At 54.9% G+C, this 57,671-nt stretch carries 55 protein-coding genes and 1 pseudogene (1 of these 56 running past the window's edge); 21 read left to right on the forward strand and 35 right to left on the reverse strand.

Annotation, left to right across the window (positions count from 1 at the left end; translation table 11 throughout):
- Positions 1-76: 76 nt before the first annotated feature.
- Positions 77-403, reverse strand: coding sequence for a hypothetical protein (locus tag ACOTZP_RS12790; RefSeq protein WP_271075111.1), 327 nt, complete (start codon positions 401-403; stop codon positions 77-79).
- On the opposite strand from ACOTZP_RS12790, the pseudogene ACOTZP_RS12795 reads away from it, so the two are divergent.
- Positions 292-624, forward strand: a pseudogene (locus ACOTZP_RS12795) (tyrosine-type recombinase/integrase); the annotation flags it as partial. The gene ACOTZP_RS12790 and the pseudogene ACOTZP_RS12795 sit on opposite strands and share 112 nt — an antisense overlap.
- A 122-nt stretch (positions 625-746) precedes the next feature.
- On the opposite strand, the gene icd reads toward ACOTZP_RS12795, so the two are convergent.
- The gene (icd, locus tag ACOTZP_RS12800; RefSeq protein WP_003857898.1) at positions 747-1,997 is read right to left on the reverse strand and encodes an NADP-dependent isocitrate dehydrogenase; all 1,251 of its coding nucleotides are present in this window, start codon (positions 1,995-1,997) and stop codon (positions 747-749) included.
- A gap of 117 nt (positions 1,998-2,114) precedes the next feature.
- Between icd and rluE the strand changes: the two genes are divergently transcribed.
- Genes rluE through purB form a run of 5 tightly spaced genes read left to right on the forward strand, consistent with a single transcriptional unit; the run spans position 2,115 to position 6,450 of the window.
- The gene (gene rluE / locus ACOTZP_RS12805) at positions 2,115-2,777 is read left to right on the forward strand and encodes a 23S rRNA pseudouridine(2457) synthase RluE (RefSeq protein ID WP_022650805.1); all 663 of its coding nucleotides are present in this window, start codon (positions 2,115-2,117) and stop codon (positions 2,775-2,777) included.
- Complete coding sequence (locus tag ACOTZP_RS12810) at positions 2,777-3,250, forward strand: NUDIX hydrolase (protein WP_171933080.1); 474 nt, start codon at positions 2,777-2,779, stop codon at positions 3,248-3,250. Before rluE ends, ACOTZP_RS12810 begins: the two co-directional genes overlap by 1 nt.
- 40 nt (positions 3,251-3,290) lie before the next feature.
- Positions 3,291-4,403, forward strand: coding sequence for a tRNA 2-thiouridine(34) synthase MnmA (mnmA, locus tag ACOTZP_RS12815; protein ID WP_058647124.1), 1,113 nt, complete (start codon positions 3,291-3,293; stop codon positions 4,401-4,403).
- Between the two features lie 27 nt (positions 4,404-4,430).
- Positions 4,431-5,060, forward strand: a complete 630-nt coding sequence (gene hflD / locus ACOTZP_RS12820; RefSeq protein WP_421633731.1) for a high frequency lysogenization protein HflD — start codon at positions 4,431-4,433, stop codon at positions 5,058-5,060.
- 19 nt (positions 5,061-5,079) lie between these two features.
- Complete coding sequence (purB, locus tag ACOTZP_RS12825; RefSeq protein WP_271075109.1) at positions 5,080-6,450, forward strand: adenylosuccinate lyase; 1,371 nt, start codon at positions 5,080-5,082, stop codon at positions 6,448-6,450.
- Positions 6,451-6,534: 84 nt separating this feature from the next.
- Here purB and ACOTZP_RS12830 read toward each other — a convergent pair whose 3' ends face one another.
- Positions 6,535-6,927 carry a hypothetical protein gene (locus ACOTZP_RS12830; RefSeq protein ID WP_022647769.1) on the reverse strand — a complete coding sequence of 131 codons (393 nt, stop codon included), beginning with the start codon at positions 6,925-6,927 and terminating at the stop codon, positions 6,535-6,537.
- A gap of 475 nt (positions 6,928-7,402) precedes the next feature.
- Here ACOTZP_RS12830 and phoP point away from each other — a divergent pair, with 475 nt between their 5' ends.
- The 3 genes from phoP to ACOTZP_RS12845 all read left to right on the forward strand — a co-directional run bounded on the left by phoP (position 7,403) and on the right by ACOTZP_RS12845 (position 10,751).
- Positions 7,403-8,074 carry a two-component system response regulator PhoP gene (phoP, locus tag ACOTZP_RS12835; protein ID WP_026094318.1) on the forward strand — a complete coding sequence of 224 codons (672 nt, stop codon included), beginning with the start codon at positions 7,403-7,405 and terminating at the stop codon, positions 8,072-8,074.
- On the forward strand, positions 8,075-9,538 hold the full coding sequence (gene phoQ, locus ACOTZP_RS12840) for a two-component system sensor histidine kinase PhoQ (protein WP_022647768.1): 1,464 nt from the start codon (positions 8,075-8,077) through the stop codon (positions 9,536-9,538).
- A 91-nt stretch (positions 9,539-9,629) separates the two neighbouring features.
- Positions 9,630-10,751, forward strand: a complete 1,122-nt coding sequence (locus ACOTZP_RS12845) for a cupin domain-containing protein (RefSeq protein ID WP_271075108.1) — start codon at positions 9,630-9,632, stop codon at positions 10,749-10,751.
- A 93-nt stretch (positions 10,752-10,844) separates the two neighbouring features.
- On the opposite strand, the gene ACOTZP_RS12850 is transcribed toward ACOTZP_RS12845, so the two are convergent.
- Positions 10,845-11,336, reverse strand: coding sequence for an REP-associated tyrosine transposase (locus ACOTZP_RS12850; RefSeq protein ID WP_271075107.1), 492 nt, complete (start codon positions 11,334-11,336; stop codon positions 10,845-10,847).
- A 100-nt stretch (positions 11,337-11,436) separates the two neighbouring features.
- Positions 11,437-12,660: a peptidase T gene (gene pepT, locus ACOTZP_RS12855; RefSeq protein ID WP_271075106.1), complete on the reverse strand. Its 1,224-nt coding sequence runs from the start codon at positions 12,658-12,660 to the stop codon at positions 11,437-11,439.
- 237 nt (positions 12,661-12,897) lie between these two features.
- On the opposite strand from pepT, the gene potA reads away from it, so the two are divergent.
- From potA to potD, 4 genes are read left to right on the forward strand one after another with little or no spacing between them, the layout of a single operon-like run.
- A complete protein-coding gene (gene potA, locus ACOTZP_RS12860) occupies positions 12,898-14,046 on the forward strand; it encodes a spermidine/putrescine ABC transporter ATP-binding protein PotA (RefSeq protein ID WP_271075110.1) in 1,149 nt (382 codons plus the stop codon).
- Entirely contained in the window at positions 14,030-14,887 is an 858-nt protein-coding gene (gene potB, locus ACOTZP_RS12865; RefSeq protein ID WP_022647763.1) for a spermidine/putrescine ABC transporter permease PotB, read from the forward strand. Before potA ends, potB begins: the two co-directional genes overlap by 17 nt.
- Positions 14,884-15,675, forward strand: coding sequence for a spermidine/putrescine ABC transporter permease PotC (potC, locus tag ACOTZP_RS12870; RefSeq protein ID WP_015570805.1), 792 nt, complete (start codon positions 14,884-14,886; stop codon positions 15,673-15,675). Before potB ends, potC begins: the two co-directional genes overlap by 4 nt.
- On the forward strand, positions 15,672-16,706 hold the full coding sequence (gene potD, locus ACOTZP_RS12875) for a spermidine/putrescine ABC transporter substrate-binding protein PotD (RefSeq protein ID WP_105322648.1): 1,035 nt from the start codon (positions 15,672-15,674) through the stop codon (positions 16,704-16,706). Before potC ends, potD begins: the two co-directional genes overlap by 4 nt.
- Before the next feature lie 34 nt (positions 16,707-16,740).
- Here the strand turns inward: potD and cobB are convergent, their stop codons facing one another.
- Genes cobB through lolC form a run of 5 tightly spaced genes read right to left on the reverse strand, consistent with a single transcriptional unit; the run spans position 16,741 to position 21,680 of the window.
- Positions 16,741-17,562: a Sir2 family NAD+-dependent deacetylase gene (cobB, locus tag ACOTZP_RS12880; RefSeq protein ID WP_022647760.1), complete on the reverse strand. Its 822-nt coding sequence runs from the start codon at positions 17,560-17,562 to the stop codon at positions 16,741-16,743.
- Positions 17,563-17,576: 14 nt separating this feature from the next.
- Positions 17,577-18,488 (reverse strand): N-acetylglucosamine kinase, encoded by a 912-nt coding sequence (gene nagK / locus ACOTZP_RS12885; RefSeq protein ID WP_023299807.1) that lies wholly within the window; start codon positions 18,486-18,488, stop codon positions 17,577-17,579.
- Positions 18,489-18,542: 54 nt separating this feature from the next.
- On the reverse strand, positions 18,543-19,787 hold the full coding sequence (gene lolE, locus ACOTZP_RS12890; RefSeq protein WP_023299806.1) for a lipoprotein-releasing ABC transporter permease subunit LolE: 1,245 nt from the start codon (positions 19,785-19,787) through the stop codon (positions 18,543-18,545).
- Positions 19,787-20,488: a lipoprotein-releasing ABC transporter ATP-binding protein LolD gene (gene lolD / locus ACOTZP_RS12895; protein WP_032624471.1), complete on the reverse strand. Its 702-nt coding sequence runs from the start codon at positions 20,486-20,488 to the stop codon at positions 19,787-19,789. Before lolD ends, lolE begins: the two co-directional genes overlap by 1 nt.
- On the reverse strand, positions 20,481-21,680 hold the full coding sequence (gene lolC, locus ACOTZP_RS12900) for a lipoprotein-releasing ABC transporter permease subunit LolC (RefSeq protein WP_017384712.1): 1,200 nt from the start codon (positions 21,678-21,680) through the stop codon (positions 20,481-20,483). Before lolC ends, lolD begins: the two co-directional genes overlap by 8 nt.
- Positions 21,681-21,936: 256 nt before the next feature.
- Between lolC and ACOTZP_RS12905 the strand changes: the two genes are divergently transcribed.
- The 3 genes from ACOTZP_RS12905 to ldtC all read left to right on the forward strand — a co-directional run bounded on the left by ACOTZP_RS12905 (position 21,937) and on the right by ldtC (position 27,712).
- On the forward strand, positions 21,937-23,010 hold the full coding sequence (locus tag ACOTZP_RS12905) for an acyltransferase family protein (protein ID WP_180242954.1): 1,074 nt from the start codon (positions 21,937-21,939) through the stop codon (positions 23,008-23,010).
- A gap of 145 nt (positions 23,011-23,155) precedes the next feature.
- On the forward strand, positions 23,156-26,602 hold the full coding sequence (gene mfd, locus ACOTZP_RS12910) for a transcription-repair coupling factor (RefSeq protein ID WP_023305875.1): 3,447 nt from the start codon (positions 23,156-23,158) through the stop codon (positions 26,600-26,602).
- Positions 26,603-26,746: 144 nt separating this feature from the next.
- On the forward strand, positions 26,747-27,712 hold the full coding sequence (gene ldtC / locus ACOTZP_RS12915; protein ID WP_271075105.1) for a L,D-transpeptidase LdtC: 966 nt from the start codon (positions 26,747-26,749) through the stop codon (positions 27,710-27,712).
- 75 nt (positions 27,713-27,787) lie between these two features.
- Here ldtC and bhsA read toward each other — a convergent pair whose 3' ends face one another.
- Positions 27,788-28,045 carry a multiple stress resistance protein BhsA gene (gene bhsA / locus ACOTZP_RS12920; protein ID WP_006809234.1) on the reverse strand — a complete coding sequence of 86 codons (258 nt, stop codon included), beginning with the start codon at positions 28,043-28,045 and terminating at the stop codon, positions 27,788-27,790.
- Positions 28,046-28,290: 245 nt separating this feature from the next.
- On the opposite strand from bhsA, the gene comR reads away from it, so the two are divergent.
- Positions 28,291-28,926, forward strand: coding sequence for a TetR family copper-responsive transcriptional repressor ComR (comR, locus tag ACOTZP_RS12925; protein WP_022647753.1), 636 nt, complete (start codon positions 28,291-28,293; stop codon positions 28,924-28,926).
- Positions 28,927-28,985: 59 nt separating this feature from the next.
- Here the strand turns inward: comR and ACOTZP_RS12930 are convergent, their stop codons facing one another.
- The 8 genes from ACOTZP_RS12930 to hinT all read right to left on the reverse strand — a co-directional run bounded on the left by ACOTZP_RS12930 (position 28,986) and on the right by hinT (position 35,070).
- Positions 28,986-29,525 carry a glycine zipper 2TM domain-containing protein gene (locus tag ACOTZP_RS12930; RefSeq protein WP_017384715.1) on the reverse strand — a complete coding sequence of 180 codons (540 nt, stop codon included), beginning with the start codon at positions 29,523-29,525 and terminating at the stop codon, positions 28,986-28,988.
- Between the two features lie 194 nt (positions 29,526-29,719).
- Positions 29,720-31,024, reverse strand: coding sequence for an NAD(P)/FAD-dependent oxidoreductase (locus tag ACOTZP_RS12935; RefSeq protein ID WP_017693633.1), 1,305 nt, complete (start codon positions 31,022-31,024; stop codon positions 29,720-29,722).
- Between the two features lie 236 nt (positions 31,025-31,260).
- Positions 31,261-31,803 (reverse strand): alpha/beta hydrolase YcfP, encoded by a 543-nt coding sequence (ycfP, locus tag ACOTZP_RS12940; RefSeq protein ID WP_022647750.1) that lies wholly within the window; start codon positions 31,801-31,803, stop codon positions 31,261-31,263.
- Between the two features lie 31 nt (positions 31,804-31,834).
- The gene (nagZ, locus tag ACOTZP_RS12945) at positions 31,835-32,860 is read right to left on the reverse strand and encodes a beta-N-acetylhexosaminidase (RefSeq protein ID WP_271075104.1); all 1,026 of its coding nucleotides are present in this window, start codon (positions 32,858-32,860) and stop codon (positions 31,835-31,837) included.
- An 11-nt stretch (positions 32,861-32,871) separates the two neighbouring features.
- Complete coding sequence (gene thiK, locus ACOTZP_RS12950; RefSeq protein ID WP_271075103.1) at positions 32,872-33,696, reverse strand: thiamine kinase; 825 nt, start codon at positions 33,694-33,696, stop codon at positions 32,872-32,874.
- Positions 33,677-34,321 (reverse strand): penicillin-binding protein activator LpoB, encoded by a 645-nt coding sequence (gene lpoB, locus ACOTZP_RS12955; RefSeq protein ID WP_085929697.1) that lies wholly within the window; start codon positions 34,319-34,321, stop codon positions 33,677-33,679. Before lpoB ends, thiK begins: the two co-directional genes overlap by 20 nt.
- A 13-nt stretch (positions 34,322-34,334) precedes the next feature.
- Complete coding sequence (locus tag ACOTZP_RS12960) at positions 34,335-34,709, reverse strand: YcfL family protein (protein ID WP_022647747.1); 375 nt, start codon at positions 34,707-34,709, stop codon at positions 34,335-34,337.
- 1 nt (position 34,710) lies between these two features.
- Entirely contained in the window at positions 34,711-35,070 is a 360-nt protein-coding gene (hinT, locus tag ACOTZP_RS12965; protein ID WP_006809243.1) for a purine nucleoside phosphoramidase, read from the reverse strand.
- Positions 35,071-35,423: 353 nt separating this feature from the next.
- Here hinT and fhuE point away from each other — a divergent pair, with 353 nt between their 5' ends.
- Complete coding sequence (gene fhuE, locus ACOTZP_RS12970) at positions 35,424-37,613, forward strand: ferric-rhodotorulic acid/ferric-coprogen receptor FhuE (RefSeq protein ID WP_032622149.1); 2,190 nt, start codon at positions 35,424-35,426, stop codon at positions 37,611-37,613.
- Between the two features lie 138 nt (positions 37,614-37,751).
- Here fhuE and ptsG read toward each other — a convergent pair whose 3' ends face one another.
- From ptsG to yceD, 14 genes are all read right to left on the reverse strand, one after another.
- Complete coding sequence (gene ptsG, locus ACOTZP_RS12975; protein WP_006809245.1) at positions 37,752-39,185, reverse strand: PTS glucose transporter subunit IIBC; 1,434 nt, start codon at positions 39,183-39,185, stop codon at positions 37,752-37,754.
- Positions 39,186-39,483: 298 nt separating this feature from the next.
- Positions 39,484-40,278, reverse strand: a complete 795-nt coding sequence (locus ACOTZP_RS12980; protein ID WP_023299800.1) for a metal-dependent hydrolase — start codon at positions 40,276-40,278, stop codon at positions 39,484-39,486.
- 10 nt (positions 40,279-40,288) lie between these two features.
- Positions 40,289-41,293, reverse strand: coding sequence for a DNA polymerase III subunit delta' (gene holB, locus ACOTZP_RS12985; protein WP_271075102.1), 1,005 nt, complete (start codon positions 41,291-41,293; stop codon positions 40,289-40,291).
- Positions 41,290-41,931, reverse strand: a complete 642-nt coding sequence (gene tmk / locus ACOTZP_RS12990) for a dTMP kinase (RefSeq protein ID WP_063163635.1) — start codon at positions 41,929-41,931, stop codon at positions 41,290-41,292. The genes holB and tmk overlap by 4 nt, the downstream gene beginning before the upstream one ends.
- Complete coding sequence (gene yceG / locus ACOTZP_RS12995) at positions 41,921-42,943, reverse strand: cell division protein YceG (RefSeq protein ID WP_017384722.1); 1,023 nt, start codon at positions 42,941-42,943, stop codon at positions 41,921-41,923. The genes tmk and yceG overlap by 11 nt, the downstream gene beginning before the upstream one ends.
- Positions 42,944-42,945: 2 nt before the next feature.
- Entirely contained in the window at positions 42,946-43,755 is an 810-nt protein-coding gene (gene pabC / locus ACOTZP_RS13000; RefSeq protein ID WP_023299796.1) for an aminodeoxychorismate lyase, read from the reverse strand.
- Between the two features lie 120 nt (positions 43,756-43,875).
- Positions 43,876-45,117: a beta-ketoacyl-ACP synthase II gene (gene fabF, locus ACOTZP_RS13005; RefSeq protein ID WP_022647740.1), complete on the reverse strand. Its 1,242-nt coding sequence runs from the start codon at positions 45,115-45,117 to the stop codon at positions 43,876-43,878.
- A 91-nt stretch (positions 45,118-45,208) separates the two neighbouring features.
- Positions 45,209-45,445: an acyl carrier protein gene (gene acpP, locus ACOTZP_RS13010; protein WP_003857954.1), complete on the reverse strand. Its 237-nt coding sequence runs from the start codon at positions 45,443-45,445 to the stop codon at positions 45,209-45,211.
- Positions 45,446-45,599: 154 nt separating this feature from the next.
- Entirely contained in the window at positions 45,600-46,334 is a 735-nt protein-coding gene (gene fabG, locus ACOTZP_RS13015) for a 3-oxoacyl-ACP reductase FabG (protein WP_022647739.1), read from the reverse strand.
- 12 nt (positions 46,335-46,346) lie between these two features.
- Positions 46,347-47,276, reverse strand: a complete 930-nt coding sequence (gene fabD, locus ACOTZP_RS13020; protein WP_199008421.1) for an ACP S-malonyltransferase — start codon at positions 47,274-47,276, stop codon at positions 46,347-46,349.
- A gap of 15 nt (positions 47,277-47,291) precedes the next feature.
- On the reverse strand, positions 47,292-48,245 hold the full coding sequence (locus ACOTZP_RS13025) for a beta-ketoacyl-ACP synthase III (RefSeq protein ID WP_003857960.1): 954 nt from the start codon (positions 48,243-48,245) through the stop codon (positions 47,292-47,294).
- A 6-nt stretch (positions 48,246-48,251) separates the two neighbouring features.
- Positions 48,252-49,286, reverse strand: a complete 1,035-nt coding sequence (gene plsX / locus ACOTZP_RS13030; protein WP_152811225.1) for a phosphate acyltransferase PlsX — start codon at positions 49,284-49,286, stop codon at positions 48,252-48,254.
- Between the two features lie 81 nt (positions 49,287-49,367).
- Complete coding sequence (gene rpmF, locus ACOTZP_RS13035; RefSeq protein WP_003857964.1) at positions 49,368-49,541, reverse strand: 50S ribosomal protein L32; 174 nt, start codon at positions 49,539-49,541, stop codon at positions 49,368-49,370.
- Positions 49,542-49,557: 16 nt separating this feature from the next.
- Positions 49,558-50,079: a 23S rRNA accumulation protein YceD gene (yceD, locus tag ACOTZP_RS13040; RefSeq protein WP_003857966.1), complete on the reverse strand. Its 522-nt coding sequence runs from the start codon at positions 50,077-50,079 to the stop codon at positions 49,558-49,560.
- Between the two features lie 140 nt (positions 50,080-50,219).
- Here yceD and ACOTZP_RS13045 point away from each other — a divergent pair, with 140 nt between their 5' ends.
- Entirely contained in the window at positions 50,220-50,804 is a 585-nt protein-coding gene (locus ACOTZP_RS13045; protein WP_032624478.1) for a Maf family protein, read from the forward strand.
- Between the two features lie 79 nt (positions 50,805-50,883).
- Here ACOTZP_RS13045 and rluC read toward each other — a convergent pair whose 3' ends face one another.
- Positions 50,884-51,831 (reverse strand): 23S rRNA pseudouridine(955/2504/2580) synthase RluC, encoded by a 948-nt coding sequence (rluC, locus tag ACOTZP_RS13050; RefSeq protein WP_041907418.1) that lies wholly within the window; start codon positions 51,829-51,831, stop codon positions 50,884-50,886.
- Positions 51,832-52,401: 570 nt separating this feature from the next.
- On the opposite strand from rluC, the gene rne reads away from it, so the two are divergent.
- Positions 52,402-55,509, forward strand: coding sequence for a ribonuclease E (gene rne, locus ACOTZP_RS13055; RefSeq protein WP_332976393.1), 3,108 nt, complete (start codon positions 52,402-52,404; stop codon positions 55,507-55,509).
- Between the two features lie 40 nt (positions 55,510-55,549).
- Here rne and ACOTZP_RS13060 read toward each other — a convergent pair whose 3' ends face one another.
- Complete coding sequence (locus tag ACOTZP_RS13060; RefSeq protein WP_271075100.1) at positions 55,550-56,488, reverse strand: LysR family transcriptional regulator; 939 nt, start codon at positions 56,486-56,488, stop codon at positions 55,550-55,552.
- 109 nt (positions 56,489-56,597) lie between these two features.
- On the opposite strand from ACOTZP_RS13060, the gene ACOTZP_RS13065 reads away from it, so the two are divergent.
- Positions 56,598-57,671, forward strand: partial view of an MFS transporter gene (locus tag ACOTZP_RS13065; protein WP_271075099.1) — the 5' portion only. The gene runs 138 nt beyond the window's last position; the window shows 1,074 of its 1,212 coding nt (coding positions 1-1,074); the start codon lies at positions 56,598-56,600; the stop codon falls past the right edge of the window.

The following is a 57,671-nucleotide window of genomic DNA, read 5'->3' on the forward strand; positions in this document are numbered from 1 at the left end:
GTTTAAACTCTGCGCTGAAATTTCTTTTTTTCATTGAGGCACCTGTAATGTTCTGAGATGAGCATATCACCTCTGTTCAGGTGGCCAAATTCAGTAAACCACTACAATCCTGGTTAAGAACACCATCAAGCTTGAAATTCTCAACTTTCACAGGTGTTGGTTTATCAGGTAACCGGCACTGAACAGTTTCCTCTGCCCAAGTGAGTTCGTTAATGTATGTCACATCAACGCCGTCATAATCATCTTCATTCGGTGCCTTGAAAGATGTTGTCAGTTTTAGTTGACCACTACAGGTTGACGCTTCGTGATGTGGTTTCAAAATGCCGGGATGCAGTGATAAGCAAATACCTTGTTCACTTTCGCCACTCGACTTCTCAGGCAACCAGAGGAGACAGCGTTTCATCGAGTAGCCTTACGACATCTTTTAAAAAAGCCCGTAATAAATGCGGCATCGAATGGGAAAAGGGAACTGCACCTACATTTCATGAACAACGTTCGCTTTCAGAAAGATTGTATGAGGCTCAGGGGGTTGATACGCAAAAATTACTCGGCCACAAATCACCTCAGCAGACGGCTAAATACCATGATGACAGGGGGAAAGACTGGACTGTCATAGCCGTTTGAAAAGGATATTTTATAGCCAGTTTTGGGGAGGGGTTTTGGGGAAAGTTTTGGGGAAGAAATTCGTTAACTAATAAAAAACGGGAACCATCAGGCTCCCGTTCTTGTTTAACCCAGAAACTGGATTACATGTTCGCGATAATCGCGTCGCCAAACTCTGAACATTTCAGCAGCTTAGCGCCTTCCATCAGACGTTCGAAATCGTAAGTTACGGTTTTCGCGTTGATCGCGCCTTCCATACCTTTAACGATCAGGTCTGCGGCTTCGAACCATTCCATATGACGCAGCATCATCTCTGCGGACAGAATGATAGAGCCTGGGTTGACTTTGTCCTGGCCTGCATATTTCGGTGCAGTACCGTGAGTTGCTTCAAACAGGGCGCACTCGTCACCGATGTTCGCGCCCGGAGCGATACCGATACCACCGACCTGCGCTGCCAGCGCATCAGAGATGTAGTCGCCGTTCAGGTTCATACAGGCGATCACGTCATATTCAGCAGGACGCAGCAGGATCTGTTGCAGGAACGCATCGGCGATCACATCTTTAATGATGATCTCTTTACCGGTGTTCGGGTTTTTAATTTTCTGCCATGGGCCGCCGTCGATCAGTTCACCGCCGAACTCTTCGGTCGCCAGCTGGTAGCCCCAGTCTTTGAACGCGCCTTCGGTGAACTTCATGATATTGCCTTTGTGAACCAGGGTCACAGAGTCACGATCGTTGGTGATAGCGTATTCGATGGCGGCACGCACCAGACGCTTGGTCCCTTCTTCGGAGCACGGCTTGATGCCGATGCCGCAATGCTCAGGGAAGCGAATTTTCTTCACGCCCATCTCTTCGCGCAGGAATTTAATCACTTTTTCTGCATCAGCAGAATCCGCTTTCCATTCGATACCGGCGTAGATGTCTTCAGAGTTTTCACGGAAGATGACCATGTCGGTCAGTTCCGGGTGCTTAACCGGGCTTGGAGTGCCCTGGTAGTAACGCACCGGACGCAGACACACATACAGATCCAGTTCCTGACGCAGCGCCACGTTCAGGGAGCGAATGCCGCCGCCAACTGGCGTGGTCAGAGGGCCTTTGATAGCAACGCGATAGTCGCGGATCAGGTCCAGCGTTTCGGCTGGCAGCCAGACGTCCTGGCCATAAACTTGAGTCGATTTTTCACCGGTGTAAATTTCCATCCAGGAAATTTTACGCTCGCCTTTGTAGGCTTTCTCAACAGCGGCATCAACCACTTTCAGCATTGCCGGGGTAACGTCTACACCGATACCGTCACCTTCGATGAACGGGATAATCGGGTTGTGAGGAACGTTAATCTTGCCGTTTTGCAGGGTGATCTTTTTACCTTCCGCCGGAACAACTACTTTGCTTTCCATTAACCTCTCCTTCGAGCGCTTCTGGTTGTTACTGATCTTATGTTAATAAATTGTAATGAGCCTTCCGATAGTACCTGATTGTCCGACGCCATGAAAGGTCTTCGTTATTAGGCTATAATGCGGCAATTGATAACGCCTGAAAATACCATGACGAAAACTTCTTTTAGAAAACACCGGGTTGAGCGATTCAGCTCACGACAAGCCACCAGAAGAACGCCAGAACCCCAGCCAACGCGGGTCATACTGTTCAATAAACCCTACGATGTATTGCCGCAGTTTACCGACGAGGCCGGGCGCAGCACGCTGAAGGATTTTATCCCCGTTCAGGGGGTCTACGCGGCCGGGCGTCTGGATCGCGACAGCGAGGGGCTGCTGGTGCTTACCAATGACGGCGTGCTCCAGGCCAGGCTTACTCAGCCGGGCAAACGTACCGGAAAAATTTACTATGTGCAGGTTGAAGGCGAGCCGGACGACGCGTCGCTGGCAAAGCTGCGCAACGGCGTAACGCTGAACGATGGTCCTACCCTGCCAGCTGGTATTGAGCGCGTGAATGAACCCGAGTGGCTGTGGCCGCGCAACCCGCCGATTCGTGAGCGCAAATCGATTCCCACCAGTTGGCTTAAAATCACCCTTTATGAAGGCCGCAACCGACAGGTCAGGCGCATGACTGCGCATGTGGGCTTCCCTACCCTGCGACTCATTCGCTACGCCATGGGCAGCTACACGCTGGACTCGCTGGCTAACGGGGAATGGCGGGATGTTACCCCTAAGGAGAACTGATGTTTAAACCCCATGTTACGGTCGCCTGCGTGGTCCACGCGCAGGGGAAATTCCTGGTGGTGGAAGAGACCATCAACGGCAAAGCGCTTTGGAATCAGCCAGCCGGGCATCTTGAAGCCAACGAAACCTTATTGCAGGCAGCGAAACGCGAGCTCTGGGAAGAGACGGGTATCCGCGCCGAACCGCAGCACTTTATCCGTATGCATCAGTGGATAGCGCCTGACCAGACACCTTTCCTGCGCTTTTTATTCGCCGTTGAGCTTAACGAAACGTGCGCCACTGAACCGCACGACGACGATATCGATCGCTGCCTGTGGATGACCGCAGACGAGATCCTGAACGCGTCAAACCTGCGCTCGCCGCTGGTTGCGGAAAGCATCCGCTGCTGGCAGTCTGCGGCTCGCCTGCCGCTGGATGTCATTGCAGAATTTAACTGGCCGTTTACAGAGGGTGTCAATGGTGGGGGGGCGTGATAGAATACGCCGCCTTGAAGTTCAATGTCGTGAGTATTCCATGTCAGATAACAGCCAGAAAAAAGTGATCGTCGGCATGTCCGGCGGTGTCGATTCCTCCGTTTCCGCCTACCTGTTGCAGCAACAGGGCTATAAGGTGGAGGGCCTGTTCATGAAGAACTGGGAGGAAGACGATGGCGAGGAATACTGCACTGCCGCTGCGGATCTCGCCGATGCGCAGGCCGTGTGCGATAAGCTCGGCATCGAACTGCACACCGTTAACTTTGCCGCAGAATACTGGGACAACGTTTTTGAACTCTTCCTTGAAGAGTACAAAGCGGGCCGTACGCCAAACCCGGATATCCTGTGTAACAAAGAGATCAAATTCAAAGCCTTCCTGGAATTCGCCGCGGAAGATCTGGGCGCAGACTACATTGCGACCGGCCACTACGTGCGTCGCGCGGATGTGAATGGTAAAAGCCAGCTGCTGCGCGGTCTGGATGGCAATAAAGATCAGAGCTACTTCCTCTACACGCTGAGCCATGAACAGATTGCCCAAAGTCTGTTCCCGGTCGGCGAGCTGGAAAAGCCGGAAGTACGCAAGATTGCTGAAGATCTGGATCTGATCACCGCGAAGAAAAAAGACTCCACCGGTATCTGTTTTATCGGCGAGCGTAAATTCCGCGAGTTCCTGGGGCGCTACCTGCCTGCACAGCCGGGCAAAATCGTCACCGTTGACGGTGATGAGATTGGTCAGCACCAGGGGCTGATGTACCATACTCTCGGCCAGCGTAAAGGTCTGGGTATCGGCGGCACCAAAGAGGGCAGCGAAGATCCGTGGTACGTGGTCGACAAAGATGTCGAAAACAATATTCTGGTGGTGGCTCAGGGTCACGACCATCCGCGCCTGATGTCCGTTGGACTTATCGCGCAACAGCTGCACTGGGTCGATCGCGAGCCGCTGAAAGGCACGCTGCGCTGCACCGTGAAAACGCGCTACCGCCAGACCGACATCCCTTGCACCGTCACCCCACTGGATGACGATCGCATTGACGTGCGTTTCGACGAGCCGGTTTCCGCCGTTACCCCTGGCCAGTCTGCTGTTTTCTACAGCGGCGAAATTTGCCTCGGCGGTGGGATCATTGAACAGCGCCTGCCGCTGCCTGCTGTTTAAACCGTTTGCACACATAAAGGAGACCGTGTGGCGAAGAACTATTACGACATCACCCTGGCGCTGGCGGGAATTTGCCAGTCAGCCCGTCTGGTGCAACAGCTGGCGCATCAGGGTCATTGCGACGCTGATGCCCTGCACGTTTCACTCAACAGCGTTATCGATCTTAACCCAGGCTCCACGCTGGGCGTCTTTGGCGGCAGTGAAACCAATCTTCGTCTCGGTCTTGAAACCCTGCTCGGCGTGCTCAACGCCAGCAACCGTCAGGGGTTGAACGCGGAACTGACCCGCTACACCTTAAGCCTGATGGTGCTGGAACGTAAGCTGAACGCGGCGAAAGGCGCAATGAATACCCTGGGCGATCGCATCGCCGGGCTACAGCGCCAGCTCGACCACTCTGACCTCCAGTCTGAGACCCTGCTGAGCGCGATGGCCGGTATCTACGTCGACGTAATTAGCCCGCTCGGCCCGCGTATTCAGGTCACCGGTTCGCCTGCCGTATTGCAAAGCCCACAGGTACAGGCGAAGGTACGCGCTTCGCTGCTGGCAGGTATCCGTGCCGCCGTGCTGTGGCAACAGGTCGGCGGTGGCCGCCTACAGCTCATGTTTTCTCGTCATCGCCTGACGACTCAGGCAAAACAAATTCTTGCTCATTGTTAACCTCCCGGAGTTGCGAATTATGGAATTATCCTCACTGACCGCCGTATCCCCTGTCGATGGACGCTACGGCGATAAAGTCAGCGCGCTGCGCGGGATCTTCAGCGAATATGGCCTGCTGAAGTTCCGTGTTCAGGTTGAAGTGCGCTGGCTGCAAAAGCTGGCCGCCCAGACAGCAATCAAGGAAGTTCCTGCTTTTGACGCAAAGGCAAACGATTACCTTGATAAAATCGTTGCTGAGTTCAGCGAAGAAGATGCCGCGCGTATTAAAACCATCGAACGCACCACCAACCACGACGTGAAAGCGGTTGAATACTTCCTGAAAGAGAAAGTGGCAAGCGTCCCTGCCCTGCACGCGGTATCTGAATTTATTCACTTCGCCTGTACTTCTGAAGATATTAACAACCTGTCTCACGCGCTGATGCTCTCTACCGCACGCAAAGAGGTGGTACTCCCTTACTGGCGTAAAATCATCGATGCGGTGAAAGCGCTGTCCGTGGAGTACCGCGATATTCCGCTGTTGTCCCGTACTCATGGCCAGCCAGCAACCCCATCCACCATGGGTAAAGAGATGGCAAACGTGGCGTACCGCATGGAACGCCAGTATCGTCAGCTGGAGCAGGTTGAGATCCTCGGCAAAATCAACGGCGCGGTGGGTAACTACAACGCCCACATCGCGGCGTACCCGGAAGTGGACTGGCACCATTTCAGTGAAGAGTTCGTGACGTCTCTGGGGATCCAATGGAACCCGTACACCACCCAGATTGAGCCGCACGACTACATCGCCGAGCTGTTTGACTGCATTGCGCGCTTCAACACCATCCTGATCGACTTCGATCGTGACGTCTGGGGCTACATCGCCCTGAACCACTTCAAGCAGAAGACCATCGCCGGGGAAATCGGTTCGTCCACCATGCCGCACAAAGTGAACCCAATCGACTTCGAAAACTCCGAAGGTAACCTGGGCCTGGCGAATGCCGTGTTGCAGCATATGGCGAGTAAGCTGCCGGTATCCCGCTGGCAGCGCGACCTGACTGACTCCACGGTGCTGCGTAACCTGGGCGTGGGTATTGGCTACGCGCTGATCGCCTACCAGTCCACCCTGAAGGGTGTGAGCAAGCTGGAGGTGAACCGCGACCGTCTGCTGGACGAGCTGGATCACAACTGGGAAGTGCTGGCGGAGCCGATTCAGACGGTGATGCGTCGTTATGGCATCGAAAAACCGTACGAGAAACTCAAAGAGCTGACCCGCGGTAAACGCGTTGATGCTGAGGGTATGAAACAGTTTATCGATGGTCTGGCGCTGCCCGAAGAAGAAAAAGCGCGCCTGAAAGAGATGACCCCGGCAAACTATATTGGCCGCGCCATTACTATGGTTGACGAGCTGAAGTAATCACCCTCCCCCTTTCCACCCGGAAAGGGGGCTGCTTTTCATCATCGTGTCGACGTTCACACCCCGTTACAGGCTCTGCCGGGATTACAACCTGTTGTCAGGCTGGTTGTTATTTTTCGCCGTGGAATAACTTTCCGGAATATATCGTTTTAAGCCGAACGGGCACAGCCTGAACTGGCACGGGGTCTCAACCGTGCATGGACGATCCATCTCCTGCCGGTTACCTGGACACGCGTTTTTCTGTTTGAACCCCATCCAGCCTATTGATGTATAGGGCATTGCCTGCGCTATCCATACCCTACGCCGCCGATCGTTAATCAGGATACCCTGGTTTGAGGTGGTGATGATTTCACCGGCACGAACGTAATAATCCCCTTTTAGCCAAAGGATATAATTCAGGCCATATTGTGTTTCAACTTTGCAAAAGATGGTTCCACTTTCCGGGCTCGCAATAGTCTCAACAACCTTCCATTCCATAGAATCCTCTTTACTCGCTATATTGCTGTTTTGTTGTGTAAAAATGCTGATTTTCTGGCACATCTTATGCAAATCTAATTTCGCACCATAAAATAAGCGTAGACAAAGACAGACATAGTGAGAACATCCTTACAAAAAAAAGGGCAATCTTTACAAAACTGGCGTGCCCGTTCTGTCAAAAAAGCGACTCGCCTTCAACCGTTCATAAACGGATGGTTGTTTTATCCGGATTGCGGAAGCTTGCGAAAACAAGTCCGTTTATATTACCCGCGCCTTCTGGGGGCGTATAAGGCTTATGTGAGGTGGGTGGGCGATATGAAACAGGATCAGGTCAACATACTTAATAATCAGATGCCTGGGGTATTACCACCTGTCTTCGGAAGCATGAAAAAAATCATTTAATTTCATAACGCTGGTGTCAACCTGGATAATCAGCGTTAAACTATTCATACCATTTATAAAGGGAGAAATGATGATGCGCGTACTGGTTGTTGAGGATAACGCATTGCTACGTCATCACCTGAAAGTTCAACTTCAGGAGATGGGTCATCAGGTGGACGATGCTGAAGACGCAAAAGAGGCCGATTATTATCTCAATGAACACCTGCCGGACATCGCCATTGTCGATTTAGGGCTGCCGGATGAAGACGGATTATCTCTTATCCGCCGCTGGCGTAGCCATGACGTTTCCCTGCCGGTACTGGTGCTGACTGCTCGCGAAGGCTGGCAGGACAAGGTTGAAGTGTTGAGCGCAGGCGCAGATGACTACGTGACCAAACCCTTCCATATTGAAGAAGTCGCCGCGCGTATGCAGGCGCTGCTGCGCCGCAACAGCGGGCTGGCGTCACAGGTGATCTCTCTGCCGCCGTTCCAGGTGGATCTCTCCCGCCGCGAATTTTCAATAAATGATGAAGTAATCAAGCTGACCGCATTCGAATACACCATCATGGAAACGCTGATCCGTAACAACGGTAAAGTGGTGAGCAAAGATTCCCTGATGCTTCAGCTTTATCCGGATGCCGAACTGCGCGAAAGCCACACCATTGACGTGCTGATGGGCCGCCTGCGCAAAAAAATTCAGGCACAGTACCCGCACGACGTGATTACCACCGTGCGTGGTCAGGGCTACCTGTTCGAATTACGCTAAATGAAAGGGATTTTGCGCCACATTTTACCCCTTTCACTGCGGGTTCGCTTTCTGCTTGCAACCGCCGCCGTCGTGCTCGTGCTGTCCCTCTCTTACGGAATGGTGGCGTTGGTCGGGTACAGCGTAAGCTTCGATAAAACCACCTTCCGCCTGCTTCGCGGCGAAAGTAATCTGTTCTATACCCTGGCGAAATGGGAGAACAACCAAATCACCGTCGAGATGCCGGAAAACCTGAACCAGCAGAGCCCAACGCTGGCACTCATTTACGATGAAAAAGGAAAATTGCTGTGGGCGCAGCGCGACGTTCCCTGGCTGAAAAAGCGCATCCGTCCGGAATGGCTTAAAACCAATGGTTTTCACGAAATAGAAGCCGACCTCAACTCTACCAGCATCCTGCTGCGTGACGATCGGGCGTTACAGAACAAGCTCAATGAGATCCGCGCTGAAGATGACGACACGGAGATGACCCACTCGGTGGCCATCAACCTGTATCCCGCCACTCTGAACATGCCGCAGCTGACCATTGTAGTGATCGATACCATACCGGTTGAGCTAAAACGTTCGTATATGGTCTGGAACTGGTTCGTGTACGTTCTGGCTGCCAACCTGCTGCTGGTGATCCCTCTCCTGTGGGTTGCTGCGTGGTGGAGCCTCCGCCCGATTGAATCCCTTGCCAAAGAGGTGCGCGAGCTGGAGGAACATCACCGCGAGAAGCTTAACCCTGAAACTACGCGCGAACTGACCAGCCTGGTGCGCAACCTCAACCGCCTGCTGAAAAGCGAACGTGAACGTTACGACAAGTATCGCACGACGCTCACCGATCTTACGCACAGCCTGAAAACCCCGCTGGCAGTGATGCAAAGTACACTGCGTTCAATGCGCAGTTCGAAAATGAGCGTGGATGACGCCGAGCCGGTAATGCTGGAGCAAATCAGCCGTATTTCACAGCAGATTGGTTATTACCTGCACCGCGCGAGCATGCGTTCCGGAAGCGCCTTATTGAGCCGTGAACTGCACCCGGTAGCCCCGCTGCTGGATAACCTCACCTCTGCGCTGAACAAGGTTTACCAGCGTAAAGGGGTAAACATCAGTCTGGATATCTCACCGGAAATAAGCTTTGTTGGCGAGAAGAATGACTTTATGGAAGTGATGGGAAATCTGCTCGATAACGCCTGCAAATATTGTCTGGAGTTTGTCGAGGTGTCCGCGCGGGTAACGGATAACGAACTGCATATTATCGTTGAGGATGATGGTCCTGGCATTCCCCATAATAAACGCGAAGTGGTATTCGATCGCGGTCAGCGCGCCGATACGCTGCGCCCGGGCCAGGGTGTCGGATTATCCGTCGCCCGGGAAATTGTCGATCAGTACGAGGGCAAGATTGAAACCGGCGAAAGTCTGCTGGGCGGTGCCCGTATGGAAGTCATTTTTGGCCGCCAACAGCCCGTATTGAACGATAGTTAACCCGAAATGTGAAAAATACGCGGATCTCGCAGCCAGGGGTCGGTGCTTCCGTTATAATCCGTCTCAGTAAGAGCCTGCGGAATACAAAAATATGGATTATCAATTAACGCTTAACTGGCCCGAATTTATTGAACGTTACTGGCAAAAACGCCCGGTCGTTCTTAAACGCGGGATCAGCAATTTTATCGACCCTATTTCTCCTGACGAACTCGCTGGTCTGGCGATGGAAAACGAGGTAGACAGCCGTCTGGTGAGTCATCAGGACGGGAAATGGCAGGTCAGCCACGGTCCCTTTGAAAGCTACGATCACCTGGGCGAAAGCAACTGGTCTTTACTGGTGCAGGCGGTCAACAACTGGCACGAACCCACCGCAGCCTTGATGCGGCCCTTCCGCGCCCTCCCAGACTGGCGAATGGACGATCTGATGATCTCCTTCTCTGTTCCCGGTGGCGGCGTGGGTCCGCATCTTGATCAGTACGACGTGTTTATCATTCAGGGTACCGGTCGCCGTCGCTGGCGAGTGGGCGAAAAAGTGCCAATGAAGCAGCACTGCCCGCACCCGGATCTGCTTCAGGTTGATCCGTTTGAAGGGATCATTGATGAAGAGCTGGAGCCAGGCGACATTCTGTATATCCCGCCAGGCTTCCCGCATGAAGGTTATTCCCTGGAAAACTCGCTAAACTATTCGGTTGGTTTCCGCGCGCCAAGCGGCCGCGAGATGATCAGCGGATTCGCTGACTATGTTTTACAGCGCGAGCTGGGCAGCCATCGTTACAGCGATCCGGATGTTCCGGCGCGTGAGCACCCGGCCGATATTCTGCCAGAGGAGCTGGATAAGCTGCGCGGTATGATGCTGGATCTGATCAACGAACCGGAGCACTTCAGACAGTGGTTTGGCGAGTTTATCAGCCAGTCGCGTCACGAACTGGACGTTGCACCGCCAGAGCCGCCGTATCAGGCAGATGAAATTTATGATGCCCTCCAGCAGGGCGATAAGCTGGTTCGTCTGGGCGGATTACGTGTATTGCGCATTGGCGAAGAGGTATTCGTCAACGGCGAGCACCTGGACTCCCCGCACCGCCCGGCACTGGAAGCGATTGCCAGCCATATGGTGCTGTCTGCGGATACCTTTGGCGACGCGCTGGACGATCCCTCCTTCCTCGCCATGCTGGCCGCGCTGGTTAACAGCGGTTACTGGTTTTTTGAGGACTGAGTCATGATGTTTGCCGGGTGGCGGCTACGCCTTACCCGGCCTACAAAAGCCGTTCCCGTAGGCCCGGTAAGCGATGCGCCACCGGGCTTTTTTTTACTTCCGCTCCCCCGCCGCAAAATCCTCAATCTCACCCGCCCAGTCTGCCGGATATAACCCCTCCCGCACGTCCCGATGAAACGTTGAATAGGGCCAGTCGACGACTTTCCCGACATAGCCATGCTTCAGCGGATTGATGTAGACGTAATCCATATGCCGCCGGTAATCCTGTTCATTGCGAATAGTGTGCTCCCAGAAACGCGGCTGCCAGACGTGGCACATCTCAATGTTGCGGCTAAACATTTTTTTGATGTCGCGCCAGCGCGCTGAAAAGTCACTGTCCCCTTCCGGTAAGGTCCAGATACAGTGCATATGTTCAGGCAGGATAACCCAGGCGTTAATGGTGAAGGGCTTCGCATGCTTAACCGTGGCGGTAGCGGAACGCAGGCTGTCGATGTGGCGGGTAAGTAAATCGCTCTGGCGGTTTTGCAGATTGACGGTGAAAAACCAGGTCCCACCGGGGATGTAGTGGCGGCGGTAGTTTGACATTTGAACTCCCTGTTCATGTGCCGGGTGGCGGCTACGCCTTACCCGGCCTACAAAAGCCTTTACTGTAGGCCCGGTAAGCGCAGCGCCACCGGGCTTTTTCTTACCGCTTCGCGGTTAACTCTGCTATCCGCACAATCACCTGCACCGCTTTTTCCATCCCTTCCAGCGTCACAAACTCATGCTTGCCGTGGTAGTTATATCCACCGGTAAACAGGTTCGGGCACGGCAGGCCCATAAATGACAGCTGCGAACCATCGGTTCCACCACGGATCGGTTTCATCACCGGCTCGATATCACAATCGCGCATCGCCTGCTGGGCGATATCAAGAATGTGCGGATGCTCCATCACCTTCTCGCGCATATTGTAATAGCTGTCTTCGATGATGAGCTCAATATAGCAATCCGGATGCAGCCCCTTGCCGACCTTTTTCGCGATCTCCATCATCTTACGCTTGCGCGCTTCAAAGGCTTTGCGGTCAAAATCGCGGACGATATAGTGCATCTGCGCGCTGTCCACGTTCCCCTTGATGCTGGTCAGATGATAAAAACCCTCATACCCTTCCGTCATCTCCGGGCTCTCTTCGGCAGGAACTTCCGCATGAATACGCGTAGCCAGCGACAGCGCATTCACCATCACCCCTTTCGCAGAGCCCGGGTGCACGTTATTCCCGACGATTTTGATCGTCACCGATGCCGCGTTAAAGTTTTCATACTCAAGTTCACCCACGCCGCCACCGTCGACGGTGTAGGCCCACTGAGCGTTAAACGCCTCAACGTCAAAATGTTTCGCGCCTTTTCCTACCTCTTCATCCGGCGTGAAGGCCACGCGAATATCGCCATGCGGGATATTTTTGCCCTTCAGCACCGCCAGCGCCGTCATGATCTCGGCGATACCCGCTTTGTCATCGGCCCCCAGCAAGGTTTTGCCGTCGGTGGTGATTAACGTCTGCCCCAGCAGCTGATGCAGTACCGGGAACATCACCGGCGACAGCACTTCGTCGCCAATGCCCAGCGCAATATCTCCGCCGCGGTAGTTTTCAACAATCTGCGGATTAACGTGTTTACCGCTAAAATCAGGTGAGGTATCGACATGAGAAATAAAGCCAATCGCCGGGATATCTCCCTCAACGTTGGCCGGCAGCGTTCCCATCACGGTCCCTTTTTCACTGAGCGTGACATCAACCAGCCCCATGGCCTCCAGCTGCTCTTTCAGCAGATTTAGCAGCTTCCACTGGCCTTCGGTGCTTGGCACCTGTCGGACCCCCGGCTTAGATTGGGTATCCAGCGAAACGTAATGTAAGAAACGCTCAAGTAGTTTATCCATGCAGTCACCCTCACTTTTTGTGACAACATTATCATTAAGCAGCAAAACGCAAATATTGCGTCAGGTCACTTTTATCCCGCAAACGAGAACTTTTTACGTTTATATCGTTCTGCGTTAATAAATGTAGCTTATGAATAAGTGAGAAGGATTGGCGATTCAATGGGTTTGCCGTAGAATGTCCGCCCTCATTACGAGTCACCAAGGTGGTTACACACAAACCCCGCTTCAGTCTGCTGCCTGAGGCGTCTATATGGGACAGCGCGAAAATTGAATACACAACCCCGTTCCCTTTCACCGCTGGTGCAACTGGAACGAATTCGTAAAAGTTTCGATGGCAAAGATGTCATTTCCGATCTTAATCTGACCATCAATGACGGTGAGTTTCTCACGCTGCTTGGCCCCTCCGGCTGCGGCAAAACCACCGTCCTGCGCCTTATTGCCGGGCTGGAAAGCGTCGATAACGGCCATATCCATCTTGAGAACCAGGACATTACCCAGGTCCCTGCCGAAGATCGCCACGTCAATACCGTCTTTCAGAGCTATGCCCTGTTCCCGCACATGACCGTGTTTGAGAACGTGGCGTTTGGCCTGCGGATGCAAAAAACACCCACCAGCGAGATCCCGCCGCGCGTTACCGAAGCCCTGCGCATGGTGCAGCTGGAGGCATTCGCCCAGCGCAAGCCGCATCAACTTTCTGGTGGTCAGCAGCAGCGTGTGGCTATTGCCCGCGCCGTGGTCAACAAACCACGCCTGCTCCTGCTGGATGAATCCCTCTCCGCGCTGGACTACAAGCTGCGCAAGCAGATGCAGAACGAGCTGAAAGCGCTTCAGCGTAAGCTCGGCATCACGTTCGTGTTTGTCACTCACGATCAGGAAGAAGCCCTGACTATGTCAGACCGTATCGTGGTGATGCGTGAGGGTAAGATTGAGCAGGACGGCACGCCGCGTGAAATTTACGAGGAGCCGAAAAACCTGTTCGTCGCCAGCTTCATTGGCGAAATCAATATTTTCAACGCCACGGTGATTGAGCGTCTGGACGAGCAGCGCGTGCTCGCCAACGTGGAAGGCCGCGAATGCAACATCACGGTGAACTTTGCCGTGGAAAAGGGACAAAGGCTCAACGTTCTGCTGCGCCCGGAAGATCTTCGCGTCGATGAGATCCACGACACGGCTGACGCCGAAGGTCTGATCGGTTACGTTCGCGAACGCAACTACAAAGGGATGACCCTCGAATCCGTTGTGGAACTGGAAAACGGCAAAATGGTGATGGTTAGTGAGTTCTTCAACGAGGACGATCCGGACTTCGACCACTCGCTGGATCAGAAGATGGTCATCAACTGGGTAGAAAGCTGGGAGGTTGTACTGGCTGATGAAGAACACAAGTAAGTTCCAGAATGTGGTGATTGCCACGATCGTCGGTTGGCTTGTGTTGTTTGTCTTTCTTCCCAACCTGATGATCATCGTAACCAGCTTCCTGACCCGCGACGACGCGAACTTCGTCGCGATGGTCTTTACGCTGGACAACTACGCACGCCTGCTCGATCCGCTCTACTTTGACGTGCTGCTGCACTCGCTCAATATGGCGCTGATTGCCACCGTTGCCTGTCTGGTGCTGGGGTATCCGTTCGCGTGGTTCCTGGCTCGCCTGCCGCAAAAAGTGCGTCCGCTGCTGCTGTTTTTACTGATTGTGCCATTCTGGACCAACTCGTTAATCCGCATCTACGGGCTGAAAATCTTCCTCAGCACCAAAGGTTATCTGAACGAGTTTCTGCTGTGGCTTGGGGTTATTGATACGCCGATCCGCATTATGTTCACCCCGAGCGCGGTGATCGTCGGCCTGGTCTATATCCTGCTGCCGTTTATGGTGATGCCGCTTTACTCAAGTATTGAAAAGCTTGATAAACCACTTCTGGAAGCCGCGAGAGACCTGGGGGCCAGCAAGCTGCAAACCTTTATCCGCATCATTATCCCGCTGACCATGCCGGGCATTATTGCCGGATGTCTGCTGGTCATGCTGCCTGCGATGGGCCTATTCTACGTGTCGGACCTGATGGGCGGGGCGAAAAACCTGCTGATCGGCAACGTGATCAAGAGCCAGTTCCTGAACATCCGCGACTGGCCGTTCGGCTCGGCCACCAGCATTACGCTGACGGTGGTAATGGGGCTGATGCTGCTGGTTTACTGGCGTGCCTCACGCCTGCTGAACAAGAAGGTGGAGCTGGAATGATCGGTCGACTGCTTCGCGGCGGTTTTATGACCGCCATTTATGCCTATCTCTATATTCCGATAATCATTTTGATCGTGAACTCGTTTAACAGTTCACGCTTCGGGATCAACTGGCAAGGGTTTACCACCAAATGGTATGGCCTGCTGATGAACAATGACAGCCTGCTACAGGCCGCTCAGCACTCGCTGACGATGGCGGTATTCTCTGCCACCTTCGCGACGCTGATTGGCTCGTTGACCGCCGTGGCGCTGTACCGCTACCGTTTTCGCGGTAAGCCGTTCGTCAGCGGTATGCTGTTTGTGGTGATGATGTCCCCGGACATCGTGATGGCCATTTCACTGCTGGTGCTGTTTATGCTGCTGGGCGTCCAGCTCGGTTTCTGGTCGCTGCTGTTTTCGCATATCACCTTCTGCCTGCCGTTTGTGGTGGTAACCGTCTACGCGCGACTGAAAGGGTTCGACGTACGCATGCTGGAAGCGGCGAAAGATCTGGGTGCCAGCGAGATGACCATTCTGCGCAAAATCATCCTGCCGCTGGCGATGCCTGCCGTGGCAGCCGGATGGCTGCTCAGCTTTACCCTGTCGATGGACGACGTGGTCGTGTCCTCCTTCGTCACCGGGCCGAGCTACGAAATTCTGCCGTTGAAGATCTACTCAATGGTGAAAGTCGGTGTTTCACCCGAAGTGAACGCGCTGGCGACTATTCTGTTGGTGTTATCGCTGGTTCTGGTGATTGCCAGCCAGGTTATTGCTCGTGATAAAACAAAATCTCAGGGGACACAGAAATGAAAAAAATGCTTGCCGCTGCGGCACTGGTGCTCGGAATGGGTGCCGCGCATGCTGATGACAGCAAAACGCTCTATTTCTACAACTGGACCGAGTATGTGCCGCCGGGCCTGCTGGAGCAGTTCACCAAAGAGACGGGCATCAAGGTGATCTATTCGACCTACGAGTCGAATGAAACCATGTACGCCAAGCTCAAAACCTATAAAGATGGCGCGTATGACCTGGTGGTGCCGTCGACCTATTTCGTCGACAAGATGCGCAAAGAAGGCATGATCCAGAAGGTCGATAAAACGAAGCTAACCAATTTTTCAAACCTCGATCCTGAGATGCTAAACAAGCCATTCGACCCGAACAACGATTATTCCATTCCGTACATCTGGGGCGCGACGGCAATTGGCGTCAACAGCGATGCCATTGATCCAAAAACGGTTTCATCCTGGGCTGACCTGTGGAAGCCGGAATACAAAAGCAGCCTGCTGTTAACCGATGATGCGCGCGAAGTGTTCCAGATTGCGCTGCGTAAACTCGGCTACTCCGGCAACACCACCGATCCGAAAGAGATCGAAGCGGCGTATAACGAACTGAAAAAGCTGATGCCAAACGTGGCAGCGTTCAACTCGGATAACCCGGCTAACCCGTATATGGAAGGTGAAGTGAATCTGGGGATGGTCTGGAACGGCTCTGCGTTTGTGGCGCGTCAGGCCGGTACGCCGCTGGAGGTGGTCTGGCCGAAAGAGGGCGGCATCTTCTGGATGGACAGCCTCGCGATCCCGGCTAATGCGAAAAACGTCGATGGCGCCCTGAAGCTGATTAACTTCCTGCTGCGCCCGGATGTGGCAAAACAGGTGGCGGAAACTATTGGTTACCCGACACCAAACCTGGCCGCGCGGAAGCTGTTAAGTCCTGAAGTGGCGAATGATAAATCGCTTTATCCGGACGCTGAAACCATCAGCAAAGGGGAATGGCAGAACGACGTCGGTGACGCGAGCCGCCTGTATGAAGAGTATTATCAGAAGCTAAAAGCAGGCCGTTAATGCACAACGGGCGACGCAAGGTCGCCCGTTACCCTTACAGCCCCTTCAGGAGTTTATCCACAAAGGCTGGTACCACCTCGCTGGCCAGACCGTAATGCTTCTCTTCAAACTCACTCCCGACCTGGCTTGGCTCCAGATTAAGCTCCACCGTATGGGCACCTTGCAGTCGCGCTTCGTGAACAAACCCCGCCGCAGGATAGACATGTCCTGAGGTACCAATGGCGATAAAGACGTCCGCCATGGCCAGGGCGCTGTAGATCTCATCCATTCCCAGCGGCATTTCGCCAAACCAGACCACATGGGGACGCAGACGCGAAGGGAACTGACAGCAGTGGCAGCGGTCTTCGTCCAGCACGTCCTCTTTCCACTCCAGCACCTGCCCACTCCATGCGCACCGCACCTTGAGCAGTTCGCCGTGCATGTGAATGATGTTGTGGTTTCCGGCTCTTTCATGAAGATTGTCGATGTTTTGCGTCACCAGCAGAAAACGATCCCCCAGCGCCTCCTCAAGCTTTGCCAGCGCCAGGTGCGCCGCGTTTGGCGCAATCTCCGGCTGCTGAAGCTGGCGACGACGGGCGTTGTAAAACGCCTGAACCAGCGCCGGATCGCGGGCGAAACCTTCCGGCGTCGCCACATCTTCTACTCGGTGTTCTTCCCACAGCCCGTCCGCCGCGCGGAAGGTCTGAATACCGGATTCGGCGGAGATCCCCGCCCCGGTCAACACCACCACTCTGGGTTTATCCATCGCTTCTGGCATCATCCTGTCTCTGAAAAAGATCCGCTGACGCAGGCGTTCACGTAAGCGGCGTTTATTTTTGCGAAAACGGCTGAGTCGACCCTGGCGACGCGACAGCATAGTAACCTCGTAAACTAATCGGTGAGATGAAGGAATGCGGCTCCGCGCATGCCTCCTGCGTCCCCGTGTCGCGCACGCTCAATGCGCGGCACGCGGGCGACCGGCAATAAATGTCGGGGCAAACGCCCGGACAGCTGTTCCGTAATCGCAGTGAAATTTGACAGCCCTCCCCCGATCACCAGCAGATCCGGGTCGACGATGGTCAGGATATTCCCCAGACACACCGCCAGCAAATCAAGATAGCGCTCAACGTGCTCACGCGCCTGCGCGTCTCCCTGCTCCCACAGCGTAATGATTTGAGGGGCCTCAAGTTTCTGATGATAGAAGTGTTCATAAAGCCATGCAAACCCGCGCCCTGAAAGGTAACTCTCAATGCAGCCGTGCTGACCACAGCCGCAGCGGGTAAGCGGGAAATCACGACCAACGACGTCCAGCGCATCCACCGGCAGACGGATATGACCAAATTCTCCGGTAATGTAGCTGCGCCCGGTTATGGGCTTACCGTTAATGACAATCCCGCCACCGACGCCCGTTCCGAGGATCAGCCCCATCACCAACGGATAGCGACGAAACTCGTCGTCCCAGGCCTCTGAGAGAGCAAAACAGTTGGCATCGTTGTCTAAGCGCACGTCGCGCTCAAGGAGAGCAGAAAGATCGGCACGCAGGGGTTTGCCGCTGGCAGCAGGAACGTTGGCGGCATACAGCGTGCCGTCGTCGGTTTCGGGCATACCCGGTATACCAATGCCGACGCTGCCTTTTACCCCAAAGCGTTCATCCGCCTGCGCCACCAGCGCGGCAATGGCGGTTAAAAATTCATCGTAGCTATCGCGCGGCGTAGGCACGCGGGTTTCCCATTGTAGCTTAAGGTCTTTATCGAACACGCCGAGCGCAATCTTGGTGCCGCCAATATCAAATCCGTAATACATGATGCATTCCTCTGTTTGATTCAGCGGCCAAAAGACCGCTAAACCATGACGAAATTACTGGCCACTTAATACCCTCGCCGGATCAATTCGGCTTGCGCGACGCGCCGGATACCAGCTTGCCAGCAGACTCAGTAAAAGTGCTGTAACCAGCACATAAATGACGTCCAGCCAGTGCAGTTCAGACGGCAGGAAGTCAATAAAATAGATATCGCCTGACAGGAATTGATGGCCAATAAGCGCCTCAATCCCGTTGATAATCGGCGTCAGCTGAAGAGACACCACCACGCCGATGACCACGCCGCAGAGGCTACCAAACAGCCCCGCCAGCAAACCGTACCAGACGAAGATGGCGCGAATAAGACCGTCTTTCGCCCCTAAGGTACGCAGCACGGCAATGTCGCCGCTCTTGTCCTTAACGGCCATGACCAGCGTCGAGACGATATTAAAGCACGCCACGCCAATCACCAGCACCATCGCCAGATACATAATCGCGCGGATCATCTGGATATCACGGTACATATACCCGTAAGTGCCGATCCAGCTTTTGATGTAGACATAGTTATTGGTCACGCTGCCAGCGTCACGCACCAGTGTATTGGCGTTGAAAACGTCGTTAACCTTAATGGCAATGCCCGTCACGCTGTCACTCATATCCAGATACTGGCGCGCATCTTCCAGCGGCACCATCGCGAAGCTGTGATCGAGCTGGCCGCTCAGCTGCAAAATACCGGTGACGTGCAGACGCACGCGCTTAGGCTGCTGCAATTTGTGATCAGCGCTGGCGTTCGGGATCATGATCGAGACCCAGTCGCCCTGCTTCACCTTCAGTGCATCGGCAACGCCTTTGCCCATGATGACCTGCTGTTCGCCAGCCTTAAAGTTTGCCCATGCGCCATTTTGCACATAGCGAGGCAGCGCGCTCAGACGCTCCTCCTGACGTGGATTCACCCCTTTCACCTGAATGGCGCGCAGGTTTACCCCGCTCTCTACCAGCCCGGTAAAGTTGATGTAAGGTGCAGCCGCCGCAATGCCGGGTACCTTTTCCACTTTGTTCAGGGCATCACGCCAGCTGGACCACGGCTGGTTAACCGGCTCGATTTCACCGTGGGGTACAACGGCCAGAATGCGGTTATTCAGTTCGCGCTCAAAGCCATTCATGGCGCTTAAGCCCACGATTAGAACCGCCACGCCCAGGGCGATACCGATGGTGGAGATCACGGAGATAAGGGAAACCATCCCGCTCCGGCGACGACCGCGGCTAAAGCGTAACCCAATGAGTAACGATAACGGTGAAGCCATTACTCCGCTCCCATCAGCGTCAGTTCTGCATTCAGACGACCGTCGCGCATTTCCAGCTGACGGCCCATCCGCTTAGCCAGCTGCAAATCGTGCGTGACCACCAGAAACGCGGTTCCCTGCGCGGCGTTCAGTTCGCCGAGAAGCTGGAAAATGCTGTCTGCGTTACGCGCATCGAGGTTACCTGTCGGTTCATCCGCCAGCACCAGGCGCGGGTTGTTGACCAGCGCACGGGCGATGGCCACACGCTGACGCTCGCCGCCGGAAAGCTCAGACGGACGATGATTCCCGCGATGACCCAGCCCTACCGCGTTTAGCATGTCGCTGGCGCGGGCATTGATTTCTGCGGGTTTCTTTTTACCAATCAGCAGCGGCATTGCGACGTTTTCCAGCGCCGTAAAGTCCGGCAGCAGGTGGTGGAACTGATAGATAAAACCCAGCTCACGGTTACGCAGCTCAGCTTTCGCCGTAGACGACATTTTACTCAGCGGCTGCCCGGAAAAGATCACATCGCCTTCGGTTGGCGTGTCCAGCCCGCCCAGCAGGTGCAGCAGCGTACTTTTGCCGGAGCCGGAGCTGCCAACAATTGCCATCATCTCGCCTTCACCCACGCTAAAGCTCACATTGTGCAGCACGTCGGTCTGCACAGCGCCTTCCTGATAGCGTTTGGACAGGTTGTCGCACTGCAACAGGATCTTATTCATAACGTAAAGCCTCAGCGGGTTGAGTGGCGGCAGCCCGCCAGGAAGGATAAAGCGTAGAGAGCAGCGCAATAGCCATCGCGGCCAGCGCAATACCGACCACCTGGAGCGGCTCGATAGCCACCGGCAGCGCCGCACCATCAAGCAGCGCGCCGATAATCGGCATGAGATTGTTGAGCTGGCTGGCGAGCAGCGCACCCAGCGCCGCGCCGAGCAGCGCGCCGATGATGCCAGCGCTGGCGCCCTGCACCATAAATACAGCCATGATCTGGCGCGGCGTCAGCCCCTGGGTTTGCAGAATGGCGACTTCGCCTTGCTTCTCCATCACCATCAGCCCGAGCGAGGTGATGATATTAAACGCGGCAACGGCCACGATCAGGCTCAGCAGCAGCCCCATCATATTTTTTTCCATGCGCACGGCCTGGAACAGTTCGCCTTTGCGGTCGCGCCAGTCCTGCCATTTCGTTCCTTCCGGTAGCGTCTGCTGGCTAAGGGTATCCACCTTCAGCGGCGCATCAAGCCACAGACGCCAGCCGGTGATATTTCCCGCCGGGTAGCGCATAAGACGCGAGGCGTCCTGAATGTTAACCAGCATCTGGTAACCATCGACTTCGCTGTTCGCCGCAAACGTGCCAATCACGTTGAACAGGCGCTGGCTTGGCAGACGCCCCATCGGCGTAAACTGACTGGCTGAGGGCACCATCACGCGCAGTTGATCGCCACGGTTGACCCCGAGCTGCCCGGCAAGCTGCTCGCCGAGGATGACGTTGTATTTACCCGCTTCCAGGTCGGTTTGTTTCACATTGACCAGGAACGGCGTCAGCGGATCTTTTTGCGCCGGATCGATACCCAGCATCACCCCGACCGCCACGCTGCGGGCGCTTTGCAGCACCACATCGCCCGTCGTGAGGGGCGCAACGCGCGTGACACCCTGTAACTTCACCGCGCTTTCCGGCAGCTGTTGCGGGTTAACGGAGCCCTGAGTGGAAGAGAGAACGGCCTGCGGCATCAGCCCCAGGATATTGTTTTGCAGCTCGCGCTCGAAGCCGTTCATGACGGAAAGCACCGTCACCAGAGCCATCACGCCAAGCGTAATGCCAATAGTCGAAAGCCAGGAGACAAAGCGACCGAAGCGGTCCGCGGCGCGCCCACGCATGTAACGTAAGCCTATGAAGAGTGCGACAGGTTGATACATGAAATCCGTCTGTTTGCTGATAGCAGACCCACGAGTATATAAGCGAATCCGCTAAGCGTAAATGACTGAAACCGTAAGATTCGGTAATCATTTTTCCGAAAAATTCAGATAAATCATCATGCTACTGACTGAACTTCCGCCATACAGCCTCCACCTTTTCCGAAAATCGTCCTGATACAGACTGTTACCCGTTACATCGGGGTTTCATTTTACAACAATCGACCTTTCGTTTATGGCAACAAGGTCGTCACGCACAATGAAACAAAAAGCATTATGGATTAACCAGATAAAAGGGCTGTGCATCTGCCTGGTGGTGATTTACCACTCGGTGATCACCTTTTATCCTCACCTGGACGGGCTACAGCATCCGTTATCGGGCCTGCTCGCCAAATGCTGGGTCTACTTTAATCTTTACCTCGCCCCGTTCCGTATGCCGGTGTTTTTCTTCATCTCCGGCTATTTGATTCGTCGATATATTGACGAGGTGAACTGGCGCACCAGTCTCGACAAGCGGATCTGGAGCATTGTCTGGGTGCTGGCCCTGTGGGGCGTCCTGCAATGGCAGGCGCTGACCCATCTGAATGCCTGGCTCGCCCCCGAGCGTGAACTGGCGACAGCATCCAATGCGGCCTACGCCGATTCCGTTTCAGGGTTTGTACTGGGAATGCTCACGGCCAGCACCAGCCTGTGGTACTTGTACGCCTTAGTGGTCTACTTCACGCTCTGTAAACTGCTGAGCCGCTGGAAACTGCCGATGCTGGGGCTTCTGGCGCTGGCAAGCATCGCCATTAACTTCCTGCCTTTACCGTGGTGGGGAATGAACAGCGTGGTGCGCAACATGATCTACTACAGCCTCGGCGCATGGTACGGCGCGCAGTTGATGACGTGGATGAAAGGGATGAATTTACGCCGCAGCTGGCTGGTACTTATCGCCTCTGGCGCGGTGTCGGTAGTGCTGTGGTTCGCTAATGTTCCTCTGCCGCTCTCACTGCTGTCGATCGTGGTCATCATGAAGCTCTTTTACAGCTTCGAGCAGCGTTATGCCGTTCATCCCAATAATCTGCTGAACGTCATCGGTTCAAACACCATCGCGATTTATACCACCCACCGCATTTTAATTGAGGCGTTTAGCCTGCTCCTGATTCGCGAAATGAATGCGGCGTACTGGCCGATCTGGGCGGAGTTAACGCTGATTCTGGTCTATCCGTTCGTCAGCCTGCTCGTCTGCACGCTGGTTGGACTGGGCGCACGTAAGCTCTCGACCGCCCTCTTTGGCGACCTTTTCTTCTCCCCTCCCGCACGGCTTTCGCCACAGCTCGCCAGCCGCTAACCTACCCTGCCCCCATCCGGGGGCACTTTTCCTCTTGTGCGGTTACGATTTGCTTATGCATAACGATCGAGGATAATAAAGACATTGCGTATCAGTGATATGCCCCAATACTGTTGGTATATCCCCAAGAGACCCTGACATAGCCATGCCTGAACACTATCGTTTTTCCTTGCCTGTAAAAGCAGGTGACCAACGCCAGCTGGGCGAACTGACAGGCGCGGCCTGCGCCACGCTGGTGGCGGAAATTGCCGAGCGCCATCCGGGGCCGGTGGTGCTGGTTGCCCCGGACATGCAAAACGCCCTGCGCCTGCACGACGAAATTCGTCAGTTCACCGACAGTCTAGTATTCAGCCTGGCCGACTGGGAAACGCTTCCCTACGACAGTTTCTCTCCGCACCAGGAGATCATCTCCTCACGCCTGTCGACGCTGTATCAGCTCCCCACCATGCAGCGCGGCGTGCTGATTGTGCCGGTGAATACCCTGATGCAGCGCGTCTGTCCGCACAGCTATTTGCACGGCCATGCGCTGGTGATGAAAAAAGGCCAGCGCCTGTCGCGCGATGCCCTGCGCGTGCAGCTTGACGGAGCCGGTTACCGCCATGTCGATCAGGTGATGGAGCACGGCGAATACGCGACGCGCGGTGCGCTGCTGGATCTCTATCCGATGGGCAGCGACCAGCCGTATCGTCTGGATTTCTTCGATGATGAGATCGACAGCCTGCGCGTGTTCGACGCCGACACCCAGCGCACGCTGGAGGAAGTGGACTCCATTAATCTGCTGCCCGCCCATGAGTTCCCGACGGATAAAACCGCCATCGAACTGTTCCGCAGCCAGTGGCGCGACAGGTTCGACGTGAAACGTGATGCCGAACATATCTACCAGCAGGTCAGCAAAGGCACCCTTCCGGCGGGGATCGAGTACTGGCAGCCCCTGTTCTTTAACGAACCGCTGCCGGCGCTGTTCAGCTACTTCCCGGCCAATACGCTGATTGTTAACACCGGGGATATCGACGCCAGCGCCAGCCGCTTTGAAAGCGAAACGCGCGCCCGCTTTGAAAACCGGGGCGTTGACCCGATGCGTCCGCTGCTGCCGCCGGAAATGCTGTGGCTGCGTACCGACGAGCTCAACGCCGAGCTAAAACGCTGGCCGCGTATGCAGCTCAAAACCGATTCGCTTGCCGATAAGGCGGCGAACACCAATCTCGCGTTCCGGACGCTGCCCGATCTGGCCGTCCAGGCGCAGCAGAAATCCCCGCTCGATAACCTGCGCAAGTTTCTTGATTCCTTCACCGGGCCAGTGGTGTTCTCCGTTGAGAGTGAGGGTCGTCGTGAAGCGCTGGGCGAACTACTAGGACGGATCAAAGTTGCACCGAAGCGCATTCATCGCCTGAGCGAAGCGACCGGAAATGGTCGTTACCTGATGATCGGCTCCGCCGAACACGGATTTATTGATACGCTCAATAACCTGGCCTTGATTTGTGAAAGCGACCTGCTGGGCGAGCGCGTGGCGCGCCGTCGTCAGGACAGCCGTCGCACCATCAACCCGGACACCCTGATCCGCAACCTGGCCGAACTGCATCCCGGTCAGCCGATCGTTCACCTGGAACACGGTGTGGGTCGCTATCAGGGAATGACCACCCTCGAAGCAGGCGGCATCAAAGGTGAATACCTGATGCTGACCTACGCGAACGACGCCAAACTGTACGTGCCGGTGTCGTCCCTGCACCTTATCAGCCGCTACGCCGGTGGCGCGGAAGATAACGCGCCGCTGCATAAGCTGGGCGGCGACGCCTGGTCACGCGCGCGGCAGAAGGCGGCGGAAAAAGTGCGCGACGTGGCCGCCGAGCTGCTGGACATTTACGCCCAGCGTGCGGCCAAAGAGGGTTATGCGTTTAAGCATGATAAAGAGCAGTACCAGCTGTTCTGCGACAGCTTCCCGTTTGAAACTACGCCGGATCAGGCTCAGGCCATAAATGCCGTGCTGAGCGACATGTGCCAGCCGCTGGCGATGGATCGCTTAGTCTGCGGCGACGTGGGCTTCGGTAAAACCGAGGTAGCAATGCGTGCCGCTTTCCTGGCGGTGGAAAACAACAAGCAGGTGGCGGTGCTGGTGCCGACTACCCTCCTCGCCCAGCAGCACTTCGACAACTTCCGCGACCGCTTCGCCAACTGGCCGGTACGCATTGAGATGCTGTCGCGTTTCCGCAGCGCCAAAGAGCAGACACAAATCCTGGAACAGGCAAGCGAAGGCAAAATTGACATTCTGATCGGCACCCACAAGCTGCTGCAAAGCGACGTGAAGTGGAAAGATCTGGGGCTGCTGATCGTCGATGAAGAGCACCGCTTTGGGGTGCGCCACAAAGAGCGCATCAAAGCGATGCGCGCCGACGTCGACATTCTGACCCTGACCGCCACGCCGATCCCGCGCACCCTGAATATGGCGATGAGCGGCATGCGCGATCTGTCGATTATTGCCACCCCGCCGGCGCGCCGTCTGGCGGTGAAAACCTTTGTTCGCGAGTACGACAATCTGGTGGTTCGCGAGGCGATCCTGCGTGAAGTGCTGCGCGGCGGCCAGGTATATTACCTGTATAACGACGTTGAAAACATTCAGAAAGCCGCCGACAGGCTGGCAGAGCTGGTGCCGGAAGCGCGCATCGCCATTGGTCACGGCCAGATGCGCGAGCGCGAGCTGGAGCGGGTGATGAACGACTTCCACCATCAGCGTTTCAACGTGCTGGTATGTACCACCATCATTGAGACCGGGATCGACATTCCGACGGCGAACACCATCATCATCGAACGCGCGGATCACTTCGGCCTGGCCCAGCTGCATCAGCTGCGCGGGCGCGTCGGGCGTTCGCACCATCAGGCCTACGCGTGGCTGCTGACGCCGCATCCGAAGGCGATGACCACCGACGCGCAAAAGCGTCTGGAAGCCATCGCCTCGCTGGAAGATCTGGGCGCGGGCTTTGCGCTGGCGACGCACGACCTGGAGATCCGCGGCGCCGGTGAGCTGCTGGGTGAAGACCAGAGCGGCTCCATGGAAACCATCGGTTTCTCTCTGTATATGGAGCTGCTGGAAAATGCCGTCGACGCGCTTAAAGCCGGACGTGAACCGTCTCTGGAAGATCTCACCAGCCAGCAGACCGAAGTGGAACTGCGCATGCCTTCCCTGTTGCCGGATGATTTTATTCCTGACGTGAATACCCGTCTGTCGTTCTACAAACGCATTGCCAGCGCGAAACGCGAAGGCGAGCTGGAAGAGATTAAAGTCGAACTGATTGACCGTTTTGGGATATTGCCCGATGCGGCGCGCAACCTGCTGGATATTGCCCGCCTGCGTCAGCAGGCGCAGAAGCTGGGCATTCGTAAGCTTGAAGGCAACGAGAAAGGCGGCGTAATTGAGTTTGCCGAGAAGAACCACGTCGATCCGATGTGGCTGATTGGCCTTCTGCAAAAACAGCCGCAGCATTTCCGTCTTGATGGCCCGACGCGTCTGAAATTTACTCAGGATCTGACGGAACGTAAAATCCGCATGGACTGGGTGCGTAACTTTATGCGTCAGTTGGAAGAGAACGCCATCGCATAACGGTTTCCCCCGCCAGCGCCCGGCTGGTGGGGGACAATTTACAAACTCTTTGCACTTCGCCCGATCTTCCCGACCATACATTCGCCATAATTATCATTAACGCCTTATAAAACAATAACCTTATCATTTGTATGGATTATGATAATGATGATTTCTTCGCGTTTTACCCGCTGGTTAACTGTGGTTGCGCTGGCCGCGACGGTTGCCGTCGCGCTCCCTGCTCGCGCCAATACCTGGCCTCTTCCGCCCGCCGGCAGCAACGTTGTCGGTGAAAACCGCTTTCACGTGGTTGAAAACGATGGCGGTTCGCTGGAAGCGATTGCTAAAAAATATAACGTCGGGTTCCTGGCGCTGTTGCAGGCCAACCCGGGCGTAGATCCCTATGTGCCCCGGGCGGGCAGCGTACTGACGATTCCGCTGCAAACCATCCTGCCGGACGCGCCGCGTCAGGGGATTGTGATAAACCTCGCCGAGCTGCGTCTTTACTATTACCCGCCGGGGAAAAATGAAGTAACCGTCTACCCTATCGGCATCGGCCAGCTGGGAGGCGATACGCTCACGCCGACCATGGTGACCACCGTCTCCGACAAGCGCGCTAATCCAACCTGGACTCCGACGGCAAACATCCGCGCCCGCTATAAGGCACAGGGTATCGATCTCCCTGCCGTGGTTCCCGCGGGCCCGGATAATCCGATGGGGCACCATGCAATTCGCCTGGCGGCATATGGTGGGGTTTATCTTCTGCACGGAACGAATGCGGATTTTGGTATCGGGATGCGCGTCAGCTCCGGCTGCATTCGCCTGCGCGATGACGACATCAAAACGCTCTACCGCGTGATCGCCCCTGGCACGAAAGTGAATATCATCAATACGCCGATTAAAGTGTCTGAAGAGCTGGGTGGCGTCCGTCTGGTTGAGATCCACCAGCCGCTATCGAAAAACATTAATGACGATCCGCAGACGCTGCCGATTAATCTGAATGCCTCTATGGTGAGCTTTAAAACGAATGCAAACACCGATGGCGCAGTGATGGAGCGGGCGATGGAAGCGCGCTCCGGGATGCCAACCGATGTCACGCGGCATCATGAGGTTGCTCAGCAGTCAATGTAAACGGTAATAACGACAAACGCCCTGCATTAGCAGGGCGTTTTTTTTGCAGTGGCATAACGGAGGGTTGCGTTACGCTTATTTGTAGATAACTGCGGTACCGTGCAGGGTGTTAGGACCGGTCACAGAGGTGATGCGGAATGATTTCGCACCCATTTCGTCAGCTTTTTGTGCCAGCTGATCTTCCAGAGAGCCGAGGTTAGTCCCGGCAGTGGCAGAGATGGTACCGACTTTCTGCTGGTCTGCTGGAGTGGATTGCACTTCAACAGCAGCGAAGCTTGCGAAAGAGAGTGAACTCAGAACGGCGGCAGCGATGAGGGTTTTAACGTTTTTCATGATTTTATACCTTTGGGCAGATGATGTAGTGGTCGTTAGTTATTTAGTTAACGATCGATAGGTAAATGATAGATGTGATCCAGGTCACACGTCAACCAATTTTTATAATGGTCGTTAAATTAATTTCATTTTCCTTATATTTCATAAAGATAAAATTAAATTATTTTTAAGAAATCACCGCTGGTCGTCGCAGACGTTTATTTTTATAATGACTATTCAACAAAACAACAGAGGACCAACGGCACATGACAACCGATGTCACGCGTTGCGCAAAGAAAAGCCGTGGCCGACCAAAAGTGTTCGACAGGGATGCGGCGCTCGATAAGGCCATGACGCTCTTCTGGCAGCATGGGTATGAAGCCACGTCGCTCTCCGACCTGGTGGAAGCAACGGGCGCGAAAGCCCCTACCCTGTACGCAGAGTTCACCAACAAAGAAGGCTTATTCCGGGCCGTTCTGGACAGATACATCTCGCGCTTCGCGGCAAAACACGAAGCCCAGCTATTCTGTGAAGAAAAAACGGTTGAGCAGGCATTGCAGGATTATTTCTGCGCAGTCGCAACCTGCTTTACCAGTAAAGACACGCCCGCGGGCTGTTTTATGATCAACACCTCCGCGACCCTCGCGGCATCGTCGAAAGAGATTGCCAACACGGTCAAATCGCGCCATGCGATGCAGGAGGAGACGCTCAGCACGTTTCTGGCTCAACGCCAGCAGCGCGGCGAAATACCGGCGCATTGCCGTCCGCAGGAGCTGGCCCAGTATCTGAGCTGTATTCTACAGGGGATGTCCATCAGCGCCCGTGAAGGCGCGACGCTGGAAAAACTGCAGGGGATTACGCAAACAACGCTGCGCCTGTGGCCTGAACTTCTTAAACTCTGACGCAAAAAAAAGCTCCTCAGCCTGAGCGCATGAGGAGCTAAGTTCAGAGAACATCTTTTTTACACTTTGTTATTCAGTATCAGCTGACCATTGCTGTCGAGAGGGATCTGCGTACCAGGATCTTTATCCATGCGGATTTTGCCCTGCTGATCGCCAATTTTGTAGGTTACGTCGTAGCCCAACATTTTTTCAGACTTGTCATACACGGTTTTACAGCGCTGCTGCGTTGTGGTGTAGGTATCATTTTCCTGCATCGCGCCCTGCACCTGGTTACCGGCATAACCGCCACCCAGCGCACCAACTACCGTCGCGACATCCTTACCACGGCCACCACCAAACTGATGACCAATCACCCCACCAGCAACCGCGCCCAGCACGGAGCCAGCGATACGGTTTTCATCCTGAACCGGACGACGATGGGTGACAGAAACATTACGGCACTCCTGACGAGGCGTCTTGACCGTCTCTTTGATCGGTGTAGCGGAAACCACCTGCGCATACTGCGGGCCACGATCAAGTACGTTCAGACTGGCAACGGCAGCCACACCTAACGCAGCTGCGACGCCAATCCCTATACCCGCCAACATTGATTTATTCACGGGACTTCCTCCTTTGTTGCAATTGGTAGCAATTTTGCAGCGCAATAAACGCTTCGCCAATAAGATAAAGGATCAAAAAACCGGGGGATGAGCTGGGATAGCGTCTGTTTAAGAGAACTCTTAAGCGTCAGGAGCGAAATGCACAGCATGATGTGCTAAGAATTCCCTCCGGAGAGCCCGGAGGGAGGGAGAAATTAATGCAGCTTCAGGCGTGGGCGGATAACGCGGTTGATGCGGCCGACCAGCATCATCAGGCCGGTTTTGAAGTAGCCGTGCAGCGCAATCTGGTGCATACGGTACAGAGAAATGTACACGAAGCGGGCGATGCGCCCTTCCACCATCATGGAGCCGCGCATCAGGTTGCCCATCAGGCTGCCCACGGTGGAAAAGTTTGAGAGCGACACCAGAGAGCCGTGGTCTTTGTAGACATAGGCTTTCATCGGTTTGCCTTTCATCTGCGCCAGGATGTTATGCAGCACGAGGCTTGCCATCTGGTGCGCGGCCTGGGCGCGAGGAGGCACAAACCCGCCTTCCGGACGCGCGCAGGAGGCACAGTCGCCGATAGCGAAGATGTCCGGATCCCGCGTGGTTTGCAGCGTCGGCTCTGTCACCAGCTGGTTAATACGGTTTGTCTCCAGCCCACCGATATCTTTCATGAAATCAGGCGCTTTGATCCCCGCAGCCCAGACCATCAGGTCGGCCTGGATGTATTCGCCGTCTTTGGTATGCAGTCCGCCCTCATCTGCGCTGGTCACCATGGTCTGGGTCAGCACGCGCACGCCCAGCTTGGTCAGCTCGTTGTGCGCCGCGCCAGAAATACGCGGCGGCAGCGCAGGCAGAATACGTTCACCTGCTTCCACCAGCGTCACATTCAGCGCTTCATTAGTCAGTCCTTTGTAGCCGTAGCTGTGCAGCTGTTTGACCGCATTGTGCAACTCCGCCGATAATTCAACGCCCGTTGCGCCGCCGCCCACGATAGCAATGTTAACCTTGCCGTTAGCACCCATGTTGTTGGTGTACTTCAGGAACAGGTTAAGCATCTCCTGATGGAAACGACGCGCCTGATGCGGGTTATCCAGGAAGATACAGTGCTCTTTTACGCCTGGGGTGTTGAAATCATTGGACGTACTGCCCAGGGCCATCACCAGCGTGTCATAGGCCAGCTTGCGCTCAGGAACCAGCAGCTCGCCTTTATCATCACGCAGCTCAGCCAGCGTGATGGTTTTATTTTCACGGTTGATGTCCACCACCGAACCCAGCTGGAACTGGAAGTGGTGGTTACGCGCATGCGCCAGATAGCTGAGCGCATCCACGCCCTCATCCAGCGACCCGGTCGCCACTTCGTGCAGTAACGGCTTCCACAGATGGCTGTGGTTACGATCCACCAGCGTGATTTTGGCTTTCTTACCGCGACCCAGTTTCTTACCCAGCTGCGTCGCCAGCTCCAGTCCGCCAGCACCACCGCCGACAATCACTATCTTTTTCAATGGCGTAGTCAACGTGACCCCCTCAAATTATTAACCAATTGTTAATTAAAAGTTATATAAATAACCCTTAATTAACAACAGGTTACTGCGCTGAAACCATTCAGATTCATTGAGAATAGCACGTCAGGCGCATTGGTCATACCAAAATTGATATGTATCAAGTTTTGATGGTTTAAAAGTAGACAACTCCGACAAAAAAGAGGCCCGGCACGCTTTCACGTACCGGGCCTTTGTCAGGTTCAGGGAGTTCAGCCCAGCGTTTTAAAGGCCTTAATACGCTGCAAGTGCGGGGAAATATTTTTGAACTTGTGGGTCTGCTCTTCGTCCCAGACAATTTCGTAGTAATGATGCAGAAGTTCGGCAGCGCGGGAGCTGTCCAGCGCTTCATCGTTGCGGGAGAGGATCGCCAGACACCGGTCGCGGTTCTTTTCGCGGAAATTGCTCACGCATTTTGTTGCGATATCGGCGTACTCTTCCGGACGGTCAATCTTGCCTTCCATGTTTTCGTTTGGAAACAGGTTAGGATTAAAAATGACCTGACGGATATCGCACAAAAAACCGATGCGCTCTGCCCAGTATCCCCCCAACCCCACGCCGCAGATCAGCGGACGATCGTCGATATTGAGCTGCAACATTTTGTCCACTTCTTTAAGCAGATGCTGCATGTCATGTTTCGGATGACGCGTGCTGTAACTGATCAGCCGGACATCCGGATCGATAAACTGCAATTGCAGCACTTTCTCATGATTACCAGGACTGTTTGAGTCAAAACCGTGTAAATAGATGATCATCGTCTCACCACGCTACGCCTTCCGGGATGAATTAAAGGGCTGCTTTATGTGCCTGCCAGCGCTCGTTCAGGGCTTCAAGCCGGGCGTTTACCGTTTTCCAGCGCGCCGAGTCCATCAGCTCCTGACGACTAAATGAACCTTTATGATACAATTGTGTAACACGTTCAGCATTGATCGGCGACAGGTTATCCAGCACGCTCACCGCCCCTTTACGATTATTGCAGACGAGGATCATATCGCAACCCGCATCCAGCGAAGCCTGCCCACGTTCGGCATAGCTTCCCATGATCGCCGCCCCTTCCATGGATAAATCGTCAGAGAAAATTACGCCATTGAAGCCTAACTCGTGACGCAGCACGGTTTTAAGCCAGTGCGGAGAGCCGCTGGCCGGACGCGGATCAACGTCACTGTAGATGACGTGCGCAGGCATAATAGCGTCCAGCTTGTTATCGGTAATCAGCGAGTGGAAAACAGACATATCTTTAGCGCGAATGTCTGCTTCCGGGCGCGGATCGCGCGGGGTTTCTTTATGGGAATCCGCCGTCACCGCCCCGTGGCCAGGGAAATGTTTGCCGGTGGTTTTCATGCCCGCATCGTGCATACCGTCAATGAAGCGCGTCGCCATTGCCAGCGCGATACGTGGATCGTCATGATACGAACGCTCACCAATTGCCGCGCTAATGTGTCCTACGTCCAGCACCGGGGCGAAGCTGATATCGATATCCATGGCGATCATCTCGCTGGCCATCAGCCAGCCTGCGTCCTGCGCCAGTTGACCGCCCTCTTCAGCACCCAGCAGCGCAGCAAAAGATTGTGCGGCGGGTAAACGGGTAAACCCTTCGCGGAAACGCTGCACGCGTCCACCTTCCTGGTCGACGGCCACCACCAGGCGATTGCGTGACGCCGCGCGGATCTGGCGAACCAGCTCGCGCAACTGCGCCGGATCGTGATAATTGCGGGTGAAAAGAATCAGCCCCCCTACCAGCGGGTGCGCCAGAATTTCGCGCTCTTCCGCATCAAGCTCAAACCCTTCAACATCCAACATTACTGGACCCACACCAACCTCTCTTATCCTTTCGTTTGTAACTGACGCCAGGCATCATTTGCCAGCGCAATAAATTGTTCGTCATCTGTCTGCTGAAGGCGCATTTCAAACCATCCCGCCATCAGCATCAGCACCCACGGACGCCAGCGCGCGACCTGCCGCGCAAGGGTGAGTACATTTATGTTGGCGTTTCGGGCATAGGCGGTTATCAGCTGCACGCGCGAAGCCTCATCAGGCATCCAGACCGCAGCGAGTTCAAGCGCCACGTCACCGTCCCCGGCATATTCCCAGTCGATAAGTTTCTCGCCCGCCGTGGTATGAACGATATTCCCCGCATGGACATCCATATGCAGCGGCGCCAGAAGTAACGCCTTCGGCTCTCCCGCTTTACGCAGCCGCTTAAGCTGCGCCAGCCAGAAGGGCGTGCGTCGTCCAGGCGCAGCCTGCTGCCAATAGCTATCCAGTAATGGAAGTAACGTCACCCGCCAGCCCAGACGCGGCTGTCGATGCAGATGATACAGCATGGCTGCCAGCGTGGGCGTATCGGGAAGCTCGCTTTTGATCTCACCCGCAATAAACGCCACCGTCATCCAGTCCCTGATAAAGAAATGAGGTTTCGGGGCAAGGTCGGCGGGAAGGCGCTTCAGGGCGCGGAACTGGCGACGAAAATGGGCGGCAGGCGCGGCGGCACCGTGATGCTGACGTAAAACCAGCCGATGGTCGCCACGCTCAATAATGCAACTCGCGCCGCCAAGCCCGACGGGGGCTTGCGGCGCGATAACACGGTACTGGGGGAAATAACGCGTCAGGACATCATGACGCGTGCGCTTATTGTTGCGTAACGGCACCTTTACCTGACCAGATAATTTCGCCGGTTTGAACCAGCATTAACTGCATCTGCAACGACGGCGTGTTCACGTTGCCTGTCGCGTTAGAATAAAGGACATACTGCGCGCCAACGTTGCGGGCGATACCAATCGCTTTACTGCGCGAACCCAGGCTGTCCTGAGGCGACAGACCAAGCTGTTGCTTGGCGACCGCGAGCTGCTGGGCTGAGACCAGCGTAAATTTACCGTTGTTTGCCAGCGCGTTGCGCAGAGTTTCCGTCGCTTCTCCCGCATTCAAGGAACCGTTTGTACGGTTGTTCACGCTGTCCACCAGCAGCACACTGCCAGGCGTAACGCCCTGTGCCTGCAACATTTTGCCCACCATCGGCTGCATCGCGCCGTTCCAGTCATAGTGCCGCACTCGCGGCGCAGGCTGCGCGGTATCGTCCGGATGTTCGATCGGGCCAGGCTGCGCCGGAATAGTCGGTACAGACGGCACGGTTGGAACAGGTTGCGCCGGTGTTGTTGGCTGTTCCGTTCCCGGCTTCGCCTGATCCACCGGTGCAGGTTCTTCCGTTCGCGTCACACAGCCTGCCAGAAAGAGTGCGAACGCACTCAGGAGCGCATAACGGCTCATTGTTTTAATCAAGGTTCACTCCTTACAAATAAAGATAAAGTCTCACCTTATGTGCACCCAGATAGCTGGCGCTGCCGTAGAGCGTGACCGACGATCTTGCCGGGACCGTCACGCTACGCGGCGCCTCAAGCGGGTGCATCTCAAGACCTCTCACGTCATACCAGTAGAAGCGATAATGCACCGTCACTGGCTCTTGCCTTTCGTTATAGAGCGTAGAGGAGGCAGAAGACTGGATTTCGCTTATGGTCAACGAAGGATTTTCCGCCGTGATGCCCGCAGCAAGCACTGAGGACTCCATCACCAGCGTCTGTTCTTCACTGACCGGGATGGCGGGACGCGCGCTGCACCCAACCATAACCAGCGTCACGATCAGCGCTGCAATACGCCCAGTTAACATATTAAAGACCTTTATGTGCCAGCATCGGTCCCAGTGGACGTCCACCCAGAAGATGCATATGAATATGATAGACTTCCTGGCCGCCATGGCGATTACAGTTCATGATCAAACGGTATCCATCTTCAGCAATCCCTTCCTGCTCAGCAATTTTCGCGGCCACCGTAAGCATACGGCCCAGCGCAACTTCATGCTCGGTTTTAACGTCATTGACGGTCGGAATCAGAATATTGGGAATAATAAGGATGTGCGTCGGCGCCTGGGGAGAAATGTCGCGGAAAGCCGTGACCAGTTCATCCTGATAGACAATATCCGACGGAATTTCGCGGCGGATAATTTTACTGAAAATCGTTTCTTCAGCCATGACCTTTTCCTTTTAAGTTTAATCTGGCGTCGTGCGTCCGTTGTTAACACACATTGTCTGTTTTACTGTGTGACACAACACAAGAGTATGAGCGAGTTTCTCCTGTCCTTTCAACCTTCTCCCGTGATTTCTTTCCTGATTATCGCCCATCTGGGTGAAGAGGCATCGCTTTAGGACATTTCTTTTCTGAAACCTGATTTCAGTTCATCCCGAAACATCTGTTTACAGCGTTAATCACAATGCGTATATTTCGCATTTGCATTTTCATGCGCATTTTTAACATAGAAAACGACGTCAGCCCGTACTAGCGGGACTGTCGCGCACTACCTTCACCATTCACTAAGGGTTTGATGATGTCTTTCATTAATCACACCAGGGATGGGCAACGTCAGCCTGCCGCAACACCTTCGTTGCTGGCCGCCTGCATTGCTATGGCATTGACGCCAACCACCGCTTTCGCTGCTTCAACAGCCGAAGATACCGTCGTCGTTGATGGGGGTTTTGATAACACACAGGATCTTTCTGCCAGCCAGGATCAGGATTACAGCGTAAAAACCACCACCACCGGCACCAAACTGTTGCTGGTTCCCCGCGACATCCCACAGTCCGTCAGCGTTATCAGCCAGCAACGTATGGCTGACCAGAATCTGCAATCCATCGGCCAGGTGCTGACGAACACCACGGGCATTACGGCGCAGGTGCAGGACAGCGATCGTACCGTATTTTACTCACGCGGATTTTTCGTCAGCAACTACGCCTATGACGACCTTCCAACGTCCATCAGTGAAGTGTGGAACTTTGGTGATACCGCCGCCGATACCGCAATTTATGACCGCATTGAAGTGGTCCGCGGCGCCACAGGCCTGATGTCCGGGACGGGCAACCCGGCGGCGTACGTTAATATGGTGCGCAAGCATGCGGACAGCCAGGAATTTAAAGGCAACGTTTCCGCCAGCTACGGCAGCTGGGACAAGCAGCGTTACGTGCTGGATCTCCAGGCGCCGCTGGTGGAATCAGGTAAGGTACGGGGTCGTCTGATCACGGGTTATCAGGACAACGACAGCTTCGTGGATAACTACCACTACCGGAAGAAATTCCTCTACGGCGTGATGGATGCAGATGTTACCGACAGCACGACCCTCTCGGTAGGGTATGAGTATCAGGAAAGCCATACCGCCGACCCAACCTGGGGTGGGCTGCCGACCTGGTACAGCGACGGAAGTAAGACCAACTACAATCGCAGCCAGACCGTCGCGCCTGACTGGGCCTATTCAGATAAAGACAGCACCCGCATCTTCGCTAACCTGACCCAGCGTTTCGATAATGGCTGGGAAGCGCACATCAACGGCATGCATGCTGAAACCAACTTTGACTCTAAGCTGATGTATATGTCCGGTTATCCGGATAAAGAGACCGGCGCGGGCCTGGTGGGTTACGGCGGCTGGAACCGCGGGGAACGCAAACAGGATGCGGTCGATGCCTTCCTGCGCGGCGGCTTCGATCTCTTTGGCCGTCAGCACGAGATGATGTTCGGCGGCAGCTTTAGCCGTCAGCGTAACCATTACGACAACACCATGCCGGATGCAGTATACGGCATGGTTGATGTCGGCAACTTTAAGAACTGGAACGGGAACATTGCCGATCCGCAGTGGACGCCGTGGAAACTCTACAGCAAGGATGATATTCGCCAGTCTTCAGCCTATTCCTCTGCGCGTTTCTCACTCGCCGATCCGTTGCATCTGATCCTGGGGGCGCGTTACACCCAATACAACATACGCTATAACCCCGCTGGTTCGCCGAATACCCGTCTGGAAAGCACCAAAGATGATGTCACGCCGTATGCCGGCCTGGTGTATGACATCAATGAGGACTGGTCGACCTACGTCAGCTATACCTCTATCTTCCAGCCGCAGGATAAGCGCAATGCCAGTGGACGTTATCTCGACCCTACCACGGGTAAAAGCTACGAAGCCGGGGTGAAGGCAGACTGGTTTAATACCCGCCTCACCACCTCGCTGGCGATTTTCCGCATTGAGCAGGATAACGTGGCCAGCAACACGTATACCTACATGCCGAGCGGTGAGTCGATTTATGAATCGCTGGACGGGGTGGTCAGCAAAGGGGTCGAGTTTGAGCTCAACGGTGCACTGACCGATAACTGGCAGCTGACCTTTGGCGCGACGCGTTACATTGCAGAAGATAAGAATGGCAACGCTGTCAGCTCCGATCAGCCGCGCACAACCATGAAGTTGTTCACTCGTTATCAACTGCCAATGCTGCCGGAACTGACCGTGGGCGGTGGCGTAAACTGGCAGAACAAAGTGTGGACGGACGTGGAAGGCGGTCCGGCAGGACGTTCCCGCGCGGAGCAAGGCAGCTATGGGCTGGTGAACCTGTTCAGTCGCTATCAGGTCACCAAAGACTTTGCTGTTCAGGCTAACGTCAACAACCTGTTCGACAAAGAGTATTACGACTACGTCGGATCGTATGTAGTGTATGGCGCGCCACTGAACGTTTCGGTTAGCGCGAGCTACGACTTCTGAGTATTAAGCCCGGTGGCGCTGCGCTTACCGGGCCTACCCATCACGTAGGCCGGGTAAGGCGCAGCCGCCACCCGGCCCCCCAAACCGAGTAATAAAAAAGGCAGCCATTCGGCTGCCTTAGTCTCCCCAGATCACAGCTTAGTTGTTGCGGATGTACTCATCCATTTCGGTTTTCAGGTTATCGGATTTCGTTCCGAAGATTGCCTGAACACCAGAACCTGCAACAACGACGCCTGCTGCGCCCAGTTTTTTCAGACCCGGCTGGTCGACTTTCGCAACGTCGGCAACGCTCACACGCAGACGAGTGATACACGCGTCCAGGTTAGTGATGTTCTCTTTACCGCCGAAAGCAGCAACCAGAGCAGGTGCCATTTCGCTGGTCACACCGGCTTTGCTGTCTTCCGTTGCATCTTCACGACCCGGTGTTTTCAGGTCCAGTGCTTTGATCAGCACGCGGAAGACGGTGTAGTACACCACTGCGTAGCCAGCACCCACGATTGGGAACAGCCACAGCTTGCTGCTGTTACCGGACAGAACGATGAAGTCGATCAGGCCGTGAGAGAATGACGTACCGTCACGCATACCCAGCAGGATACAGATTGGGAATGCCAGACCTGCCAGTACCGCGTGGATGATGTACAGGATCGGCGCAACGAACATGAAGGAGAACTCGATCGGCTCGGTGATACCGGTCAGGAACGAGGTCAGCGCTGCGGAGATCATGATACCGCCCACTTTTGCACGGTTCTCTGGTTTAGCAGAGTGCCAGATAGCAATTGCAGCGGCCGGCAGACCGTACATTTTGAACAGGAAGCCACCAGACAGTTTACCTGCCGTTGGGTCGCCCGCCATGTAGCGTGGGATGTCGCCGTGGAACACCTGACCTGCTGCGTTGGTGTATTCACCAATCTGCATCTGGAATGGAACGTTCCAGATGTGGTGCAGACCAAATGGTACCAGGCAGCGCTCAATGAAGCCGTAGATACCGAACGCCACAACCGGGTTCTGGTAAGCTGCCCACTGAGAGAAGGTCTGGATTGCCGTACCGATTGGTGGCCAGATGAAGGACAGGACCACACCGGTGAAAATCGCGGCCAGACCAGAAATGATCGGCACAAAACGTTTACCCGCGAAGAAGCCCAGATACTCAGGCAGCTTGATGCGATAGAAGCGGTTAAACATATACGCTGCAATCGCACCGGAGATGATACCACCGAGAACACCGGTGTCCGCCAGGTGCTTAGCGGCAATCTCTTCAGCAGGTAAATGCAGTACCAGCGGCGCAACCACAGCCATGGTTTTCACCATGATGCCGTAAGCAACAACGGACGCCAGAGCGGAAACACCGTCGTTATTGGTGAAGCCCAGAGCAACACCGATAGCGAAGATCAGCGGCATGTTAGCAAAAACAGAACCGCCTGCTTCGGCCATCACGTGGGAAACTACGGCTGGCAGCCAGCTGAAGTTTGCAGAACCGACACCCAGCAGGATACCTGCGATAGGCAGTACGGATACTGGCAGCATCAGCGATTTACCGACCTTTTGCAGGTTAGCAAATGCATTCTTAAACATAATTGAGAGTGCTCCTGAGTATTTGTGCTTTTTTTTACGTTTTCACGCATTGGCCCGGGGGGAGTACCGCGCCGTGGACAGGACATCTAAGCGCCCTTTATTTATTACACAGAGTAAAATAATTCCCTCTGAGTTTGTTTGACGGCTATCACGTTTCAGTTCAAGACGGCCAAAAAACTTGCAGATATTTACATAAAGCATGTCTGGATGTGTCTAAAAACGCCATCACCGCCCCGAATGAGGCGGTGAACTTTACTCGCTTTACTTATTAATTACGAGCCTAAAAATAACAGGTGTATCAGACAGATTGCAGGCGGGCGGGGTCAATATGGAACAGACTGGCGAAGTTTTCCGTTGTCACGCGAGCCAGTTCTTCAATACTGACACCTTTCAGAACGGCCATATACTCAGCGACATCCCGGGTCATCGCTGGCTGGTTCTCTTTGCCACGATGAGGCACCGGCGCCAGGTACGGGGAATCGGTTTCCACCAGAATACGATCCAGCGGAACATAGCGCGCCGCATCACGCAGTTGCTCAGCATTACGGAACGTGACAATCCCCGAGAACGAGATATAAAAGCCCAAATCAAGTAGCTTACCCGCCGTTTCTCTGTCTTCTGTGAAACAGTGTAGTACGCCACCGCAATCCGTCACCTTTTCTTCCCGCAGGATACCCAGCGTGTCGGCGCGCGCATCTCGGGTGTGAACGATAACCGGCTTATTCAGTTCCCGGCCAATGCGGATGTGGTTACGGAAGGATTCCTGCTGGCGAGGTTTCGTTTCCGGAGTGTAGAAATAGTCCAGGCCGGTCTCGCCCATCGCCACTACGCCCTCTTCTGCGGCAAGACGGCGTAAATCCTCAACGTCGTACGCTTCATCCTGATTCAGCGGATGCACGCCGCAGGAGAAGACGACATTATCCCGCTCGCCTACCAGTTCACGCATGGAGCGGTAACCCGGCAACGTGGTTGCCACGGCCAGGCAAAATTTCACATCGCGCGCGGCGGCTTTCGCCAGCACGTCGTCCACATTTTTATGCAGGGATTGATAATCCAGGCCATCGAGATGGCAGTGTGAGTCGACTAAAAACATAATGTCTCTCTCAGAGGTGGGAAACCGGCGGTATGACGCCCGGTTGCAGGTAGTGTTCAATACGCAGTAACTGGTCGGTCAGTAAAAGCTCGCGATTGAGACCGGTTACCGTCAAAAGTTGTTCACGACTCTGGCAGATATCATGAAGGATAGCGTGCAGCGACTGCCCTGACAGGCGATTCGCCAGCGTGGTGACCAGCGCCCACTCGTCAGGGTTAGTCAGAAGCGTAGCCCCCTGCTGAATTTTGAGCGCATCCAGCAGCAGCGCGGCCAGCCAGTGCAGCCGTTCCGGAGCCTGATCGCTGTTCAGCGCTGGCAGCACGCTCAGCCAGTCATGGATGTCGAGGGCTGATTCAACCGCACGACACAGCGTTTCACGCTGGGACCACACCTCGGGCTGTAATAAGGCCAGCGCAGCCGCAGGCGCACCGCTGCACAGGCGCAACGCTGAGAGCGCCGCGTCTTGTGACACCGTCACTTCCCGCTCAAGCCAGGCGAGTGCCCAGGATTCCTGAGGGACAGCAAGGTGGTGAAGACGGCAGCGACTGCGCAGCGTCGCCAGCAAGCGTTCCGGCTCGCGGCAGGAGAGGAAAAACCAGGTGTTTTCTGGCGGCTCTTCCAGGGTTTTTAACAGCGCGTTGGCTGCGGCTTCCGTGAGCAGCGCGGCATCTTTCAGCCACACCACTTTCGCCCCCCCCAGACGCGCATATTCGTACAGTTTCTCACTGACCTCACGCACCGCGTCGATACCGAGCGTATTTTTGCCCTTCTCAGGTTCGAGGGTGTAATAGTCAGGATGCGTGCCCGCCTGCATGAGCTGGCAACCCCGACACTTACCACAGCTTTTATGTCCTTCCGGCTGTTGGCACATCAGAAAGCGGGTTATGGCGTAAATCAACGCATCATCACCCATTCCCGGCAGCGCCTGGATCAGTAACGCATGATGCCCCCGACCAACCTGATAGCTGCCGATCAGCTGTTCAAAGTGTGGGCGCAACCATGGATACCATTTCATGCCTGCTGCTCCTGTAGCCACTGCGTAACGGTCTGCTGAATATCACATGTAACGTCTTCAAGGGATTGCGTCGCATCGATGGTACGAATGGTCTTGTCCTGCCCGGCCAGTTCCAGATAACGCGCACGGGTGCGGTTAAAGAAATCAAAAGACTCCTGTTCAATGCGGTCCAGTTCGCCGCGGGCACGGGCGCGCTTCAGGCCCACCTCAGGGGTCACGTCCAGATACAGCGTCAGGTCAGGACGGAAATCGCCCAGAACCGCGTCGCGAAGCGTAGCCAGCATGGCCTGATTGATACCCCGTCCACCGCCCTGATACGCCTGGGTTGAGAGATCGTGGCGATCGCCAATCACCCATTTGCCTTCTGCCAAAGCGGGTTTGATCACCGTCTCCACCAGCTGAACGCGCGCCGCATAGAACATCAGCACTTCCGCTTTGTCGGTAATAACTTCATCGCCAACGGATTTGATATCCAGAACCAGGCTGCGCAGTTTTTCCGCCAGCTGCGTACCGCCCGGCTCGCGGGTGAAGACCATGTCGGCGACGCCAAGAGATTTCAGCGTATCCACCACCACGTTACGGGCGGTGGTTTTGCCCGCCCCTTCGAGTCCCTCAATGACAATGTATTTACTGCGCATTTTTTTCCTTAAGTGCCTTCAGATAGTCCTGAACGGAGCGATTGTGACTGGCCAGGTTGGTATTGAACGTATGCCCCCCTTTTCCGTCAGCCACAAAATAGAGATACGGCGTTTTGGCCGGGTGCGCGGCGGCCTTCAACGATGCTTCACTCGGCGTCGCAATCGGTCCAGGCGGCAGGCCGCTAATCACGTAGGTATTATACGCCGTTGGCGTTTCCAGATCTTTTCTGGAAATCCTGCCGTTGTAGTTTTCGCCCATGCCGTAGATGACGGTAGGATCGGTTTGCAAACGCATGCCGATGCGCAGACGGTTAATAAACACCGAGGCAACCTGGTCACGTTCGGCAGCAACGGCCGTCTCTTTCTCGATGATCGAGGCCATCGTCATGAACTGGTTTTGATCTTTATAAGGCAGCCCCTCTGCTCGCCCTTTCCACGCAGCGTCTACCGCCGCGACCATTTTGTTGTGCGCGCGCTTCAGAATTGCCACATCCGTCGTGCCTGCCGTATACATCCACGTATCGGGCCAGAACCAGCCTTCCACCCACTCGGGATGTTCGAATTTTAAGGCGTCTGCCACGGTCTGGTAGCGGTCATCTTTCAGCGTATGCTTGATGTACGGCGCGTCACGCAGTTGCCTGAGATAATCGCTCAGACGCATACCTTCCACAAAACGCAATGGGAACTGGGCTTCTTTACCACTCTCCAGCAGTTGCAGCATCTCGCGCACGGTCATGCCAGGGGTGAAACGATAGGTACCGGCCTTGAAATGGGACAGGTCCGGCTCAATACGCAGCAGCCACTGGAATACGCGTGGGCGATTGATAATTTTGTCGTCATACAGCTGCTGACCAAGCGCCTGCCGCCCGGTCCCCGCTTTCAGGGTAAATATCGTCTCGTCTTTAATCAGGATCTGACTTTCAGCCAGCTGACGGACTTTCCACACTCCCGCTCCGCCAGCGATTCCGAACGCAACGATAAGAAGGAGGACAAAGCGTAACATTTTCTTCATGACTACCTGGTTTGCTCACATAACGGGGCCAGAAACTGGAACAGCTCGCGGGATGACCAGCACTTGCGGTCATAAGCGCGAACGGGGACAACGGGCATCAGCGCATTGCAGATAACAACTTCTTCGGCAGCCAGCAGCGCCTCTTCCTTAGCGTTAACTTCGACAACGCGAAAGCCTGCGCGTGCCAGCTGTTGCAAACAAAACTGCCGCATAATGCCGTTGACTCCGGCCTGCTCCAGCGAAGGCGTGAATACGTCACTGCCCTTCCGCCAGAGTAAATTAGCCGCACAGCATTCCGTAATGTACCCTTCGCTGTCAAGAACCAGCGCCTCCCCGGCCTCCGTCTGCTCAAGATGAGTACGAATAAGCACCTGTTCAAGACGGTTAAGATGTTTTATGCCAGCGAGCATCGGGTTTCGCCCCAGACGTACCGGGCTAAGCGCCAGGACTACGCCCTCTTCACGCCAGTGCGCGTAATGGGAAGGATAATCTGAAACGGAAAGGATCCGCGCAGGATGCTGGCAGGCAGAACCGCTATAGCCCCGACCACCGCTGCCGCGGCTGATAATGACTTTCAGGACGCCGCTTGCTTTCTCTGACGCCAGCCGACGCATTTCACTTTCAAGAATGTCCCACTGCGAAAAGGGGATCAGTAATGCTTCGCAGGCTTTTTGTAAACGAAGGATATGGGCCCCGAGCAGGCACACGCCACCGTCGAGAATACGCGCGGTCGTGAAACAGCCATCGCCAAACTGGGTCGCCCTGTCGCTTGCCGGCAGCATTTCTTGCTCAAGGCCATTAATTAAAAACATAGTGGCTCCTTATGCATGGAGGCTCAGTCTGGCAGGATGTGGTTAGCCGGACAAGGGGATATCACCTAATAAAAAAGGCCCGGCAAGCGGACCTTTATTATCGTCAGCGACTAACCAGACTCAGACCTTTTTGAAGATCAGAGAACCGTTAGTCCCACCGAAGCCGAAGGAGTTACACAGGGTGTACTCCATACCGCTAACCTGGCGCGCTTCGTGGGGAACGAAGTCCAGATCGCAACCTTCATCTGGATTATCCAGGTTGATGGTTGGCGGTACAGCCTGATCGCGCAGCGCGAGAATAGAGTAGATTGATTCTACTGCACCCGCCGCACCCAGGAGGTGACCGGTCATGGATTTCGTGGAGCTCACCAGTACACGGCTGGCAGATTCGCCGAAGATAGACTTAACCGCCTGCGCTTCTGCTTTATCGCCCGCAGGGGTAGATGTCCCGTGCGCGTTAACGTAGCCAATCTGTGCCGGCGTAATGCCCGCATCACGGATGGCGTTTTCCATCGCCAGCGCAGCACCTGCGCCGTTCTCTGGAGGAGACGTCATGTGGTAAGCATCGCTGCTCATGCCAAAGCCAACAACTTCAGCATAAATTTTCGCGCCACGTTTTTTCGCGTGTTCGTACTCTTCCAGTACGATCATGCCTGCACCGTCACCCAGCACGAAACCATCACGGTCTTTATCCCACGGACGGCTCGCCGCCTGAGGATTATCGTTTCGGGTAGAGAGCGCACGCGCTGCACCGAAGCCACCGACGCCCAGCGGGGTACTGGCTTTTTCAGCACCGCCCGCAACCATAGCATCTGCATCGCCGTACGCGATGATACGCGCGGCCTGGCCGATGTTATGCACGCCAGACGTACAGGCTGTCGCGATTGAGATGCTTGGGCCACGCAGGCCGAACATAATGGTCAGGTGACCTGCCACCATGTTTACAATCGTAGACGGAACGAAGAACGGGCTGATTTTACGCGGGCCGCCATTCACCAGAGATGTATGGTTTTCCTCGATCAGGCCAAGACCGCCAATCCCGGAGCCGATAGCAGCGCCGATACGGGTAGCGTTCTCTTCCGTAATCTCAAGGCCAGAATCCTGCATGGCCTGAACGCCAGCGACAATTCCATATTGAATGAAGGCATCCATCTTGCGCTGTTCTTTGCGCGAGATGATCTCTTCACAGTTAAAATCCTTTACTAAGCCAGCAAATTTCGTTGCATAGGCGCTAGTATCGAAATGGTCGATTAGGCTGATGCCGCTCTGACCGGCAAGGAGAGCTTTCCAGGTGGACTCTACGGTATTGCCGACAGGAGACAACATGCCAAGTCCGGTCACAACTACACGACGCTTAGACACGTTTGTCCTCCAGGGAGGGATAAAAAAAGAGATTCGTGGGACTACAAAAGATAAAACTCAGGCGGTCGAATGACCGCCTGGAGATGTTCACTTACGCCTGGTGACCGTTGATGTAATCAATGGCAGCCTGAACGGTGGTGATTTTCTCAGCTTCTTCGTCCGGAATCTCAGTATCAAACTCTTCTTCCAGAGCCATTACCAGCTCAACGGTGTCAAGAGAATCTGCGCCCAGGTCTTCAACAAAGGAAGCGGAGTTCACAACTTCTTCCTGCTTAACGCCCAGCTGTTCGCCGATAATTTTCTTAACGCGTTCTTCGATAGTGCTCATACTCTTAAATTTCCTATCAAAACTCGCTTTCGCGATGGTTTTCGTAGTGTATAAAATGTTGAAAAATTTGCAACTAAATCCCGGCAGGTCTTACCACGATTTTACGTTATTTTGAGGCCATTTGCCCAAATAACGCAAATATTTTCGATCGTGATTAAACCATGTACATCCCGCCGTTGACGTGGAGGGTTTCACCAGTGATGTAACCCGCTTCGTCAGAGGCTAAAAATGCAACCGCGCTGGCGATTTCTTTAGGGTCGCCAAGACGACCCGCTGGAACTGCCGCCAGCGTACCCGCACGCTGATCATCGGTCAGCGCACGCGTCATGTCCGTTTCAATAAAGCCCGGAGCAACAACGTTTACAGTAATTCCGCGGGACGCGACTTCGCGCGCCAGCGACTTACTGAAACCGATCAGACCTGCTTTCGCCGCAGCGTAGTTAGCCTGACCAGCATTTCCCATGGTACCAACCACAGAACCTACAGTGATAATACGTCCATGACGCTTTTTCATCATAGCGCGCATTACCGCTTTTGACAGACGGAATACCGATGACAGGTTGGTTTCGATAATATCGTTCCACTCATCATCTTTCATTCGCATCAACAGGTTGTCGCGAGTGATCCCGGCATTATTGACCAGAATATCCACTTCGCCAAACTCTGCGCGAATATTTTCCAGAACAGATTCGATAGATGCTGGTTCAGTCACATTCAGTACCAGACCTTTGCCGTTCGCACCCAGATACTCGCTGATGGCCTGTGCGCCATTCTCGCTGGTCGCAGTCCCGATCACCGTCGCGCCGCGCGCAACCAGTGTTTCAGCAATAGCACGCCCGATACCGCGGCTTGCGCCGGTCACCAGGGCAATTTTTCCTTCAAAACTCATGGTATTCCTCTTTTATTGCGAGAGTGCCGCTTTCATTGCTTCCGTCTCGTTAATCGCCGAGGCAGTCAGGGTGTCTACAATACGTTTTGTCAGACCGGTAAGTACCTTACCTGGACCGACTTCATACAGATGTTCAACGCCCTGAGACGCCATAAATTCAACGGTTTTGGTCCACTGAACTGGGCTGTAGAGCTGGCGAACCAGCGCGTTACGGATAGCCTCCGGCGCGGTTTCGCACTTCACATCGACGTTATTCACAACGGAAATCGTCGGTGCGTTAAAGGTCATTTTTTCCAGCTCAACCGCCAGCTTATCGGCAGCGGGCTTCATCAGCGCACAGTGAGACGGCACGCTCACCGGCAGCGGCAGTGCACGTTTTGCACCCGCAGCTTTACAGGCAGCGCCTGCACGCTCAACCGCTTCTTTATGACCCGCGATAACTACCTGGCCTGGCGAGTTAAAGTTTACCGGAGAAACGACCTGACCTTCAGCAGATTCTTCACAGGCTTTAGCAATAGAAGCATCATCCAGACCGATGATGGCAGACATGCCGCCCGTGCCTTCTGGCACCGCTTCCTGCATAAACTTACCACGCAATTCAACCAGACGGACCGCGTCAGCGAAGGCAATCACCCCTGCGCAGACCAGCGCAGAGTATTCACCCAGGCTATGACCCGCCATCAGCGCCGGCGTTTTGCCGCCCTGCTGCTGCCATACGCGCCACAATGCGACGGAGGCTGCCAGCAGTGCCGGTTGAGTCTGCCAGGTTTTGTTCAGCTCTTCAGCTGGGCCCTGCTGGGTCAGCGCCCACAGATCATAACCCAGCGCGTCAGAAGCTTCACGGAAAGTCTCTTCAATAACCGGATAGTTTGCTGCCATTTCAGACAACATCCCAACAGTTTGTGAGCCCTGTCCCGGGAACACAAAAGCAAATTGCGTCATTTTTTAATCCTTATCCTAGAAACGAACCAGCGCGGAACCCCAGGTGAACCCGCCACCAAAGGCTTCAAGCAAGACCAGTTGGCCCCGTTTAATTCGTCCATCGCGTACCGCTTCGTCAAATGCGCACGGTACCGATGCCGCAGAGGTGTTGCCGTGGCGATCAAGCGTCACCACAACGTTATCCATAGACATGCCCAACTTCTTCGCCGTCGCGCTGATAATACGCAGGTTAGCCTGATGCGGTACCAGCCAGTCGAGTGCGGCGCGATCCAGATTGTTCGCTTCCAGCGTCTCATCAACAATGTGAGCGAGTTCGGTCACGGCCACCTTGAACACTTCATTACCCGCCATTGTCAGGTAAATCGAACTGTCCGGATTAACGCGATCGGCGTTAGGCAGCGTTAACAGCTCGCCGTAGCGACCGTCAGCGTGCAGGTGCGTGGAGATGATGCCTGGTTCTTCGGACTGCCCCAGCAGCACCGCGCCCGCGCCATCGCCAAAAATAATGATTGTGCCGCGATCGGTTGGATCGCAGGTACGCGCCAGCACATCAGCACCGATCACCAACGCATATTTTACGGCACCCGATTTAACATACTGATCGGCGATGCTCAGCGCATAGGTGAAACCCGCGCACGCCGCTGCAACATCAAATGCCGGGCAGCCTTTGATGCCGAGCATGTTCTGCACCTGGCACGCTGCGCTTGGGAAGGCATGCGTGGCAGATGTTGTCGCCACCACAATAAGCCCGATCTGTTCTTTATCAATGCCAGCCATCTCAAGCGCTCGCTGAGCGGCTTCGTAGCCCATGGTGGACACAGTTTCGTCTGGCGCGGCGATACGACGTTCACGGATACCTGTGCGCGTGACAATCCACTCGTCAGACGTATCTACCATTTTTTCAAGATCGGCGTTGGTACGCACTTGTTTTGGCAGGTAGCTGCCGGTACCTAAAATCTTCGTATACATGTACGCTCAGTCACTTTTAGCTAATACAGATCCCAGGCGAGCGGCAATCCTCTGAGGGACTTGTCGCTGCACCGCCTGCACTGCCTGTTCAATCGCGACGGTAAATGCTCGCTGATTGGCGGCGCCATGACTCTTAATCACGATGCCGCGCAATCCTAACAGACAGGCGCCATTATACTGGTCGGGGTTGAGGTGACTGAATCGCCGCGTCAGGCTTTTTTGTAACCAACGCTTTAATAAAATCAGCCACCAGGACCTTTTTTTACCTTCTCCCTGCGATTTCAGCAGAGAAAGGAACATTCGTACGACCCCTTCCATGGTCTTCAACGTCACGTTTCCGGTGAAGCCATCACACACTAATACATCCGTTTTGCCCGTCAGCAACTCATTGGCTTCGAGATAACCAATATAGTTGATGGAGGGAACCTGTTTGAGTATTTCCGCAGCGTCGCGGATACTGTCCAGGCCTTTGGTCTCTTCTTCACCAATATTCAATAACGCAACGCGGGGATTGGTAATCCCGACCACGTCTTCTGCCAGCACCGACCCCATCACGGCAAACTGAGCCAGCATTGTACTATCACAATCTACGTTAGCGCCCAGATCGAGCACCACCGTTTTGCCCTTCTGCTGATGCGGTAACACCGTCACCAGCGCCGGACGCTCAATGCCCTCAATCGGCTTGAGCAATAATTTCGACAGCCCCATCAGCGCGCCAGTATTTCCCGCGCTGACGCAAGCCTGCGCTCGCCCTTCTTTCACCAGCTCCAGCGCCATGCGCATAGAGCTGCCGCGGCTATTACGAATAGCCTGCGATGGCCGGGCATCACTGGCAATAACTGACTGCGCAGGAATAATCTGCAGACGCGAACGTTGTTCAAAGTCAGCTTTTGCAAGTAATGGCGTGATTGTGTCGGGATTACCGACTAAAAGAAGTGTGAGTTGCGAATTAGAATTCAGTGCCTGCAATGCTGCAGGCACTGTCACGGTAGGGCCAAAATCTCCCCCCATGACATCTAACGCCAGGGTTAGACGTGTCAAGGTATCGTCGCAGCCTGGTTCGGTAAACTCCCCGTTTTCACGGGGAAGTTCCTCACTAAGCCTAATCACGCTGACGCGTGATTACTTAGTGATAACCTTGCGGCCGCGGTAGAAACCGTCAGCGGTGATGTGGTGACGCAGGTGTTTCTCACCAGAAGTCTTGTCTACAGACAGGCTGGTAACTGCGGTCAGCGCGTCATGGGAACGACGCATGCCACGTTTGGAACGGGTTGGTTTATTCTGTTGTACGGCCATGGACCTTACTCCTCAATTACTTACGCTTTAAGCTGGCTAATACGGCAAATGGATTTGGTTTTTGCGCTTCATCAGGCAGTTCCCCAAAGACCATGTCCGCCTCGGACACTTCACAGTGTTCAGAATCATGCACCGGAACGACTGGCAGGGAGAGGATGACTTCATCTTCAACCAGCGCCAGAAGATCGATTTCACCGAATTCGTTAACCTCAATCGGTTCATACGCTTCCGGGAGTGCTTCAGCCTGTTCGTCAGAACGAACCGGACTGAAACAATACGTTGTGTGAACATGCTGTACAAACGGTTTCCCGCAGCGCTGACATTCGAGCGTTACCGTCACCTTTGCATCACCGGTTAAAACGGCGAGGCGCTGGTTGTCGATAGCGAACGACATGGAGCACTCTACATCACTGTCCACACTGACTACAGATTCGGCAATACGCTCAGCCTGATCGGAAGAATAGATTCCTTCGTAATCGAGGCGTTTTTGAGCCGTACGAACCGGATCAAGAGTCAGGGGTAATTTTACCTTTTGCATAGGGCGCGCATATTAACTTTGTAACGTCATAGAGTCAAAGAAAAAGGCAACCAGAGCTGCCTTTTGCCAATTATTCGCACACATTGCGGCCTGTAGTTTAAAATGGCTGGCATCGATACGCTATATCTGGTGATAAAAATATGCCAAATCTCGTCCTTGCTTCCACTTCACCTTATCGCCGAATGCTGCTGGAAAAGCTCGGGATCCCGTTTGAATGCGCCGCGCCGGAGGTGGATGAAACGCCACAGCCGGGCGAGTCACCGCGTCATCTGGTGACCCGTCTCGCGAAAGAGAAAGCACAGTCGCTGGCCGTACGTTACCCCGCTCATCTGATTATAGGCTCCGATCAGGTTTGTGTGCTGGGCGGCGAAATCACCGGTAAACCGCATACGGAAGAAAACGCCTGCCAGCAGCTTTTGCGTGCGCGAGGCAGTATCGTGACCTTTTATACCGGCCTGGCGCTTTATAATTCCGCCTCCGGTCATCTGCAAACCGAGTGCGAGCCATTTGATGTGCACTTCCGTCATCTCAGCGAGGAGGAGATTATGGATTACGTGCGTCGGGAACGTCCTCTGAACTGCGCAGGGAGTTTCAAAAGTGAAGGACTGGGAATTGCACTGTTCGACAAGCTGGACGGGCGGGATCCCAACACGCTGGTGGGGTTGCCGCTGATTGCGCTGTGCCAGATGTTAAGGCGAGAAGAGTGTAATCCGCTGACGATGTGATTTTTGCCCAGCGGCGCTTCGCTTGCATGGGCCTACGGATTTCGTAGGCCGGGTAAGCGCAGCGCCACCCGGCACATAATCAGCCGCGCAGAACTTTCAGGCAGCGTTTCAACTGATCATCCAGCGGCGCTTCAATACGGATAACTTCACCGGTATTAGGATGGGTAAACTTCAGCGCTGCCGCATGCAGGAACAGACGCGACAGCCCCGTACCCGCCAACTGCTTATCAAACTCGCGATCGCCATAGCGATCGTCGAACGCAATCGGATGGCCTGCAAACTGGGTATGGACGCGAATCTGGTGAGTACGCCCCGTCACCGGACTACAGCGCACCAGCGTGGCGAATTCGTAGCGCTCTTCTACTTTAAATCGCGTCTCAGACGGTTTCCCTTCCTGATTAACACGAACAATGCGCTCACCGCTTTGCAGAATATTTTTCAGCAGCGGCGCCTGCACCACTTTCACGTGGGACTGCCACTGGCCGCGCACCAGCGCCAGATAATCTTTCTGCATCCCTTTTTCGCGCAGCTGTTCATGCAGGGAACGCAGTGCAGAACGTTTTTTCGCCACCAGCAGCACGCCTGAGGTATCACGGTCAAGACGGTGAACAAGTTCGAGGAAACGCGCTTCCGGGCGCAGCGCACGTAAACCTTCGATCACGCCGAAGCTCAGACCGCTCCCCCCGTGTACCGCCGTTCCGGACGGTTTATTCAGCACCAGAATGTGGTCGTCCTCATAAAGGATAACGTCGCTCAGGGCCGCGACTTTTTGCAGCTTCGGAGAAACGACCTCTTCTTCACGCTCTGCAACACGTACCGGTGGAATGCGGACTTCATCGCCCGCCTCGAGCTTGTACTCGGGCTTCACACGTTTTTTGTTGACCCGCACCTCACCCTTACGCAAGATGCGATAAATCATACTTTTTGGCACACCCTTCAATTGGGTGCGCAAAAAATTATCGATACGTTGCCCCGCCTCGTCGTCGGCGATGGCAACCATTTTTACGGCTGGAGTCTCTGTTTTCATGGTTGGCGATTCTAAATAGCGTCTGACATTAGCGCCACTCATTTTTCTATGCTTATATTTACTTTTATCCGGACCACTCCCCTTTCGCGCAATCGATTTGGTGGTTATTAAACCAATCACCCCGTTGAAGTGAAGAAACTGTGAGTAACCGGGTGATAATTGGTAAAAGTCATCTTGCTATAACCCGGCGAGCAGTGGAATAATGAATCCGTTTTCCGCGTTAAATCCGGGTTTTGTAAGGATGTCGACGGAATGACCAATTTTGTCTGACCGATCATCCACGCAGCAATGGCGTAAGACGTATTGATCTTTCAGGCAGTTAGCGGGCTGCGGGTTGCAGTACTTCCCGGTATAAGGATTGTTCTCTGGAGAGTTTTCCCAGGCAATTCCCCTGATAATTGCGCTGTGTTTCCCTATGAAATACAGGCAACCGACACTCTGCGCCTCTTAAGCGAGCGACAACCGTGAGGTTGGCGACGTGAATAGACACGAGGCCATCGGTTCATACCCCGGAAAGCGTCACCTTGCCCGCAGCTTTGTCGTCAATGTAAGAATAACGAGTAAGTTACGATGAAAAGAATGTTAATCAACGCAACTCAGCAAGAAGAGTTGCGTGTCGCCCTTGTGGATGGGCAGCGCCTGTACGATCTGGATATCGAAAGTCCTGGACACGAACAGAAAAAAGCGAACATTTACAAAGGCAAAATCACCCGCATTGAACCAAGCCTTGAAGCTGCATTTGTCGATTACGGTGCTGAGCGTCACGGTTTCCTTCCTCTCAAAGAAATCGCCCGCGAATATTTTCCTGCAAACTACAACTCCCATGGCCGTCCGAACATCAAAGATGTTCTGCGTGAAGGTCAGGAAGTTATCGTCCAGATCGATAAAGAAGAGCGTGGCAACAAAGGCGCCGCGCTGACCACCTTTATCAGTCTGGCAGGAAGCTATCTGGTATTGATGCCAAACAACCCGCGTGCGGGTGGCATCTCTCGCCGTATCGAAGGCGATGACCGTACCGAGCTGAAAGAAGCACTGGCAAGTCTTGAACTGCCAGACGGCATGGGCCTTATCGTGCGCACCGCAGGCGTTGGCAAATCTGCCGAAGCGTTGCAGTGGGACCTGAGCTTCCGCCTGAAACACTGGGAAGCCATCAAGAAAGCGGCAGAAAGCCGTGCTGCGCCGTTCCTGATCCACCAGGAAAGCAACGTCATCGTGCGTGCCTTCCGTGATTATCTGCGTCAGGACATCGGTGAAATTCTGATTGATAACCCGAAAGTGCTTGAGCTGGCTCGCCAGCACATCGCCGCACTGGGTCGCCCGGATTTCACCAGCAAAATTAAACTGTACACCGGTGAAATCCCGCTGTTCAGCCATTATCAGATTGAATCCCAGATCGAGTCTGCCTTCCAGCGTGAAGTGCGTCTGCCGTCCGGCGGTTCTATCGTTATCGATACCACCGAAGCGTTGACCGCCATCGACATCAACTCCGCGCGTGCAACCCGCGGCGGCGACATCGAAGAGACCGCCTTCAACACCAACCTTGAAGCCGCTGATGAAATCGCCCGCCAGCTCCGCCTGCGCGACCTGGGTGGTCTGATCGTTATCGACTTCATCGACATGACCCCGGTTCGCCACCAGCGTGCGGTTGAAAACCGTCTGCGTGAAGCGGTGCGCCAGGATCGCGCGCGTATCCAGATCAGCCATATTTCTCGCTTTGGCCTGCTGGAGATGTCCCGTCAGCGCCTCAGCCCGTCTCTGGGTGAGTCCAGCCATCACGTCTGCCCGCGCTGTTCCGGTACAGGTACCGTTCGTGACAATGAATCTCTCTCCCTCTCTATTCTGCGTCTGATTGAAGAAGAAGCGCTGAAAGAGAACACCAAAGAGGTTCACGCTATTGTTCCAGTGCCGATTGCCTCCTACCTGCTGAACGAAAAACGTGCAGCGGTGAGCGCAATCGAAGCGCGTCAGGGCGGCGTTCGCTGCATCATCGTGCCAAACGACGAGATGCAAACCCCGCACTATCACGTGCTGCGCGTGCGCAAAGGCGAAGAGACAAGCACCCTCAGCTACCTGCTGCCGAAGCTGCATGAAGAAGAAATGGCGCTGCCGTCTGATGAAGAGCCTGCCGAGCGTAAACTGCCTGAGCAGCCAGCTTTAGCGACCTTCATCATGCCGGAAGCACCGCCAGAAGCGACGCTGGAAAAACCAGCGGAAAAACCTGCTGTGCAGAAAGTGGCTCCTGCCGCGCCAAAAGCGCAGCCTGAGCAGCCTGGTCTCCTGAGCCGCATCATCGGTGCGCTGAAAAAAATGTTTGCCGCCGAAGAAGTTCAGCCTGAGGAGCCGAAAGAAGCGCCAAAAGAAGCGAAACCAGAGCGTCAGCAGGACCGTCGTAAGCGTCAGAACAACCGTCGCGACCGCAACGACCGTGGCGATCGTAATGAGCGCCGTGATAATCGTTCCGATAACAACGAAGGTCGTGAACAGCGCGAGGACAACCGTCGCAACCGTCGCGAGAAGCAACAGCAGAACGTTGAAGATCGTGAGATTCGCCAGCAGGCGGGCGATGAGTCCGAGAAGAGCAAACAGCGTGACGAGCAGCAGCCTCGCCGCGAGCGTAACCGTCGTCGTAACGATGACAAACGCCAGGCTCAGCAGGAAGTCAAAAACCTGAATCGCGAAGCGCCTGTAGAACAGCAGGACACTGAGCAGGAAGAGCGTACTCAGGTTATGCCGCGTCGTAAGCAGCGCCAGCTGACCCAGAAAGTACGTGTGGGTGTTGTTCAGGCCGAAGAAAACGACGTTATCGCGGTTGAAGCGGTTGAAAGCACAACGGGTACTCAGGTTGCGAAAGTTGACCTGCCAGCCGTAGTGGAAAATCAGGTTGAGCAGGACGAAAGCAGCGAAAACCGTGATAACGCAGGTATGCCGCGTCGCTCCCGCCGTTCTCCACGCCATCTGCGCGTGAGCGGTCAGCGTCGCCGTCGTTATCGTGACGAGCGTTACCCGACCCAGTCTCCAATGCCAATGACCGTGGCGTGCGCGTCACCTGAGATGGCATCCGGTAAAGTCTGGATCCGTTATCCGGTTGCACGTCCGGAGCAGGCTGTTGAAGAACAGGCTGTGACCGAAGAGGTGATTGCACCAGTCGTCGCAGTGGAAGACGTCGTGACTGAAGCGGCAACCGTGGTCGAACCGCAGGTTGTTGAAACAGCGCCGCCGCAGGCTGTGGAAGTGGAAACGACCCATCCTGAAGTGATTGCTGCACCGGTTGATGCCGCACCGCAGATCATTGCCGAAGAAGATACCGTGGTGGCTGAAGAAGTCGCGGAAGACGCTAAGCCTGTATCCGCAGCAGAAGAGCCCGCAGACGTTGCCGTCGAAACGGTGACGGAAGAGGTTGTTCAGGACGTCGAGATTCAGGTTGAACCTGTTGTCGAAGAGGTCAAAGCGCCTGAAGTGAAATCTGAGCCGGTTGAGATCGTTGAAGCTGTAGCGCCTGCTTACATTGCTACCGCGCCAATGACTCGTGCCCCGGCACCTGAGTACGTGCCTGAAGCACCACGCCATAGTGACTGGGTTCGTCCGGAATTCAACTTCGAAGGTAAAGGTGCTGCCGGTGGTCACAGTGCGACGCACATGGCTACTGCCCCAGCTACTCGTCCTCAGCCTGTTGAATAACGCACGCTAAGACTGAAAGCCGACCTTCGGGTCGGCTTTTTTATGGCTGTTGCAGGGGCTTTCTCATCCCGGTGACCTCCGGCATTATCTGCCGCATCAGCTCCAGAAAACGCCGCAAGCGCGCCGGATAATAGCGTGACCAGGGATAAACCAGATGTACCGGTAGCGCTGCTGGCTGCCACTCTGGCAGTAAATGCACCAGTCGCCCTTCCCGAATATCATCCTGTACCGTCCAGCTGGATACCACCGCCACGCCTAGCCCGGTGAGTGCCGTATTGCGCGCTACATACAAGCTGTCGGTACTCAGGCGTGGCGTAATGGTAACTCTCACCGGGGTGGGTGTTGCCTCGTGGAAGAGCTCCACATGGCGTTGATAAAAAGAGCTGATGGCAATCCAGGGGAGATGTTGCAGATCGTCCGGCGTGTTAACCGCGGGAAAACGGGCCAGGAGTGCCGGTGACGCTACCACCGAGCGCGGCACTTCAGCCAGTAGCACAGACACGGTTGCCGGATCGACTTCCACGCCCACCCGAATAGCACAGTCAAGATTGTCGCCGAGGAAATCAACCGAGCGATCGTTAAGCATCCATTCGATTGAGAGTAGCGGATAGCGCTGCAAAAATTCGGTTAACGGTTTTAGTAGCTGATCCTGGCCAAACGCGTGAGGGGCGCGCACCCTCAGCACCCCGACCGGTTCATCTTCCGTCTGCCCCACCTCGTCTTCCAGCGCCAGCCAGCTGTCAATTACCCGTCGGGCATGCTGATAGCAACGTTCACCGTCATCGGTAAGCCGTGTGGTATGGGTTGTGCGCAGCATCAGGCGCACGCCCAGCATGGTTTCAAGCGACTGCAACCGTCGGCTCACCGTGGCCTGGGTTGTTGCCAGCTGACGTGCCGCCGCAGAAAGGGACCCCGCCTCCACAATGCGAACAAAGGTTCGCATCAGTTCTACACGATCTATACGCTCAGTCCGTTTCATATCATTTGCACCTATACGCTACACGTATAAGCGTTTTACCACCGCGCCCGCTACCGTCGCAAGGCGTACTGATAAAAAATAGCCGCACACGACGAATGAGGAACATCTTATGAACACAACTGCCACCCGGGCCATAAGCCGCTGGGTAATCTTAATGCTGGCGCTCGGTGCGGGCTTCAGCGTGGCATCCATCTATTATGCCCAGCCTCTGCTGCCGCTGATGGGCTCAGACCTGCACCTGAGCATCGAAGGCATGGGCATGGTCCCGACACTCACCCAGGCGGGTTATGCCTTAGGTATCCTGTTTCTGCTCCCGCTCGGCGATCGTTATGACCGCAGAACGTTGATCCTGATAAAAAGTGCAGCTCTGGCGCTGTTCCTGCTGGGTTGTAGCCTGACCGGACAACTGCATTCCCTGCTGCTCACCAGCCTGCTGATTGGCATGGCCGCCACCATGGCGCAGGATATTGTCCCGGCCGCAGCGATCCTCGCGCCGGAAGGCAAACAGGGAAAAACGGTCGGCACGGTGATGACCGGCCTGCTGCTGGGGATTTTGCTCTCCAGAACCGTGAGCGGCGTGGTGGGTGAAGCCTTTGGCTGGCGAGTGATGTATCAGCTGGCCGCCGCAAGCATTGCCTTTATCGGCGTGGTGATGTGGGCCGTACTTCCCCGCTTCGCCGTTCATTCCACGCTGAGCTACCCGGCGCTGCTGCGCTCCATGGAACACCTCTGGCGTCGCTACCCGGCGCTGCGTCGGGCTGCGCTGGCTCAGGGTTTTCTGTCGATTGCCTTTAGTGCATTCTGGTCGACGCTGGCGGTCATGCTGCTGGAACGGTATCACCTTGGCAGCGCCGTGGCGGGTGGTTTTGGTATTGCCGGAGCCGCAGGCGCGCTGGCCGCACCGCTGGCAGGCGGTCTGGCCGATAAGCTGGGCGCCGGTAAAGTGACCCAACTGGGTGCCGCGCTGGTGACCCTCTCGTTTGCCCTGATGTTCCTGATGCCAGCCCTGGGTGTACACGGCCAGTTGCTCCTGATTGCCCTCTCCGCGGTCGGTTTCGATCTCGGTTTGCAGTCCAGCCTCGTGGCGCACCAGAACCTGGTCTACAGCCTTGAGCCGCAGGCCCGTGGGCGCCTTAACGCCCTGCTGTTTACCGTCATTTTCATCGGAATGGCGCTGGGTTCG

This window comes from Enterobacter cloacae complex sp. SYL001, assembly GCF_049237025.1.
In the GTDB taxonomy this organism is placed as follows: Bacteria; Pseudomonadota; Gammaproteobacteria; order Enterobacterales; family Enterobacteriaceae; genus Enterobacter; species Enterobacter intestinihominis.

Coding starts and splice junctions, on each gene's coding strand:
- ycfP (WP_022647750.1), bottom strand. CDS start 31,803: ATGATCATCTATTTACACGGTTTTGACTCAAACAGTCCTGGTAATCAT.
- lolD (WP_032624471.1), bottom strand. CDS start 20,488: ATGAATAAGATCCTGTTGCAGTGCGACAACCTGTCCAAACGCTATCAG.
- fabD (WP_199008421.1), bottom strand. CDS start 47,276: ATGACGCAATTTGCTTTTGTGTTCCCGGGACAGGGCTCACAAACTGTT.
- ACOTZP_RS12790 (WP_271075111.1), bottom strand. CDS start 403: ATGAAACGCTGTCTCCTCTGGTTGCCTGAGAAGTCGAGTGGCGAAAGT.
- holB (WP_271075102.1), bottom strand. CDS start 41,293: ATGAAATGGTATCCATGGTTGCGCCCACACTTTGAACAGCTGATCGGC.
- rpmF (WP_003857964.1), bottom strand. CDS start 49,541: ATGGCCGTACAACAGAATAAACCAACCCGTTCCAAACGTGGCATGCGT.
- ACOTZP_RS12980 (WP_023299800.1), bottom strand. CDS start 40,278: ATGTTTTTAGTCGACTCACACTGCCATCTCGATGGCCTGGATTATCAA.
- phoQ (WP_022647768.1), top strand. CDS start 8,075: ATGAAAGGGATTTTGCGCCACATTTTACCCCTTTCACTGCGGGTTCGC.
- acpP (WP_003857954.1), bottom strand. CDS start 45,445: ATGAGCACTATCGAAGAACGCGTTAAGAAAATTATCGGCGAACAGCTG.
- mfd (WP_023305875.1), top strand. CDS start 23,156: ATGCCTGAACACTATCGTTTTTCCTTGCCTGTAAAAGCAGGTGACCAA.
- potD (WP_105322648.1), top strand. CDS start 15,672: ATGAAAAAAATGCTTGCCGCTGCGGCACTGGTGCTCGGAATGGGTGCC.
- fhuE (WP_032622149.1), top strand. CDS start 35,424: ATGTCTTTCATTAATCACACCAGGGATGGGCAACGTCAGCCTGCCGCA.
- lolC (WP_017384712.1), bottom strand. CDS start 21,680: ATGTATCAACCTGTCGCACTCTTCATAGGCTTACGTTACATGCGTGGG.
- comR (WP_022647753.1), top strand. CDS start 28,291: ATGACAACCGATGTCACGCGTTGCGCAAAGAAAAGCCGTGGCCGACCA.
- ptsG (WP_006809245.1), bottom strand. CDS start 39,185: ATGTTTAAGAATGCATTTGCTAACCTGCAAAAGGTCGGTAAATCGCTG.
- ACOTZP_RS12960 (WP_022647747.1), bottom strand. CDS start 34,709: ATGTTAACTGGGCGTATTGCAGCGCTGATCGTGACGCTGGTTATGGTT.
- purB (WP_271075109.1), top strand. CDS start 5,080: ATGGAATTATCCTCACTGACCGCCGTATCCCCTGTCGATGGACGCTAC.
- yceG (WP_017384722.1), bottom strand. CDS start 42,943: ATGAAGAAAATGTTACGCTTTGTCCTCCTTCTTATCGTTGCGTTCGGA.
- ACOTZP_RS12905 (WP_180242954.1), top strand. CDS start 21,937: ATGAAACAAAAAGCATTATGGATTAACCAGATAAAAGGGCTGTGCATC.
- fabG (WP_022647739.1), bottom strand. CDS start 46,334: ATGAGTTTTGAAGGAAAAATTGCCCTGGTGACCGGCGCAAGCCGCGGT.
- pepT (WP_271075106.1), bottom strand. CDS start 12,660: ATGGATAAACTACTTGAGCGTTTCTTACATTACGTTTCGCTGGATACC.
- potC (WP_015570805.1), top strand. CDS start 14,884: ATGATCGGTCGACTGCTTCGCGGCGGTTTTATGACCGCCATTTATGCC.
- phoP (WP_026094318.1), top strand. CDS start 7,403: ATGCGCGTACTGGTTGTTGAGGATAACGCATTGCTACGTCATCACCTG.
- ACOTZP_RS13060 (WP_271075100.1), bottom strand. CDS start 56,488: ATGAAACGGACTGAGCGTATAGATCGTGTAGAACTGATGCGAACCTTT.
- tmk (WP_063163635.1), bottom strand. CDS start 41,931: ATGCGCAGTAAATACATTGTCATTGAGGGACTCGAAGGGGCGGGCAAA.
- cobB (WP_022647760.1), bottom strand. CDS start 17,562: ATGCTGTCGCGTCGCCAGGGTCGACTCAGCCGTTTTCGCAAAAATAAA.
- pabC (WP_023299796.1), bottom strand. CDS start 43,755: ATGTTTTTAATTAATGGCCTTGAGCAAGAAATGCTGCCGGCAAGCGAC.
- potB (WP_022647763.1), top strand. CDS start 14,030: ATGAAGAACACAAGTAAGTTCCAGAATGTGGTGATTGCCACGATCGTC.
- hinT (WP_006809243.1), bottom strand. CDS start 35,070: ATGGCTGAAGAAACGATTTTCAGTAAAATTATCCGCCGCGAAATTCCG.
- icd (WP_003857898.1), bottom strand. CDS start 1,997: ATGGAAAGCAAAGTAGTTGTTCCGGCGGAAGGTAAAAAGATCACCCTG.
- ACOTZP_RS13045 (WP_032624478.1), top strand. CDS start 50,220: ATGCCAAATCTCGTCCTTGCTTCCACTTCACCTTATCGCCGAATGCTG.
- ACOTZP_RS12810 (WP_171933080.1), top strand. CDS start 2,777: ATGTTTAAACCCCATGTTACGGTCGCCTGCGTGGTCCACGCGCAGGGG.
- bhsA (WP_006809234.1), bottom strand. CDS start 28,045: ATGAAAAACGTTAAAACCCTCATCGCTGCCGCCGTTCTGAGTTCACTC.
- ACOTZP_RS12850 (WP_271075107.1), bottom strand. CDS start 11,336: ATGTCAAACTACCGCCGCCACTACATCCCCGGTGGGACCTGGTTTTTC.
- mnmA (WP_058647124.1), top strand. CDS start 3,291: ATGTCAGATAACAGCCAGAAAAAAGTGATCGTCGGCATGTCCGGCGGT.
- ldtC (WP_271075105.1), top strand. CDS start 26,747: ATGATGATTTCTTCGCGTTTTACCCGCTGGTTAACTGTGGTTGCGCTG.
- nagK (WP_023299807.1), bottom strand. CDS start 18,488: ATGTATTACGGATTTGATATTGGCGGCACCAAGATTGCGCTCGGCGTG.
- ACOTZP_RS13025 (WP_003857960.1), bottom strand. CDS start 48,245: ATGTATACGAAGATTTTAGGTACCGGCAGCTACCTGCCAAAACAAGTG.
- ACOTZP_RS12830 (WP_022647769.1), bottom strand. CDS start 6,927: ATGGAATGGAAGGTTGTTGAGACTATTGCGAGCCCGGAAAGTGGAACC.
- lolE (WP_023299806.1), bottom strand. CDS start 19,787: ATGGCTTCACCGTTATCGTTACTCATTGGGTTACGCTTTAGCCGCGGT.
- rluC (WP_041907418.1), bottom strand. CDS start 51,831: ATGAAAACAGAGACTCCAGCCGTAAAAATGGTTGCCATCGCCGACGAC.
- yceD (WP_003857966.1), bottom strand. CDS start 50,079: ATGCAAAAGGTAAAATTACCCCTGACTCTTGATCCGGTTCGTACGGCT.
- rne (WP_332976393.1), top strand. CDS start 52,402: ATGAAAAGAATGTTAATCAACGCAACTCAGCAAGAAGAGTTGCGTGTC.
- ACOTZP_RS12845 (WP_271075108.1), top strand. CDS start 9,630: ATGGATTATCAATTAACGCTTAACTGGCCCGAATTTATTGAACGTTAC.
- rluE (WP_022650805.1), top strand. CDS start 2,115: ATGCGGCAATTGATAACGCCTGAAAATACCATGACGAAAACTTCTTTT.